Origin of the sequence: Arthrobacter agilis, assembly GCF_006494655.1 — a bacterium.
Lineage (GTDB): Bacteria > Actinomycetota > Actinomycetes > Actinomycetales > Micrococcaceae > Arthrobacter_D > Arthrobacter_D agilis.
Map to the genome: position 1 here is coordinate 461,374 of NZ_VHIM01000001.1, position 56,691 is coordinate 518,064.

Annotated in this window: 51 protein-coding genes (2 of these 51 cut by a window edge); 22 read left to right on the forward strand and 29 right to left on the reverse strand. The window is 69.8% G+C overall.

Features of this window, described 5'->3' with window-relative positions; translation table 11 throughout:
* The 8 genes from yicI to FJV46_RS02090 form a co-directional block, all read right to left on the reverse strand.
* Window positions 1-2,309, reverse strand: the 5' portion of a protein-coding gene (gene yicI / locus FJV46_RS02055) for an alpha-xylosidase (protein ID WP_087031435.1). Its footprint begins 28 nt before the window's first position; only the first 2,309 of its 2,337 coding nucleotides appear in the window; the start codon lies at window positions 2,307-2,309; the stop codon falls past the left edge of the window.
* A gap of 2 nt (window positions 2,310-2,311) precedes the next feature.
* On the reverse strand, window positions 2,312-3,220 hold the full coding sequence (locus FJV46_RS02060) for a carbohydrate ABC transporter permease (RefSeq protein WP_087031438.1): 909 nt from the start codon (window positions 3,218-3,220) through the stop codon (window positions 2,312-2,314).
* Window positions 3,220-4,179, reverse strand: coding sequence for a carbohydrate ABC transporter permease (locus tag FJV46_RS02065; protein ID WP_087031442.1), 960 nt, complete (start codon window positions 4,177-4,179; stop codon window positions 3,220-3,222). The genes FJV46_RS02060 and FJV46_RS02065 overlap by 1 nt, the downstream gene beginning before the upstream one ends.
* Window positions 4,180-4,285: 106 nt before the next feature.
* Window positions 4,286-5,587, reverse strand: coding sequence for an ABC transporter substrate-binding protein (locus FJV46_RS02070; RefSeq protein ID WP_087031445.1), 1,302 nt, complete (start codon window positions 5,585-5,587; stop codon window positions 4,286-4,288).
* Between the two features lie 115 nt (window positions 5,588-5,702).
* A complete protein-coding gene (locus tag FJV46_RS02075; protein WP_087031448.1) occupies window positions 5,703-6,803 on the reverse strand; it encodes a LacI family DNA-binding transcriptional regulator in 1,101 nt (366 codons plus the stop codon).
* A 208-nt stretch (window positions 6,804-7,011) separates the two neighbouring features.
* Complete coding sequence (locus FJV46_RS02080; RefSeq protein ID WP_087031451.1) at window positions 7,012-8,223, reverse strand: zinc-dependent alcohol dehydrogenase; 1,212 nt, start codon at window positions 8,221-8,223, stop codon at window positions 7,012-7,014.
* Between the two features lie 227 nt (window positions 8,224-8,450).
* On the reverse strand, window positions 8,451-10,376 hold the full coding sequence (locus tag FJV46_RS02085; RefSeq protein ID WP_126130554.1) for an MFS transporter: 1,926 nt from the start codon (window positions 10,374-10,376) through the stop codon (window positions 8,451-8,453).
* Window positions 10,376-10,918, reverse strand: a complete 543-nt coding sequence (locus FJV46_RS02090; protein WP_087031454.1) for a MarR family winged helix-turn-helix transcriptional regulator — start codon at window positions 10,916-10,918, stop codon at window positions 10,376-10,378. The genes FJV46_RS02085 and FJV46_RS02090 overlap by 1 nt, the downstream gene beginning before the upstream one ends.
* A 257-nt stretch (window positions 10,919-11,175) precedes the next feature.
* Between FJV46_RS02090 and FJV46_RS02095 the strand changes: the two genes are divergently transcribed.
* From FJV46_RS02095 to FJV46_RS02105, 3 genes are all read left to right on the forward strand, one after another.
* Window positions 11,176-13,578 carry an FdhF/YdeP family oxidoreductase gene (locus FJV46_RS02095; RefSeq protein WP_087031457.1) on the forward strand — a complete coding sequence of 801 codons (2,403 nt, stop codon included), beginning with the start codon at window positions 11,176-11,178 and terminating at the stop codon, window positions 13,576-13,578.
* 91 nt (window positions 13,579-13,669) lie between these two features.
* On the forward strand, window positions 13,670-14,974 hold the full coding sequence (locus FJV46_RS02100) for an MFS transporter (protein ID WP_087031459.1): 1,305 nt from the start codon (window positions 13,670-13,672) through the stop codon (window positions 14,972-14,974).
* A gap of 120 nt (window positions 14,975-15,094) precedes the next feature.
* A complete protein-coding gene (locus FJV46_RS02105; protein ID WP_087031462.1) occupies window positions 15,095-15,376 on the forward strand; it encodes a hypothetical protein in 282 nt (93 codons plus the stop codon).
* 18 nt (window positions 15,377-15,394) lie between these two features.
* Here FJV46_RS02105 and FJV46_RS02110 read toward each other — a convergent pair whose 3' ends face one another.
* Complete coding sequence (locus tag FJV46_RS02110; RefSeq protein ID WP_087031464.1) at window positions 15,395-15,709, reverse strand: DUF6457 domain-containing protein; 315 nt, start codon at window positions 15,707-15,709, stop codon at window positions 15,395-15,397.
* 258 nt (window positions 15,710-15,967) lie between these two features.
* On the opposite strand from FJV46_RS02110, the gene FJV46_RS02115 reads away from it, so the two are divergent.
* Window positions 15,968-17,875: a pectate lyase-like domain-containing protein gene (locus FJV46_RS02115; RefSeq protein ID WP_087031467.1), complete on the forward strand. Its 1,908-nt coding sequence runs from the start codon at window positions 15,968-15,970 to the stop codon at window positions 17,873-17,875.
* Between the two features lie 153 nt (window positions 17,876-18,028).
* Here the strand turns inward: FJV46_RS02115 and FJV46_RS02120 are convergent, their stop codons facing one another.
* Entirely contained in the window at window positions 18,029-19,009 is a 981-nt protein-coding gene (locus FJV46_RS02120; protein WP_087031470.1) for a LacI family DNA-binding transcriptional regulator, read from the reverse strand.
* A 36-nt stretch (window positions 19,010-19,045) separates the two neighbouring features.
* The gene (locus FJV46_RS02125; protein ID WP_087031982.1) at window positions 19,046-20,080 is read right to left on the reverse strand and encodes an AraC family transcriptional regulator; all 1,035 of its coding nucleotides are present in this window, start codon (window positions 20,078-20,080) and stop codon (window positions 19,046-19,048) included.
* 69 nt (window positions 20,081-20,149) lie between these two features.
* Here FJV46_RS02125 and FJV46_RS02130 point away from each other — a divergent pair, with 69 nt between their 5' ends.
* From FJV46_RS02130 to FJV46_RS02145, 4 genes are all read left to right on the forward strand, one after another.
* Complete coding sequence (locus tag FJV46_RS02130) at window positions 20,150-21,664, forward strand: flavin-containing monooxygenase (protein ID WP_087031473.1); 1,515 nt, start codon at window positions 20,150-20,152, stop codon at window positions 21,662-21,664.
* Window positions 21,661-22,512 carry an SDR family NAD(P)-dependent oxidoreductase gene (locus FJV46_RS02135; RefSeq protein WP_232008585.1) on the forward strand — a complete coding sequence of 284 codons (852 nt, stop codon included), beginning with the start codon at window positions 21,661-21,663 and terminating at the stop codon, window positions 22,510-22,512. The genes FJV46_RS02130 and FJV46_RS02135 overlap by 4 nt, the downstream gene beginning before the upstream one ends.
* Window positions 22,509-23,396 carry an alpha/beta fold hydrolase gene (locus FJV46_RS02140; protein WP_197715709.1) on the forward strand — a complete coding sequence of 296 codons (888 nt, stop codon included), beginning with the start codon at window positions 22,509-22,511 and terminating at the stop codon, window positions 23,394-23,396. The genes FJV46_RS02135 and FJV46_RS02140 overlap by 4 nt, the downstream gene beginning before the upstream one ends.
* A gap of 256 nt (window positions 23,397-23,652) precedes the next feature.
* The gene (locus tag FJV46_RS02145; protein WP_087031477.1) at window positions 23,653-24,036 is read left to right on the forward strand and encodes a hypothetical protein; all 384 of its coding nucleotides are present in this window, start codon (window positions 23,653-23,655) and stop codon (window positions 24,034-24,036) included.
* Between the two features lie 93 nt (window positions 24,037-24,129).
* On the opposite strand, the gene FJV46_RS02150 is transcribed toward FJV46_RS02145, so the two are convergent.
* A complete protein-coding gene (locus FJV46_RS02150) occupies window positions 24,130-25,113 on the reverse strand; it encodes an alpha/beta hydrolase (RefSeq protein WP_197715708.1) in 984 nt (327 codons plus the stop codon).
* A gap of 153 nt (window positions 25,114-25,266) precedes the next feature.
* Between FJV46_RS02150 and FJV46_RS02155 the strand changes: the two genes are divergently transcribed.
* Window positions 25,267-27,069: a bifunctional metallophosphatase/5'-nucleotidase gene (locus FJV46_RS02155; protein WP_087031480.1), complete on the forward strand. Its 1,803-nt coding sequence runs from the start codon at window positions 25,267-25,269 to the stop codon at window positions 27,067-27,069.
* Window positions 27,070-27,147: 78 nt separating this feature from the next.
* Window positions 27,148-27,702: a GNAT family N-acetyltransferase gene (locus tag FJV46_RS02160; RefSeq protein WP_232008584.1), complete on the forward strand. Its 555-nt coding sequence runs from the start codon at window positions 27,148-27,150 to the stop codon at window positions 27,700-27,702.
* 123 nt (window positions 27,703-27,825) lie between these two features.
* Here the strand turns inward: FJV46_RS02160 and FJV46_RS02165 are convergent, their stop codons facing one another.
* The 3 genes from FJV46_RS02165 to FJV46_RS02175 all read right to left on the reverse strand — a co-directional run bounded on the left by FJV46_RS02165 (window position 27,826) and on the right by FJV46_RS02175 (window position 31,541).
* Window positions 27,826-28,146, reverse strand: coding sequence for a putative quinol monooxygenase (locus FJV46_RS02165; RefSeq protein ID WP_087031485.1), 321 nt, complete (start codon window positions 28,144-28,146; stop codon window positions 27,826-27,828).
* 104 nt (window positions 28,147-28,250) lie between these two features.
* Window positions 28,251-30,593, reverse strand: a complete 2,343-nt coding sequence (locus FJV46_RS02170; RefSeq protein WP_087031488.1) for a YhgE/Pip family protein — start codon at window positions 30,591-30,593, stop codon at window positions 28,251-28,253.
* Window positions 30,594-30,596: 3 nt separating this feature from the next.
* Window positions 30,597-31,541, reverse strand: a complete 945-nt coding sequence (locus tag FJV46_RS02175; RefSeq protein WP_087031490.1) for an ATP-binding cassette domain-containing protein — start codon at window positions 31,539-31,541, stop codon at window positions 30,597-30,599.
* A gap of 65 nt (window positions 31,542-31,606) precedes the next feature.
* Between FJV46_RS02175 and FJV46_RS02180 the strand changes: the two genes are divergently transcribed.
* From FJV46_RS02180 to FJV46_RS02190, 3 genes are read left to right on the forward strand one after another with little or no spacing between them, the layout of a single operon-like run.
* Window positions 31,607-32,248 (forward strand): TetR/AcrR family transcriptional regulator, encoded by a 642-nt coding sequence (locus FJV46_RS02180; RefSeq protein ID WP_087031493.1) that lies wholly within the window; start codon window positions 31,607-31,609, stop codon window positions 32,246-32,248.
* Window positions 32,249-32,253: 5 nt separating this feature from the next.
* A complete protein-coding gene (locus tag FJV46_RS02185) occupies window positions 32,254-32,697 on the forward strand; it encodes a YkvA family protein (protein ID WP_087031995.1) in 444 nt (147 codons plus the stop codon).
* A 44-nt stretch (window positions 32,698-32,741) separates the two neighbouring features.
* The gene (locus FJV46_RS02190) at window positions 32,742-33,770 is read left to right on the forward strand and encodes an isopenicillin N synthase family dioxygenase (protein ID WP_087031495.1); all 1,029 of its coding nucleotides are present in this window, start codon (window positions 32,742-32,744) and stop codon (window positions 33,768-33,770) included.
* A gap of 130 nt (window positions 33,771-33,900) precedes the next feature.
* On the opposite strand, the gene FJV46_RS02195 is transcribed toward FJV46_RS02190, so the two are convergent.
* The 9 genes from FJV46_RS02195 to FJV46_RS02235 form a co-directional block, all read right to left on the reverse strand.
* Window positions 33,901-34,170 (reverse strand): DUF3253 domain-containing protein, encoded by a 270-nt coding sequence (locus FJV46_RS02195; RefSeq protein WP_087031499.1) that lies wholly within the window; start codon window positions 34,168-34,170, stop codon window positions 33,901-33,903.
* Complete coding sequence (locus FJV46_RS02200; RefSeq protein WP_087031501.1) at window positions 34,163-34,528, reverse strand: hypothetical protein; 366 nt, start codon at window positions 34,526-34,528, stop codon at window positions 34,163-34,165. The genes FJV46_RS02195 and FJV46_RS02200 overlap by 8 nt, the downstream gene beginning before the upstream one ends.
* A 7-nt stretch (window positions 34,529-34,535) precedes the next feature.
* The gene (locus FJV46_RS02205) at window positions 34,536-34,994 is read right to left on the reverse strand and encodes a DUF3817 domain-containing protein (protein WP_087031504.1); all 459 of its coding nucleotides are present in this window, start codon (window positions 34,992-34,994) and stop codon (window positions 34,536-34,538) included.
* A gap of 119 nt (window positions 34,995-35,113) precedes the next feature.
* A complete protein-coding gene (locus FJV46_RS02210; RefSeq protein WP_087031506.1) occupies window positions 35,114-35,308 on the reverse strand; it encodes a CsbD family protein in 195 nt (64 codons plus the stop codon).
* 61 nt (window positions 35,309-35,369) lie between these two features.
* Complete coding sequence (locus FJV46_RS02215; protein WP_087031509.1) at window positions 35,370-35,975, reverse strand: hypothetical protein; 606 nt, start codon at window positions 35,973-35,975, stop codon at window positions 35,370-35,372.
* A 51-nt stretch (window positions 35,976-36,026) separates the two neighbouring features.
* Window positions 36,027-36,587 carry a DUF6286 domain-containing protein gene (locus FJV46_RS02220; protein WP_087031512.1) on the reverse strand — a complete coding sequence of 187 codons (561 nt, stop codon included), beginning with the start codon at window positions 36,585-36,587 and terminating at the stop codon, window positions 36,027-36,029.
* Window positions 36,584-37,033, reverse strand: coding sequence for an Asp23/Gls24 family envelope stress response protein (locus tag FJV46_RS02225; protein WP_087031515.1), 450 nt, complete (start codon window positions 37,031-37,033; stop codon window positions 36,584-36,586). The genes FJV46_RS02220 and FJV46_RS02225 overlap by 4 nt, the downstream gene beginning before the upstream one ends.
* 5 nt (window positions 37,034-37,038) lie before the next feature.
* Window positions 37,039-37,221 (reverse strand): DUF2273 domain-containing protein, encoded by a 183-nt coding sequence (locus FJV46_RS02230; RefSeq protein ID WP_087031517.1) that lies wholly within the window; start codon window positions 37,219-37,221, stop codon window positions 37,039-37,041.
* Between the two features lie 92 nt (window positions 37,222-37,313).
* Complete coding sequence (locus tag FJV46_RS02235; protein WP_087031520.1) at window positions 37,314-37,787, reverse strand: Asp23/Gls24 family envelope stress response protein; 474 nt, start codon at window positions 37,785-37,787, stop codon at window positions 37,314-37,316.
* Between the two features lie 155 nt (window positions 37,788-37,942).
* Between FJV46_RS02235 and FJV46_RS02240 the strand changes: the two genes are divergently transcribed.
* Window positions 37,943-41,569 (forward strand): TM0106 family RecB-like putative nuclease, encoded by a 3,627-nt coding sequence (locus tag FJV46_RS02240; RefSeq protein WP_087031998.1) that lies wholly within the window; start codon window positions 37,943-37,945, stop codon window positions 41,567-41,569.
* A gap of 67 nt (window positions 41,570-41,636) precedes the next feature.
* On the opposite strand, the gene FJV46_RS02245 is transcribed toward FJV46_RS02240, so the two are convergent.
* The 3 genes from FJV46_RS02245 to FJV46_RS02255 form a co-directional block, all read right to left on the reverse strand.
* Window positions 41,637-41,840, reverse strand: a complete 204-nt coding sequence (locus tag FJV46_RS02245; RefSeq protein ID WP_026533290.1) for a cold-shock protein — start codon at window positions 41,838-41,840, stop codon at window positions 41,637-41,639.
* 222 nt (window positions 41,841-42,062) lie between these two features.
* The gene (locus tag FJV46_RS02250) at window positions 42,063-43,052 is read right to left on the reverse strand and encodes an LLM class flavin-dependent oxidoreductase (RefSeq protein ID WP_087031523.1); all 990 of its coding nucleotides are present in this window, start codon (window positions 43,050-43,052) and stop codon (window positions 42,063-42,065) included.
* A gap of 136 nt (window positions 43,053-43,188) precedes the next feature.
* A complete protein-coding gene (locus tag FJV46_RS02255; protein ID WP_087031525.1) occupies window positions 43,189-43,923 on the reverse strand; it encodes a FadR/GntR family transcriptional regulator in 735 nt (244 codons plus the stop codon).
* Between the two features lie 178 nt (window positions 43,924-44,101).
* Here FJV46_RS02255 and eat point away from each other — a divergent pair, with 178 nt between their 5' ends.
* The 6 genes from eat to FJV46_RS02285 all read left to right on the forward strand — a co-directional run bounded on the left by eat (window position 44,102) and on the right by FJV46_RS02285 (window position 50,286).
* Window positions 44,102-45,535, forward strand: a complete 1,434-nt coding sequence (gene eat / locus FJV46_RS02260) for an ethanolamine permease (protein WP_087031528.1) — start codon at window positions 44,102-44,104, stop codon at window positions 45,533-45,535.
* 49 nt (window positions 45,536-45,584) lie between these two features.
* Window positions 45,585-46,958 carry a glutamine synthetase family protein gene (locus FJV46_RS02265; protein WP_087031531.1) on the forward strand — a complete coding sequence of 458 codons (1,374 nt, stop codon included), beginning with the start codon at window positions 45,585-45,587 and terminating at the stop codon, window positions 46,956-46,958.
* Window positions 46,945-47,730, forward strand: coding sequence for a gamma-glutamyl-gamma-aminobutyrate hydrolase family protein (locus FJV46_RS02270; RefSeq protein ID WP_232008583.1), 786 nt, complete (start codon window positions 46,945-46,947; stop codon window positions 47,728-47,730). The genes FJV46_RS02265 and FJV46_RS02270 overlap by 14 nt, the downstream gene beginning before the upstream one ends.
* A complete protein-coding gene (locus FJV46_RS02275) occupies window positions 47,727-49,109 on the forward strand; it encodes an aldehyde dehydrogenase family protein (RefSeq protein ID WP_087031534.1) in 1,383 nt (460 codons plus the stop codon). Before FJV46_RS02270 ends, FJV46_RS02275 begins: the two co-directional genes overlap by 4 nt.
* A gap of 87 nt (window positions 49,110-49,196) precedes the next feature.
* Window positions 49,197-49,994, forward strand: a complete 798-nt coding sequence (locus tag FJV46_RS02280) for a 3-oxoacyl-ACP reductase (RefSeq protein ID WP_087031537.1) — start codon at window positions 49,197-49,199, stop codon at window positions 49,992-49,994.
* A 43-nt stretch (window positions 49,995-50,037) separates the two neighbouring features.
* Window positions 50,038-50,286 carry a hypothetical protein gene (locus tag FJV46_RS02285; RefSeq protein WP_087031540.1) on the forward strand — a complete coding sequence of 83 codons (249 nt, stop codon included), beginning with the start codon at window positions 50,038-50,040 and terminating at the stop codon, window positions 50,284-50,286.
* Between the two features lie 84 nt (window positions 50,287-50,370).
* Here the strand turns inward: FJV46_RS02285 and FJV46_RS02290 are convergent, their stop codons facing one another.
* Window positions 50,371-50,931: a helix-turn-helix domain-containing protein gene (locus tag FJV46_RS02290; protein ID WP_087031543.1), complete on the reverse strand. Its 561-nt coding sequence runs from the start codon at window positions 50,929-50,931 to the stop codon at window positions 50,371-50,373.
* A gap of 85 nt (window positions 50,932-51,016) precedes the next feature.
* Between FJV46_RS02290 and FJV46_RS02295 the strand changes: the two genes are divergently transcribed.
* A complete protein-coding gene (locus FJV46_RS02295; protein ID WP_232008582.1) occupies window positions 51,017-52,207 on the forward strand; it encodes a benzoate/H(+) symporter BenE family transporter in 1,191 nt (396 codons plus the stop codon).
* 35 nt (window positions 52,208-52,242) lie between these two features.
* Here FJV46_RS02295 and FJV46_RS02300 read toward each other — a convergent pair whose 3' ends face one another.
* On the reverse strand, window positions 52,243-53,544 hold the full coding sequence (locus FJV46_RS02300) for a cation:proton antiporter (RefSeq protein ID WP_087031549.1): 1,302 nt from the start codon (window positions 53,542-53,544) through the stop codon (window positions 52,243-52,245).
* A gap of 163 nt (window positions 53,545-53,707) precedes the next feature.
* Between FJV46_RS02300 and FJV46_RS02305 the strand changes: the two genes are divergently transcribed.
* A protein-coding gene (locus FJV46_RS02305) for a DEAD/DEAH box helicase (protein WP_087031555.1) crosses the window boundary here: on the forward strand, window positions 53,708-56,691 show its 5' portion. It continues 316 nt past the right edge of the window; only the first 2,984 of its 3,300 coding nucleotides appear in the window; the start codon lies at window positions 53,708-53,710; its stop codon lies beyond the right edge, outside the window.

Genomic DNA, 56,691 nt, shown 5'->3' on the forward strand with positions numbered 1-56,691 from the left:
GATGCGACCTCCGCACCCCCGGCCAGGCGCGCCCGGAAGGCCACACCCGACGGACCCGAGACCCGATACCCGTTCCCGGACCGTGCCACCCGGAACTCCCCCGAGGATCCGCCCGGCGTCGTCACGCGCACCACCGCGCCGTCGGCCGCACCCGGGTAGACCGTGACGAGGGGGTCCTCCAGGTAGTCGTAGTCGGGCCGGTCGGACGTGCTGCCCGTGACGAGCACCGCACCCTCCCGCACCCAGAGGGGCAGCGAGTCGAAGCCGTGCACCTCGCGTCGCCAGCCGCCGCCGTCCACCACCTCGCCCGTGAGCAGTTGCGTCCACCGGCCCGCCGGGAGGTAGTACTCCACCACGCCGTCGGCCGAGAAGACCGGCGCGACGAGGAGATCGGCACCCAGCAGGTACTGGCGGTCCAAATGGGCGACAGCGGGATCCGCGGGGAACGCGAGCTGCATCGGCCGCATGAACGGAGTGCCGCGCGTATGCGCTTCGAGCCCGACCGCGTACAGGTACGGCATGAGGGACAGCTTGAGGCGCGCGAAGGTCCTCGTGACGTCCACGGCACTCTGGCCCGCAGGCTCCTCACCGGTGTCGAAGGCCCATGGCACCCGATAGCTCGTGGAGCCGTGCAGGCGGGAGTGGCTGGAGAGCAGCCCGAACGCCAGCCAGCGCTTGAACACGGCCGGGTCCGGCGAGCCCTCGAACCCGCCGATGTCATGGCTCCAGTACCCGAAGCCGCTCAGCGCGAGCGAGAGCCCGCCGCGCAGGGTCTCCGCCATCGATTCGAAGGAGGACGAGTTGTCGCCGCCCCAGTGCACGGGCATCTGCTGGCCTCCGGCGGTCGCGGACCGCGCGAACAGGACGGCCTCGCCGGGCCCGCGGACTTCCTCGAGGACGTCGAACACCGCCCGGTTGTACAGCTGCGGGTAGAGGTTGTGCATGGTGGCGTCCGGCGTGCCGTCGTGCCAGCGCACGCCGAGCGGTATGCGCTCCCCGAAGTCCGTCTTGATGGCATCCACGCCCTGCCCGAGCAGCGTGCGGATCTTGTCCTGGAACCAGGCCGTGGCCTCCGGGTTGGTGAAGTCCACCAGCCCCATGCCTGCCTGCCACAGATCCCACTGCCACACCGTGCCGTCGTGGCGCCGGACCAGATAGCCTGCGCGTGCGGCCTCGTCGAAGAGACCCGAGCGCTGGCCGATGTACGGGTTGATCCATGCGCTGACGCGCAGGCCGCGATCATGGAGCCGCGCGAGCATGCCCTCGGGGTCCGGGAACACCCGGGCGTCCCATTCGAAGTCCGACCAGTTGAACTCGCGCATCCAGAAGCAGTCGAAGTGGAAGACGCTCAGCGGCAGCTCGCGCTCTGCCATGCCGTCCACGAAATGGGAGACCGTCTGCTCGTCATAGTCGGTGGTGAAGCTCGTGGACAGCCACAGGCCGTAGGACCACGCCGGTACCTGCGCCGGCCGGCCCGTGAGGCGCGTGTACCGCTCGAGGATGTCCGCCGGCGTCGGCCCGTGGATCACGAAGTACTCGAGCGTCTCGCCGGGTACCGAGAACTGGACGCGCTCCACGGTCTCGGACCCCACCTCGAAGGACACGTGCTCGGGGTGGTTCACGAACACGCCGTACCCCCGGTTGGTCAGGTAGAACGGGATGTTCTTGTAGGACTGCTCGCTGGAGGTGCCGCCGTCGGCGTTCCAGATGTCCACCGTCTGCCCGTTCTTCACGAACGGACCGAAGCGCTCCCCCAGCCCGTACACCAGTTCGCCGACGCCCAGCGAGAGCTGGGAGTGCAGGTAGGACGACGACGGCGCCCGGCCGGTCTCCGTGACACCCGTGACCCCCGCCGGCTCGGTGGTGACGGGCGCGTCGGGTGCGAGCCCCATGCGTCCCACCGACTTGTGGCCGCTCGAGGTGAGCGTGCGGCCGCCGGCCTCGAAGGTGAGGTTCCAGGGCGCCCCGCGCGTGATCCGTGCGGTGAGGGACCCGGCGGTCAGGACGCCGCCGTCGTCGTCCGCGGTGGCCGTGGTGCTCGTACTCTCCTCCGCACCGACGAGGTCGAACCCGCGGTGCGGGGTGTCGCCGCGGTGGTTCTCGATGCGGACGCCGATCACGCCCTCCAGCGGACTGCTCAGGGTGACGGTCAGCAGCGCGCGGTTGAGGGTGTCGCCCCGCCGCTCGATGACCTTGGTCGGCGCGGAGACCACCAGGCTGCTGCCCACCGCCTCCACGTCGTAGGCCTCCTGCGCGTACTGCGCGTCGACGCCGGGGCGGACATGCCAGAATCCGTCGGTGAATTTCATGGTTACTTGACTGCTCCTGCCGTGATGCCCCGGGTGAGGGTGCGCTGGAAGATGAGGAAGAAGATGAGCGTGGGGAGGAGCCCGAGGAGGGCGGAGGCGCTCGTGGTCGTGACGTCCATGAGGCGGTCGCCCTGGAGGACGGTGATGGCCACGGGGACGGTCTGGTTGTCGTTGCCCACGAGGAACGTCAGCGGGATCAGGAACTCGTTCCACGTCCAGATGAAGAAGAAGATGAGCAGCACGCTCAGCGTGGGCCTGGAGATCGGGAACACCACGCGCCAGAGGATCTGCCAGCGGTTCGCGCCGTCGAGGGATGCGGCCTCCAGCAGTTCCTTCGGGAACGTTCCGTACACCGAGGCGAGCAGGTAGGTACCGAAGGCGCTCTGGATGACCGTGAAGATGATGATCACCGCCCACACGTTGTCGTAGAGGCCCACCGCGCGGAACATGAAGTACAGCGGGTACAGCAGCACCTCCTGCGGCAGCATGTTCGCGAGCAGGATCAGCAGCACCAGCCAGGTACGGCCGCGCACCCGCCCGATCCCGAGGGCGAAGGCGTTGAACATCGAGATCCCGACGGCGAGTACAGCCACCACCGAACTGATGAAGAAGCTGTTCCAGAGCTTCTGGGGGAAGTCGACTCGCTCCCAGAACGCCGTGATGCCGTCGAAGTAGAGCGACGACGGGAGGGAGAGCGGCCCGCCGGTCGCATAGTCCGTGGGCGATTTGAACGAGTTGGCGAGGATGAGCAGGAACGGGACCGCGATGAGCAGCCCGATCAGGACGGCGATCCCGAGGATCAGCCAGTCACCTGCCGTCTTCCGGGCCCGACCGCCGCGCGGTCGCTTCCTGGGCGGTTCCTTCAGGGCCTCGCGGGCGGTGCTCCCGGCAGGGGTGTCGGTGATGGCCATCAGCGTGCCTCCTCACTGCGCTCGAGCCTCGTCTGCACGAGGACGAAGATGATGCTGACGACGGCGATGACCGCCGTGAGCGCGGTCGCGATGGTCGCTCCGTAGCCCACCTGCTGGGACTGGAAGAACTCGCTGTAGGCGTAGTAGGCCGGGACTATCGTCGAGGTGCCCGGACCGCCGCCGGTCAGCGCGTAGACGGGCCCGAAGACCTTGAGCGCGGCGATGGCGCGGGTCAGGGTGACCACGAAGATCTCCGGGCGGATGATGCTCACGGTGATCGCGCGGAACCGCTGGAACCAGTTGGCGCCGTCGAGCTCCGCCGCTTCGTAGAGCTCGGGATCGACACGCTGCAGGGCCGCCATGAAGATGACCACCGGGTACCCGAGCTGCACCCAGACCATGATGACCATGATGCTGGGCAGGGCCGTGTCCGGGCTGCCCAGCCAGTTCCCCTGCAGCCCGCCGAGTCCGACGGCGGCGAGCACCTGGTTGAGCGCCCCGTTCTCGGGCCGGAGGATCCAGCCGATCACGATCGCCGCGATGACACCGGGCAGGATCTGCGGGAGGTAGTAGGTGGCGCGGAGGAAGCTCGCCATGCGGCCGCCGAACTTGCGGCCGATCAGGTCGAAGAGCATCGCGGCGAGCACCAGGCCCACCACGGTGGGTACCACCACCATCGCGATGATCATGGCGACGGAGTTCCGGAAGGAGGTCCAGAACGTGGTGTCCCCGAACAGTTCCACCCAGTTGTCGAGGCCGATGAACTCCGGCGGCCTGATGCCCCGGTAGGAGGTGAAGGTCAGGTAGACGTTCCACAGGAGCGGGACGACGATGATGAGCGTGAGCAGGGCGAGGCCGGGCAGCAGGTACAACCAGAACGCGTTGCGGCTGGAGCCGGGGATCAGGCTGGTGGGGACGGAACGCCGGGCGCGCTCCTTCGACCGGGTTGCGATCGCCATGGGCGTGCACCTTCCATAAGTGGCTGGTCGGGTGGATGGACGGGTGGATGATCGGCCGAGCGTGCCGCCGGGCCGAGCCCGGTCCGGCGGCACGTTCGGGGTGGGGCTAGCCGACGATGTCGTCGACGCCGCTCTGGTACTGCTCGCCCACCTGCTCCTGGAACTCGGCGGGCGTCGTCGTCCCGTTCAGGAGTTCCTGCAAGCCGGCATTCAGCTCGTCGTAGAACGTGGGCGTGGGCCAGTCCGGGTAGAAGGCGATGCCGTCCTTCTCGGTGAGCTCATTGAAGTTGGCGATCAGTTCCGAGCTCTTCTCGTCGGTGATGTCCGCCGGATCGGCCGCGACCGGGACGCCGCCGTTGTTGCCGATCAGGTTCTGGATCTCGGGACGCATGGTGATGTCGATGAACTCGTAGGCCAGCTCCTTGTTGGCCGCCTTCTCCGGGACCACCCACATGTTGCCCGCAGATCCGGGCGCCAGTTCGGCCTCGGGGAAGAGGAAGGTACCCCATTCGAAGTCGGTGATCTCGGTGGTGAACCGGTTGTGCCACCAGCTGCCCGAGAAGAAGATCGGGTTGGTCCCGTTGATGAACGCGGTCCCCGCGTCCTCCGCCGTCGAGCCCGTGGCGTTGGTCGAGATGTAGCCCTTGTCCGTCCAGTCCTTCACGGTCTCCGTGGCGAACGAGACCTCCTCGCCCTGCCAGTCGACGGGGTTGCTGTACAGCTGGTAGTCCTCGACCCATCCGCGATCCGCCTGGGTCAGCGCGAGCTGGTACCAGAGCTGGCCGAGCGGGTACTCGGCGGCCGATTCCGCCAGGGGTGTCACGCCGTCGTCGGTGAACGCCTGCAGCACGTCCTCGAACTCGTCGAGCGTGGTCGGGACCTCGAGGCCCGCCTCGGCGAACATGTCCTCGTTGTAGTACACCTCGACGAACTCGCCGTAGTTCGGGACCCCGAACCAGCTTCCCGAGCCCATGATCCCGCGCTCGTCGTACCGGGCGGTGGTCTGCAGCGACGGCGCGAGCTTGTCGTCCCAGCCGTACTCGTCGACGGCGTCGTCCATGTTGGTCAGCAGGCCCTGGCTGGACAGCAGCCCCGCGGTGGCGTTGCCCTTGTTGTACTCCAGGAGGTCGGGCGCCTCGTTGGAGTTGAGTACCTGGCTCGCGGTGGAGCGGATCTGTTCGAAGCTGCGCTCCTCGAACTCGACCGTTGCTCCGGTCTCCTCCTCGAAGACCCGGATGGCCTCCTCCCAGGCGATGCCCATGGCACTGGTCTCGCTCTCGAAGTGCCAGAGCTTGAGGGTGTCCCCCTCACCCCCGGCCGCCTCGTCGGAGCCGGAGCCCGAACATCCGGACAGGGCGAGTGCTGCTGCGGTGACGGCTGCACCGAGGATCAGTCTGCTTCTCTTCATGGCCTACTCCCTTGTAGTGGTCGCCAGCGGTCACTGGCGAATATCGAAACGTTTCGACTGCGGGCTGTGCTACCGCGCGTCGGGATGGTGCTGGTGGAGGGACAGGAGTCCGGCGCTAGGAGCCCGGACGGGGTGCCGCGACCGAACCGTGGTCGCGGTATTTCGGCGCGACGAGCTCGACGCGCGGTTCGACGGTGCCGTCGAGCTGCTGGACAGCCAGTTCGACGGCGCGGACACAGGAATCCACCGGGATCAGCGGAATGGAATCGAGGGCGGGTGTGAAGGAGGAGGTGTCGAAGGTCGGCACGCCGGCGATCACGGAGAGATCCGCGGGGATGGAGAGTCCGCGGTGCGCAATCTCCTCGAGGATGACCTTGTGCACGCCCTCCTCCGCGTGGACCACGATGCCGGTCGGTGCATGCGCGCTACCGGGAGCACCGTTGTGAACACCGCCGGTCGCCCCGCGGTGAACACTGTCGGTCGCCGCGCCCTCAGCACCGCCGGGAGCCCCGTCGAGGACACCGCCGAGCGCGGCGCGGATCTGGGGTGAATCCTTCTCCACCATGGTGAAGACGGCAGGGACACCCCGCTCCGCGGCCCGGGCCAGGAAGCCGTCCCGGAACCGCATGGGGAAGTTGGAGCCACGCTCGTAGACCGCCCGGGGATGCCCGAGCAGCGCGAGCGAGGTATGGCCCGCATCCACGAGGCGGTCGACGGCCAGCGCTGCAGCGGCCTCGAAATCGAGGTCCACGCAGACGAGTCCCTCGGCATTGCCCGGTACGCCGATGAGTGCCGCGGGAACCCCGAGCGAGCGGACCAGGTCCGCGCGCTCGTCGTTCACGGAGACGTCGAGGACGATGATGCCGTCCACGAGCCGGCTCGAGGACACCCGGCGGAGGCCGCCCGTCGCCTCGTCCTCCGTCAGCAGGAGCACGTCGTAGTCGTGGGCGCGCGCCGCGGTGACGACGGCGAGGACGAAGGCCATGTGCGCGGGGGCGTAGGTGTCGTTCCGCAGCGGAGCGGTGAGCGCGAAGATCCGGGTCCGCGTCCCGCCGAGCATGCGGCCGGCGGCGTTCGGCATGTAGTCGAGCTCGCGCACCGCCTCGTCGATGCGCAGGCGCGTCTTCTCCCCGATGGGTCGCTTCCCGCTCAGGGCGTAGGAGACGGTGCTGATGGACACACCGGCGACGCGTGCTACGTCGTGGATGTTCGCCATGCTGACTCCGATGTCTGCGGGAAGGACGGGCTGGTGCCGGTGCGGCTCGACATCGTCTAAACGTTTCGACGACCGGTCCTCTGTACGCTACGTCACATCCGGCAGGTCGACAAGGGGTTTGTGGTGGCGGAGGACAAACCCGCCGATCCACACCGCAGCACGAAGGCCACCGGGACATCCCGATGGCCTCCGTGGAGCAGCGCCAGGGTCACCCCGTGGTCAGGACGGTCTTGAGCCATCCCTCCTCGCGGCGGTCGAACGTGAGGTACGCGTCCACAACATCGGTGATGGGCTCGTGCTGCGTGATGAACCGGGTGGGATCGAAGACGCCCGAGGCGACGAGGTCCAGGAGCGGCGGCGTCACCGAGCGGTGATCGCAGTTGCCCATCCGGATGGTGAGGTTCTTGTTCATCGCCTGACCGATCGGGTAGGACATCATGGCCGGGCTGTAGACGCCGATGATGCCGATGCGCCCGTACTTCCTGACGGTCTCGATGCTCCACTGCGACACCTGCGACGGAGCATTGCCCGGCACCCAGTTCTCGCCCTGGATGTTCGTGGTCGGAGCCACCTGCGCGACCTCCTGTGCGAACTCGTCCGCCTGCTGCTCGCTGTCCGCCGCTGCCGGGCCGGACGCGGGGCGCTGGGCATCGACGCCGACGGCATCGATGACGGCGTCGACGCCGATCCCGAGCGTGGCCTCCATGATGGCCTGGACCGGGTCCTCGCGATTGAAGTTGATGACCTCGGCGTTCTGGTCGAGGGCGAGGACCAGCCGGGTGTCGATCCCGTCGACCGCGAAGACGCGCGAGGCGCCCTGGCGGAACGCGGAGGCGATGGCGAACTGACCCACGGGCCCGGCTCCGTAGACGGCCACGGTGTCACCGCGCTGCACACCGGCCAGCTGGGCGCCGAACCACGCGGTCGGGAAGATGTCCGAGAGGAGGATGGCCTGCTCGTCACTGACGTTGTCCGGCAGGGCCGTCAGGGTGTTCGACGCCCACGGGATGCGCGCGTACTCGGCCTGGAGCCCGTCGACGGGCCCCGTGGTGGTGGGCCCCCCGAAGAAGCACGTTCCTGCCTGCGGGCCGTTCGGATTGGCCGTGTCGCACTGCGCGGTGTGCCCTGCCCGGCACTGCCAGCAGACGCCGCAGGACATCGTGGAGGAGATGACGACCCGGTCTCCGGGTGCGAATCGCCGGACGGCCGACCCCACCTCCGTCACCTCCCCGACAGCCTCGTGACCGAGGATGGTGCCTTCCTTCATGCCTGCCATCGTGCCGCGGATGAAGTGCAGGTCGGTCCCGCAGATGGCGCTGCGGGTGATCCGCACGATCGCGTCGTTCGGATCGAGGATCGAGGGGTCGTCGACGGTGTCGAGGCGGATATCGCCTTCGCCGTGCCATACGAGTGCTTTCACGCGATGTACTCCTTCACTGTCCACGACCCGGGGCCGTGGGAGGGGCTTCGGTCGGTCGATCGGTGTCCACGCTAGGAGTCGTGACGGAGGCCGACAACCTCCGGGTGCGCCGCAGGCGGAGCTTGTGCGGCAGCGCACCGTGGCCTACGGGAGTCGCCTTCCGCCTGGGTGAAGAACGCAGACAGGCCACCGGGTGACCGGTGGCCTGTCTGCTCGGTGCGGAGGATCTAGCGGTCCGCTCCTGCCCGGCTCGCGAGGTCGATGTCGAGCTCGGACAGCTCCTGCGTCACGCGCTCGATGTCGGACTTCAGGATGGACACCGGACCAGCACTGTGCCTTCCGCGGGAGGGCTGCACCGCGACGACATCGGACTCGTCCTCGCTACGGGTTCCGCTCCCCCGTCCGGCATCCGCGGCGTCGTCGGGACCGGACGTCCCGCCGTCCTGCGCCTCGTTCCTCGCCGTGAGCGTGGCGCCCTCGGACGTCTCGGCGGTCCCTCCGGCGACGGCGGGCATCCCGCCCGTGGCGGCGGGTGACAGCGACGCCGCCGGCCCCGCGGGAGCGGCCTGGGCGAAGTCGACCGTGCGACGCAGCGCCGTCTCCTTGATGAAGAGCACGCACACCAGGCCCAGCACGGCGATGACGGCGGTGATGGTGAAGATGAGGGCCGTGCTGTCACCGTAGGCGGCACGCACGATGTCCGCGATCGGCGCCGGCAGGTCCACGAGGTCCAGGCTTCCGCCCGCCGCCCCACCGGTGGTCGGGATACCGGCCGCAGCCAGGCCCTCGGTGGTCTTGTTCGAGACCTGGGTCCCGAGGATGGCACCCAGGACGGCGACACCCGCAGCACCGCCCATGGAGCGGAAGAACGCGACCGACGCACTGGCGGAGCCGATGTCCTTCACGGCGACGGTGTTCTGGACGGCAAGCACCAGGTTCTGCAGCATGAGGCCGAGTCCCAGTCCGAAGACGAAGGTGTAGATGCCCACGAGCCAGAGTTCGGTCAGGTGGTCGATGGTGCCCGCGAGGCCGAGGCCGGCGATGAGGAAGAGCGACCCTGCGACGAGGTAGCGCTTCCACTTGCCGAACCGGGTGACGAGCAGACCGGCCCCGATGGAGCCCAGCAGGTTGCCCGCGATCATCGGGAGGGTCAGCAGGCCCGCCTCGGTGGGCGTGGCGCCGCGTGCCACCTGGTAGTACTGGCCGAGGTAGCTCGAGCTGGCGAACAGGGCGATGCCGACGGCGATCGAGGCGATGATCGCCAGGGCCGTGGTGCGCTGGGAGATGATCTTGAGGGGGATGATCGGCTCGGCGACCTTCGACTCGACCACCAGCAGGAGTGCGAGGAGGATGACGCTGCCGCCCACCATGAGGGCGCTCTCACGTGAGAACCATGCGTAGTAGCCCTCCTTGCCCGCGAACGAGACCCAGATGAGGAGCAGGCTCACGCCGGCCGTCAGGAGGATGGAGCCGAGCCAGTCGATCCGCGCCTTGCGGCGTGTGTCGGGGAGCTTCAGGGTGAGCTGCAGGAGCACGAGCGCGATGATCGCCAGGGGGACGCAGACGAAGAAGGTCCAGCGCCAGCCGAGCGGCGAGTCGACGATGAATCCGCCGAGGAGCGGTCCACCCGCCGTCGCGACGGCCATGACACCGCCCATGTAGCCGGAGTACCGGCCGCGCTCACGCGGCGCGATGATGGTGCCGATGATCGCCTGCGCGAGCGCGGTGAGGCCGCCCATCGCGACACCCTGGATCACGCGGGCCGTCAGCAGCAGCGGGATGGTCTGCGCGAAGCCCGCGAGCACCGACCCCAGGACGAAGATCACGATGCTGACCTGCACCAGCATCTTCTTGTCGAACAGGTCGGCGAACTTGCCCCAGATGGGGGTGGTGGCCGCGTTGGCGAGCAGTGCCGCGGTGATGACCCAGGCGAAGTCCGTCTGGGAACCGTTGAGGTCGCTCATGATGGTGGGCAGGGCGTTCGCGACGATGGTGCTGCTGAGGATCGCAGTGAACAGACCCGCCAGCAGGCCCGTGAGCGCCTGCAGGATCTGCTTGTGGCTCATGGGCTCGCTCGTGGAGTGGTGGGAGGGCTTCGCAGAGGGCTCCTCTGCGGCCTCCGAAATCCTTGGCTTGGTGGATTGGCTGGCCATCAACGTTCTTCCTTCATGATCTGGGACGCAGGGTCCGAGTGGTGACGGCCGTCGTTGCCCGTGCTGTGGGTACTGCTGGTGCTGTGCGCCTGTGCGGTGTGTGCCGCTGCCGTCCGGAACGCCTCGGTCAGGTGCTGGACGGAGGACGACGCCGCCTCCGCCTCGCTCTCCGTCCAGTCGGACAGGATCTCCCGCAGGGTCTCGGCCCGCCGCTCGTAGGTCTCCGCGAGGTACCGCTCACCGGCGTCCGAGAGCGAGAGCAGGCAGGCCCTGCCGTCCATGGGATCCGCCGAGCGGACCACGAACCCGAACTGCTCGAGGTCCGCCAATTGGCGGCTGAGGGCGGAGGGGCCGATGCCGAGCTTGCCGGCCAGGGCCGAGGCCCGCATCGGGGCCCCCTCCCCGATGAAGAAGAGCACCCCCGTGTGGGCGGGGCCCAGGTCGGAGTACTTCATCCCCGCCGCAGTGACCCCCCGGAGGGCCCGCTGCAGATCGAAGATGTGGTGCACCAGCTCTGCAGCGGTGTGCTGCGCTACTGACATCAGGGACTCCCGGTTCGAATAGTTCGTTGCTCTAAGTAACTGTAGACCTGTCGTTTCGTTAGGTCAACTAAGTAAAACCGTCCCGCCCATTGTGCTCGTCGGGAGGTTCAGCGCGTCAAACAGGGGTCTCTCCTCACGCGAGGCTTGCAGCAGACGCAACTCCCCTGTAGGCCTGATACACGAAGCTGATACCCGAGGCAGATGGATCATCTGCCGACGAAGCGGCCGCACCCGGGCCATGGAAGAGGACGTTCGCCATGAAACGCAAGCAACCCCGTGTCGAGGAAGCCGACGAGAAGGACCTCAAGGTCGAGGACCACCCGAAGGACTGGGCGGCCGGCATCCCTGGCGTCTACTACTCCATGAAACCCGCCGTCGAGCACATGGGTGTGGAGCGGACTGCCAGGACCGTCCTCAAGATGAACCAGAAGGACGGCTTCGACTGCCCGAGCTGCGCCTGGCCCGATCCGCACAAGCGCAAGACCTTCGAGTTCTGCGAGAACGGCGCCAAGGCTGTCACCTGGGAAGCGGCGCCGGTGATCATCGAGTCCGATTTCTGGGCGGAGCACTCCATCTCCGAGCTCCGCCAGCGCTCGGAGTACTGGCTGGGGATGCAGGGGCGGCTCACGGAACCCCTCTACAAACCCGCCGGCGAAGACCACTACCGGCCGGTGAGCTGGGACGAGGCCTTCGGGATCGTCGGGGACAAGCTGAAGAGCCTGGACTCCCCCGATGAAGCCGCCTTCTACACCAGCGGGCGCTCCTCCAACGAGGCCGCGTTCCTGTACCAGCTGTTCGCCCGCGGCTACGGCACCAACAACCTGCCCGACTGCTCGAACATGTGCCACGAGTCCTCCGGCTGGGCCATGGGCCAGACCATCGGGATCGGCAAGGCGACCGTCACCTTCGACGACTACGCGGACGCGGACCTGATCATCATCATGGGGCAGAACCCGGGCACCAACCACCCGCGCATGCTCACCGAGCTGGAGGCGTGCAAGGAGACCGGCGGCCAGATCGTGGCCGTGAACCCGCTCCCCGAGGCAGGCCTCAAGCGGTACAAGAACCCGCAGAAGGTGCGCGGCGTCGCCGGCAAGGGCATCGAGATAGCGGACCAGTTCATCCAGGTGCGGCTCGGCGGGGACATGGCGCTGCTGCAGGGCGTGTCCAAGCGTGTCTTCGAGGCCGAGGCCAGGAACCCCGGCACCGTGCTGGACCAGGCATTCCTCGACGAGTACTGCGAGGGGCTCGACGAACTCCGGGACTACCTCCTGACGCTCGACGAGGACACGATCCTCGAGGCCACCGGGCTGCGGTCCGAGGAGATCGACGAACTCGCGGCCCGCTACATCGCCGCGGACAAGGTGATCATCACCTGGGCCATGGGCATCACCCAGCAGAAGAAGGGCGTCGCGACCATCAAGGAGATGATCAACCTCCTGCTCCTTCGCGGCAACATGGGCAAGCGGGGCGCCGGAGCCTCCCCCATCCGCGGACACAGCAACGTGCAGGGAGACCGGACCATGGGGATCTGGGAGCAGATGCCTCCCACGTTCATGGACGCACTCGGCAAGGAGTTCGGGTTCGAACCGCCGCGCGAGCACGGCGCCGACTCCGTGGAGACCATCCGGCGCATGCGCGACGGCGAGGTCAAGGCCTTCGTGGCCCTCGGCGGGAACCTGGTCTCGGCCATCTCCGACACCCAGGTGGCGGAGAAGGCGTTCGAGAATACCGACCTGACCGTGCAGATCTCCATCAAGCTCAACCGCTCGCACCTCGTGACCGGCAAGGAAGCCCTGATCCTGCCTTGCAAGGGCCGCACCGAGATCGATCGCCAGGCCACCGGCGTGCAGTTCGTCTCGGTCGAGGACACCGTCTGCGCCGTCCACCCCTCGTGGGGCAGCGTGGAACCCGTGTCCGAGAATCTCCTGTCCGAGGTCGCGATCATCAGCCGGCTGGCACGCGCCACCATCGACGGGAAGATCGACGCCGACTGGGAGGCCTTCGAGCACGACTACGATCTCATCCGCGAGCACATCTCCCGGGTGGTCGAGGGTTGCGACGACTACAACAGGAAGATCCGCCAGGAGGGCGGGTTCATCCTGCCCAACGGGCCGCGTGACTCGCGCACCTTCCACACCCCCACGGGCAAGGCGGTGCTGACCGTCAACGACCTCGAGTACCTGGTACGCCCGGAGGGCACCCTGATCCTGCAGTCGCTGCGCTCGCACGATCAGTGGAACACCACCATCTACGGCTTCAACGATCGCTATCGCGGCGTGAAGAAGGGCCGGCACGTGGTGTTCATCAACCCCAAGGACATCATCGAGCTGGGCCTGGAGGACGGCCAGAACGTGGACATCCACGGGGTGTACGACGACGGCGTGGACCGCGTCCTCCGCGCCTTCCGTGTGGTCTCGTACCCGACGGCCCGTGGGTGCGCGGCGTCCTACTACCCGGAGGCGAATGTCCTGGTGCCGCTCGAGCAGGTGGCCCAGGGCAGCAACACCCCTACCTCGAAGCAGATCATCGTCCGTTTCGAGCCGAGCACGCACACGGCACCGTCGCAGCACGATTCCGCGGCGGTGGCGCAGCAGCCCGAGCCCGACGGCTTCCCGGAGCGGACGCCCGCCGGGGATCGGGAGGGGATCAACGCCTGACCGGCCGCTGAAACGCGTGGACCCGGGCCGTGGCCGGGAGCAGCAGCGCGGATAGACTGCTCCGATCACGGCGACCAGGAGGGACACGCGGATGCGGCAGCAGGACCAGCACGCGGACCGGCGGCAGGCAGACCCGGGCCCGGCGGGTCCGGGGGCCGACCTCGTGCAGCGTCACGTGGTCCGGGTCCTCGTCGTCGCCCAGATCCTCGGCGGACTCGGAGCCGGCGCCACGCTCTCACTCGGTGCCCTGCTCGCAGCGGAGACCTCCGGCTCCAGCGCCTGGTCCGGCATGGCGGCGACCATGGCCACCCTGGGCGCGGCTGCCGCAGCCGTACCACTGGCCGGTCTCGCGCAGCGCAGGGGCAGGCGCGTCTCCCTCGCCACGGGCTCCGTCGTCGCCTGCTGTGGGGCGCTGCTCGCCATCACCGCGGCCTCCCTCTCACTGTTCCCGCTCCTGCTCGTCGCCCTGGTGCTGCTGGGCTCCGGATCGGCGACGGGACTCCAGGCGCGCTTCGCGGCAACGGACCTCGCCACCGAGGGGACCCGCGGGCGGAGCCTCTCCCTCGTGGTGTGGTCGACCACCATCGGAGCAGTACTCGGCCCCAATCTCTTCGAGCCGGGCCAGGTGGTCGCGGGCTACCTCGGCATCCCGGCACTGAGCGGGGGCTTCGTGTTCACCGCCGTCGCGCAGGTCGCGGCGGCCCTCGTGTATTCGCTGGGGCTGAGGCCCGACCCCCTCCTGACGGCACTGCAGCGCCAGGCAGCCGCTCTCCCCGACGACGCCCGGCCGCCGGGTGGGCGCCGTGGCCTCACGATCCTCGCCGGCAATCCGAGCGCCCGGTTCGCCGTCGCGACCCTCATGGTCAGCCACGCGGCGATGGTGTCCCTGATGTCCATGACGCCCGTGCACCTGCACGATCACGGGGCTGGATTGTCCGTGGTGGGACTGACGATCAGCCTGCACGTGGCCGGCATGTACGCGCTGTCGCCCGTGTTCGGGTGGATCGCCGACCGCGCGGGCAAGCTCCGGGGGATCCTCCTCGGGCAGATCTTCCTCCTGGCTGCGCTGCTGATAGCGTGGCAGGGCTCGGAGTCGGAGGCCTTCGTAACCCTGAGCCTGATCCTGCTCGGCCTCGGCTGGTCCGCGAGTGTGGTCTCCGCCTCGACACTGCTCGCCGGCGCCGTCGATGTCGGCGAGCGCGCACCGGTCCAGGGCACGTCCGATCTGCTGATGAACCTGGCCGGTGCCGTCGGAGGTGCACTCGCGGGTCCGGCACTCGTCCTGATGGGCTATTCGGGCCTGGGCCTCGCGGCGGCCGTGCTCGTCGCCGTCCTGCTCGCCTGGACGCTCACCCGGCCCACGAGCACCCGGACGACGGAAGCCGCCGCAGCCTGAGCCCGCACGACGGCCCGACTTCCGTCCGGGTCCACGGAGGAACCGGCATCCGTACGGTACTGTCGATCTCGCCTCAAGCAGCGGGGCAATCAGGTGATCAGTACGCGAATGAGGCAGTACATGAGTGACGACAGCAGGTTGGACCCGGGCAAGGACTTCCCCGAGGACCTGACGACCATCGACCGGGATGACCTGGACATCCTGAACAGCAGGAACCACCGTTCACGGGACAGCCAGTACATCCTCGACGGCGGGAGCGATGCCGAGACCGAGGGCCGCCACCACGACCTGCGGGAAGAACTGGACCGTCGGCAGGCACTGCGCGACGCCCCCTCGGCTGCAGGAGATGCGGCGGACGATGCGGCAGAGGCCGATTCCCACCGCGAGGTCCGCGAGGGCTGACGCCGCGGATGCCCGGCGCTACTGCGCCGTGCCGGTCCAGCCCTCTTCCTCCTGGGTTTCCTCGTCCTTCCGGATGATCGTCAGGACTGTCTTGACAGCCTTCTCGACGGCTGCGCTCGCTTCCTCCCGGCCATCCGTGGTCACCGAGCCCGCCGCATAACCGATCATGAAGGCGCTGATCGCACCCGCGTGCTGGGTCAGGTGCTGCGAGGAGCGCTCGGCGACTTCGACGATCCGCGGGTGGTCCACCTCGAGGTCGAGGACCTGCAGGGCCTGTGCCAGCGTCCGGCTCCACTCGCTGAGTGTGCGCTCTTCGTCGTCGGGGGTTGCCATCGTGTCTCCTCGGGTCGGGGCGGTCGGGACGCGTTCCGCGCTGCCCGTCGGTACCCGGCAACGCTCCCACAAGCTCTACCACCGGCCACAGGGATGTTCAATGGAGGGCTTCCACGGGCTCGCTTTTGGTGTTCCTTGACTTCGGGCCGGTCCGGGGATGTACTTCTTTCCGGCGGGTGACACGATTCACTACGTCACCGCCGCACCCTCAGGAGAATCACCCGGCAGGACCACCTCGACGGAGAGGAACCGTTCAGCATGACAATCCCCCGCCCCACCAGGACCGGACGCACCCGGCTGGCAGCGCTGCTCGGAGCCTCGGTGCTCCTGGCCACCAGCACGGGAGCACCGGCCATGGCTTCCCCACCCCTCGCCCTCGCCCAGGCACCGGCGCAGGCCGTTCCGGTCGCAGCGAAGAAGGCACCGCCGGCGTCGTCGCCCGACTTCGGGCCCAACGTGACCGTGTTCGATCCGAGCATGCCGGTCAGTGAGATCCAGGCGACCGTGGACGCCGTCAACGCCCGCCAGATCGACAACGAGATGGGCACGGAACGCCAGGCACTCCTGTTCCTGCCCGGCACGTACGGCACCGACGCGCAGCCCCTGCAGTTCAAGGTGGGCTACTACACCGAGGTCGCAGGACTCGGCGCCTCACCCTCGGATGTGACCATCAACGGCAAGATCGAGGTCTACAACCGCTGCCTCGAGGACAACGGCACGAGCAACTGCATCGCGCTCAACAACTTCTGGCGGACGCTCTCCAACCTCACGCTGCAGGTCAACGGCGCGGGCCAGGACGGCTGCCGGGCGACCGCGAATTTCTGGGCCGTCTCGCAGGCCGTCTCCCTGCGGCGCGTGAACGTCACGGGCGGCACCCTCTCGCTCATGGACTACTGCACCGCCGGACCTCAGTTCGCGAGCGGTGGCTACCTCGCCGATTCGAAGGCCGGCGACGTCGTCAACGGATCCCAGCAGCAGTGGCTCACACGCAACGCGGAGATCGGCAGCTGGTCCAACGGCGTCTGGAACGCCGTGTTCTCGGGAACCGAGGGAGCCCCGACCGACGAGGCGTTCCCCGACCCGCCCTACACGACACTCGACGAGACCCCGGTCAGCCGCGAGAAGCCGTACCTCTTCACAGACAGCGCAGGGACCTACAGCGTGCGGGTACCGTTCGCACAGGTGAACTCCCGCGGCATCTCCTGGGGTGAGGGCCCGACCGCCGGCCGTACCATCCCCCTGTCCGAGTTCTTCGTGGCCCGCCCCGGGGATTCCGTGCAGGCCATCAACAACGCCCTCGCCCGCGGCAAGCACCTCCTGCTCACACCGGGGGTGTACGACATCGCCGACACCATCCGGGTGAAGCGGGCGGACACCGTGGTCCTCGGCCTCGGGCATGCCACCCTGACTGCCGTGGACGGTGCCGTGCCGATGCGCGTCGCCGACGTACCCGGCGTCGTGATCGCCGGCGTCACGATCGACGGCGGGACGGTCAACTCGCCCGTCCTGCTGCAGGTCGGGACGAAGAACGGCAACAACGGCTCGAAGAAGAACGACCCGGCCAACCCGACGACGCTCAGCGACGTCTACTTCCGCATCGGCGGTCCGCACGTGGGGAAGGCCGATGTCAGCCTGGAGATCAACAGTGACAACGTCCTGATCGACCACATCTGGGTGTGGCGCGCCGACCACGGCAACGAGGGTTCCTTCGGCTGGGACGTCAGCACGGGCCGCAACGGAGTGATCGTGAACGGCGACGACGTCACCGCGACAGGCCTCTTCGTGGAGCACTACCAGGAGTACAACGTCATCTGGAACGGCGAGCGCGGCCGTACGGTCTTCTTCCAGAACGAGCTCCCCTACGACCCGCCCAACCAGGCGGCATGGCAGCACGACGGCGTCCTCGGCTGGGCCGGCTACAAGGTGGCCGACGACGTCGAGCAGCACACGCTGTGGGGCGGCGGCTCGTACATCTTCACCAATGTGGACCCCACCATCCACGCCACCCGCGGGTTCGAGGTGCCGGACACGCCCGGCGTGGTACTGAATCACGTCCTCACCGTCAATCTCGGTGCCGGGACGATCGACCACGTGGTCAACGACACCGGTGCTCCGGTGAGCAACGCGAACACCGGCATACCGAGCTACCTGGTGCGCTACCCGTAGTCCTGGGAAGCCGTCGGTGACTGAACGGGAGGGTCGAGGCCACGAAGGCCCCGACCCTCCCTGCTGCGCGCGGCAGGCGGACGGTGTCACCCCTGTGGCGGTGCAGCCGGATCGGCTTGGCCGCCTGTGTGTCCCCGCATATCGGACAGCGCCTCAGGCCGAATCGCGCTCCACGACGTGCAAGCCGTGCCCCGGATGCACGGGTTTGTCCTCCGCCCCGTCGAGATCTGCCAGCACGAGGGCCGCGAGATAGCGCGCCTGCACCTCGATGGATTGCGAGACCGTCGTCAGCGCCGGTGCCGCCAGCCTGGCCGCGGGGACGTCGTCGACCCCGATCACCGCGCAGCCCTCGGGGCAGGACAGCCCCTCCGCCCGGAGCCCTGCCAGGACCGCGAGCGCGACGTCGTCGTTGTAGGCGGCAACACCGGTGACCTCCTGCCCGCGCCAGGCTCGTACGGCAACCGCAGCGGCGTCGACGTCGAGCCCGACCGGACGGACGACGGGCTCGGGAAGGCCGAGCTCCGTGCAGGCCCGCCGTACGCCGAGGAGGCGGTCGCGGGCGAAGACCTCGAGCCGGGAGTCGGTAGGCCAGGCGTACCCGATCCTGCCGCGCCGGCGGCCAAGGTGCCCTGCCTGCAGTCCGCCGATCCGCAGCTGACTCTCCGAGGGCAGGGCGGGATCGGGCTGGTCGTCCTCGCCGAGCGTCCCGAGTACCTGGATGCCCGCCTGCCGCATGGCCAGCAGATCGTGATCGGCGAAGGGCGCGAACCCGATGACGGCACGGGGTGTGACGGTCCGCCAGAGATCGGTGAGTGACCGCGCACCGCGCCCGTGATGCACCAGGACGGACAGGCCACGGCCCGAGAGTTCGTCGGCCAGCTCGTCCAGCAGCGTCTCGATGACGGGCCCCACGGGCCAGTCCGGCAGGATGCACAGCACCAGATCGCTCCGCCCGGTCCGCAGGGCCCGGGCAGCGGCCGACGGCGCGTACCCCAGCCGCACGGCGGTCTCGCGGACCCGGCGGCGCGTCTCCTCCGAGATGTTCACGCCGTCGCGTCCGGTCAGCACGTAGCTGACCGTGGTGCGTGAGACACCGCTCTCGCGGGCCACATCGGCGCTCGTGATCCCTGCCACCGCTCCCCCTCACCGGCCCACGTCCTTGCTGCCAGTCTAGGTGGGACCCTGCAACGCCTCCGCGCCGCCCGCGCCTCCTGCCCGCACCCCGCTCGGCGTCGTGCCGTACCAGCGGCGGACACACCGCGTGAGCGCCGACTGCTCGGACAGCCCCACGAGCCCCGCGACCTGCTGCAGCGGCAGGTCCGTGCGGGTGAGCAATCGGAGTGCGGCGTCCCGGCGGGCGTCGTCGAGCAGGCTCTCGAACGTGAGCCCCTCCGCGGCGAGCCGTCGCTGCAGCGTCCGGGCGTGCATGCCGAGGAGGCGGGCAGCGGAGCCGATACGCGGCGGTGATGTCCCGAGCATGCGATCGATCGCCGTCCGCACCTGCGGCGCGACCACACGCCCCGGCTCCGGGAAGTGTGTGTGGAGGTAGTCGAGGGCGATCTCGCGCAGGGTGTCGTCGACGCCGGCGAGCGGGCGGTCGAGGAGGCTCCGCGGCACCCGGAGCAGCGAGGTGGGCTGCCCGAAGCGCACCTCGGCGCCGAAGAATTCGGTGTACCGGGAGGCGGGCGCCTTGGGCAGGTGCGAGAGGTGGACCGAGTGGAGCCCGTACGGGCCGTCGAGGAGGAAGTGGATCATGCGGTGCGAGAAGGCGAGGATCGCATCGGTGGCCTGGCGCGGTGGCGTCCCGTCGGAGGACCCGTAGCAGAGGCCGACGTCGCCCGCGCGGCCCTCCGGGTCCGCCACGATGGTGAAGCGCAGCACTGGACTGTGGAGGAACAGGAACTGCGACGCGCACTCGAGGGCGGCCCCGACGGTCGGCGAGTTCTGGACGGCGACGGCGAGCGGGCCGAGGATGCCGATGTCCTGATACTCGGAGATGCGGAGCCCCAGATCGGGACACGGCAGGGTCCGAGCCGCTCCCTCGAGGAGTCGTGCCATCGCGATGTCGGAGACGAGGACGTCGTCGCCGTCGAGCGCGTCGAGCGGCACCCTGAAGCGGGCGGCGAGTGCTTCGGCGTCACCCCCCAACTGCTCGACGACGTCGCGGAAGCCGCGCATGCCGGCGGATCGGATGACGGAGCCCATGTCGTCCAAGGGTAAATACCTGTCGCCGCAAGTCAAGCGGCGCATGGTGCCAGACGGAATGATGGAGGGATGGACACAGCACTCGAGCACCTCGACGTCGTCATCGTCGGCGCAGGCCTCTCCGGCATCGGCGCCGCCTACCGCGTCTCCACAGGCCTCCCCGGCAAGAGCTTCGCCGTCCTCGAGGCGCGCAGCGCCATCGGCGGCACCTGGGATCTCTTCCGCTACCCCGGCGTCCGATCCGACAGTGACATGTTCACGCTCGGGTACCCCTTCCGCCCGTGGACCGAGGCCAAGGCGATCGCCGACGGGTCGTCCATCCTCTCCTACATCCGCGACACCGCCGACGACCCCCGCATCCGCGAGCGCATCCGCTTCCGCACCAAGCTGATCAGTGCCGCGTGGTCCTCGGAGGACGCCCGCTGGACCCTCGAGCTGGAGGTGACGGACGACGTCGGCGCCACCGAGCGCCGCCGGCTCACCTGCGGCTTCCTCTATCTCTGCAGCGGCTACTACGACTACGACCGCGGGTACGAGCCCTCCTTCCCCGGCATCGAGTCCTTCACGGGTGAGATCGTCCGCCCGCAGTTCTGGCCCGAGGAGCTGGACTACGCGGGGAAGAGGGTCGTGGTGATCGGCAGTGGCGCCACCGCCGTCACCCTCGTCCCCTCCATGGCGAAGGAGGCCGGACATGTGACGATGCTGCAGCGCTCCCCCACCTACGTCACGGCGGTCCCGAGCCGCGACAAGTTCTCCGACGCCGTCCGCCGCCGCCTCCCCGCAGGAGCGGCCCACCACGTGGCCCGCGCCAAGAACGTCCTGTTCACCCAGGCCTTCTACCAGCTCTGCCGGCGCCGGCCCGAGTTGGCCAAGAAGCTCATCCGCACCCAGACCGAGCGGATCCTCGGCGACGAGGCGTCGGTCCGGGAGAACTTCACCCCGGCATACAACCCCTGGGACCAGCGGCTCTGCGTCGCACCGAGCGCCGACCTCTTCAAGGCCCTCAAATCCGGCGCGGCATCCGTGGTCACGGACACCATCGACACCTTCACCCCGACCGGCATCCGCCTCGCATCGGGGCAGGAACTCGAGGCCGACGTCGTCGTCACCGCCACCGGCCTCTCGATGCTGCCGCTCGGCGGCGCGACGTTCACTGTGGACGGCAGGGAGGTGAACCTCGGCGATTCGTGGGTGTACCGCGGGCTGATGGTCAGCGGCGTACCCAACCTCGCGCTGTGCGTCGGCTACACCAACGCCTCCTGGACGCTGCGGGCCGATCTCAGCTCGCGCTACGTCTGCCGCCTCATCCGCTACCTGGACCGGCACGGCCACCGCTACGCCGCCCCGGCGGTCGACGGCGACATGACCGCACGTCCCATCCTCGACCTGACCTCCGGGTACGTGCAGCGCGCCGTCTCCGCCTTCCCGAAGCAGGGCGACCGCCAGCCGTGGATCATGCGGCAGAACTATCTGCTCGACGCCCCGACGGCCCTGCGCGGCAGCCTCTCGAAGAACATGGTGTTCGATACCCCCGTCCCATCCAGCGACACCCCCGCACCCGACCTCCAGGAGATCCACGCGTGAGCATCCAGCCCTTCCAGTTCACCGGCGCCACCGCCGTCGTCACCGGAGCTGCGGGAGGCATGGGCGAGCACCTCGCGCGCGGCCTCGCCGAACGCGGCAGCACGGTGCTGCTCGTCGATCGTGACGCGGAGAAGCTCGACGCCGTCGCCTCCTCCATCCGGTCCACCTACCCGGGCAGCCGGGTGACCACCTTCGTCGCGGATCTTGCTGAACGGGACGCCGTCGAGACTCTGGCCGCCGATCTGCTCCAGGCGACCGAGCGCATCGACCTGCTGATCAACAACGCGGGAGTGGCCCTGGCCGGTCGCTTCGACCAGATCAGCATGGCCGACTTCGACTGGGTGCTGGCCATCAACTTCCACGCGCCCGTCCTCCTGACCCACCACCTGCTGCCGCGGATCACGCCGGGCGGCCACATCGTCAACGTCTCGAGCCTGTTCGGCCTGGTGGGACCCGCGGGCCAGACCGCCTACTCCTCCAGCAAGTTCGCGCTCCGCGGCTTCACGGAAGCGCTCCGCAACGAGCTGCTGCCGCGCGGCATCGGCATCACCTCGGTGCACCCGGGCGGCATCCGGACCGGCATCGCGCTGAACGCGCGGATCGGCGGAAACCTCAGCGACGTCGACGTGAAAAAGGCCAAGGACGAGTTCAACAAGCTCCTCACCTTCCCCGCGGACAAGGCCGCGGAGCTCATGCTCGAGGCCGTCAAGGCCCGGAAGCCCCGCCTGCTGATCGGCCTCAGCGCGAAGATCCCCGACGTCGTGGCCCGCGTCGCACCCATGTCCTTCGGCACCCTCGAGCGCCGCGCCACGAAGCTCGCCCGGCTCGCCCGGAAGGTCCGCCGGTGAGTGGGGCCGAGGTGGAGCGGCCCGCGGCGCACGACGACGGCATGCTGGTGGTCGACGGCGTGCGGGTCCGCTACCGCGACACGGGTGCGAGGACCAGGCCGCCCGTGCTGCTGATCCACGGCATCGGACGCAGCCTGGAGGACTGGGAAGGGCTCTACGGGCGGCTGGCAACGGATCACCGCGTCATCAGCGTGGACCTGCCCGGATTCGGGCTGTCGGAGCGGACCGAGGGGCGCTACTCGATGGAGTCGATGGCCCGCTTCGTCATCGCGGCCCTCGATACCCTCGGCGAGCACCGGCCGCTGCACGTGGTGGGCAATTCGCTCGGCGGGGCCGTCGCCATGAAGATCAGCGCCCTCGAACCGGCGCGCGTGCGGAGCCTCGTGCTCGTGAACAGCGCCGGCTTCGGCAAGGAAGTGACCATCGCGCTGCGGCTGCTCGCGATCGGCCCGCTCGGCAGGCGCCTCATGAAGGACAAGTCCCGCAAGGCCGCGTACCGCACCGAGCGCGCCCTGTTCTACGACAAGAAGTACGTCACCGAGGAGCGCCTCGACCACGCCCAGCAGGTCGGCGGCAACCCGGTGCACGACGACGTCCTGCTCGCCGTCGCCCGGCATCTCGGCACGTTCCGCGGAGTGCGCCGCCGCTGGCGCACCGGGCTGCTGCGCACCGTCGCTGCGCAGCACAAGCCCACGCTCGTGGTGTGGGGGGACGAGGACCGCGTGCTGCCGGCCTCCCATCTCGACCACGCCCGGAAGGTCTTCCCGCACGCCGAGTTCCACCTGTTCGAACGCTGCGGGCACATGCCGCAGATCGAACGGGAGGAGGAGTTCGACGCCCTGGTACGGGACTTCGTAGGACGGGTCGAGGCGGAGCCGAGCTAGGAGCTGCTGCTCCATCGGGGGTCGGACCTCAAATCGATGCTCGTCGGGACGCGGACGTCCGGCCCGCAGCCTAACGGCAATCCCCCCTCCTGGAGGAGCTGTGCTCACTTCCCTACGGTTCTCTTGAGACAACCCCGAGGTTCTCTCCGCTCCAGCTTCATGTTCGCCAGTAAGACTGGTACTCCGGGGGGAATCAGGAAGCGCCCCTCCGGCTGTCCCCCGCCCGGGTCGGAGCAGCAGTGTGAAAGGACGTGAAGTGCAGCCCATCATGGACAAGGCGGCCTTCTCCCGGCTCGTGGCCGAGACCGGCTCCACCCGAGCCGCAACGTCCTTCATCTCGCGGTTCGCCGACATGCTGGACGAGCGCATCATCGCGATCGAGCAGGCATTCCGCGCTCCGCACCCCGGTCAGTGGCAGCAGACCGTCCGGAAGCTGCACGCCGACGCGGCCGTGGCCGGAGCGGCACGTATCCATGCGACCGCGGGCCAGCTGCTCGAGCTCGACCCCCAGGACACCGGGATCGCGCCCACCCTGATCGGCCAGCTCCGATCCGACGCACGCGTCTTCACCCTCGCTCACTCCGCCCTGTGCGAGGAACAGGCCTTCGCCGACCTCCTCGCCACCCGCCGCCACGCCTGATCGCCGCCGCAGCTGCCCGCGCGGCGCAGCGCGCCCGCGAGAGGCACGCCGGCGTGATCGTCCACCGCGCGATCAACACAGCTTCTTCGCCGGTCAGGGCTCGGTGCGGCCCTTCGGCACGTAGGCCTCCCGCCAGCGCTCCAGCTCGGCGAAGAACTCCGAACGGGCGGGTTCGGGCGAGAGGGCGAGATCGTGGATGCCACCACGGATGCGGACCAGGGTGACGAGCCGTCCGAGACGGGGGGCCCGGGCTGCGATGTGCCCGACGTCGAGCACCACGTCCGTCGACGAGATCCGGCCGGGCTCCTTCACCGGGTTCGACGTCGCATCGGAGCACGCGACCAGGACCGGACAGTCGATGGCGAGGCCTCGATTGAGTTCTGCGTGGCCGCGGCGCACCGCGGCCAGCCACCCCGCCACCACCGGATATCCGCCATGCGGTTTCCAGGCCAGATCGTAGTCCCAGTCCCCGCCGGTCTCCCGGTGCAGGAAGTGCCCGTAGGCCGAGCCGAGCTTCCCTACCACCCGCCGGGGGCGCACGATCCCGATCCTGAGCACCGCGGCAGTGCCCAGCGTGCGCTGGAACAGGCTTGCGTTCAGGTCGAACCACGGGCTGTTGAGGGCCAGGGCGTCCACGACGCCCTGGCCTCGGCGACGATGCGCCCACAGCGAGGTGATGAGACCGCCCGTCGAATGCCCCATGACGACGAGCACATCGTGGTCCTCGTCCTCGCGGATGAGCTTCGCCGCGGCGTCGAGCTCCTCGTCGTAGTCCTCGAGGGACTCCGTGTAGTTCGGCGTCTGGTGCTCCCGGAGGGACCGTCCGTACTTCCGCAGGTCCAGGGCGTAGAAGTCGTAGCCGGCCGCGAGCCAGGCGTCGGCGAGATTGGTCTGGAAGAAGTAGTCGACGAAGCCGTGCACGTAGAGCACGGCCCGGCGGGATCCGCCCGGCGCCCGACGACGGACGAGCGTCGCGACGACCTCCCCTTCCACGTCGGGGCGGAGCGGCAGCGTCCGGACGCCGTAGCCCTCCCCCAGAATGTCCTCCCCGTACGCGTCCTGCCCTGCTTCCGCCACTGCTGCTCCTCACGTGCCGCTCCTCGGTCCCCGCAGGGCACAGCACCCGACGGTGGATGCCGCGCGTTCACCCGCGCGACATCGGACGTCATCAGTGTGTCATCGGTCACCGATAGGCTGTCGCCACCGCATCACACCAGGAGCTGATTTCACGTGTCTGAACGTTTCACCAAGGGTCGCCGTCGCAGTATCGCGGCGGTCACCATCGGCTGCGCAGCAGCCATCGCACTGGCGCCCGCCGCCACCGCCGCACCCGGCGGTGGCACCGGGCCCAAGGACCGGACGGCCACCATCACCGTCATGGGTACCAGCGACCTCCACGGCTACATCGAGAACTGGGACTACTTCACGAACGCCGAGTACGACGACGCCGCGCACAACGACGTCGGGCTCGCCAAGGTCTCGGGACTGATCAATCAGGTACGGGCGGACCGCGGGGCCGGGTCGACCGTGCTGATCGACGCCGGCGACACCATCCAGGGCACGTCCCTCACGGACTACTTCGCCAACGTGCAGCCCGTCGACGAGACCGGCGAGTCGCACCCGATGGCGGCCGCCATGAACGCCATGGGCTACGATGCCGCGGCACTCGGGAACCACGAGTTCAACTACGGCCTCCCCCTGCTTCGCACCTTCGAGGATCAGCTGGACTTCCCCCTGCTCGGCGCCAACGTGGTCGACTGGGACTCCGGAGCAGCGGCGTTCACCCCCTACGTGATCAAGACCGTGAAGGTGACGGGACAGAAGCCCATCAGGGTGGGCATCCTCGGGCTGACGAACCCAGGGGTGGCCATCTGGGACAAGAACAACGTCGAGGGCGAGCTCCGCTTCCCCGGCATCGTGGAACAGGCGCGCAAGTACGTCCCCGAGATGAAGGCGGCCGGCGCCGACGTCGTCGTCGTCAGTTCGCACTCCGGCACCTCGGGCACCTCCTCCTACGGCGGCGACCTGCCGACGGAGAACGCGTCGACCGAACTCGCCGAACAGGTCCCGGGCATCGACGCGGTCCTCGTGGGCCACGCCCACCAGGAGATCCCCGAACGCTTCGTGACCAACGAGCAGACGGGCGAGAGCGTCCTGCTGACCGAACCGAAGAACTGGGGCATGCGCCTGTCCGTCATGGACTTCGAGCTCACCAAGGTGCGGGGCCAGTGGGACGTGACCTCCGCGAGGTCGGAACTGCTGAACGCCAACACCGTTCCCGCCGATCCCGTGATCTCCACGCTGATCTCGGAGCAGCACCAGCGGGTCATCGACTACGTGAACACCGCGATCGGCACCGCCACCGAGACCATGTCCGCAGCCGATGCACGCTTCCGCGACACGGCCGTCATGGACTTCGTCAACGAGGTGCAGGCCGGTGCCGTGGCCAAGGCCCTCGAGGGCACACCGAACGCCGATCTCCCGGTCCTGTCCATCGTGGCCCCCTTCAACCGTGCCGCGGTGATCCCCGAGGGCCCCGTGACCATCCGCGACGTGGCCGGGCTGTACGTCTTCCCCAACACGCTCTTCGGGGTCGAGATGACCGGCGCGCAGGTCAAGGACTACCTCGAATACTCGGCAAGGTACTTCACCCGGACGGACCCCGGTGCCCCGGTCGATCCCGCGACCCTCACCAATGCCGACGGCACCCCTGACTACAACTACGACATGATGTCCGGCGTCTCCTACGACATCGACATCAGCAAGCCGGTGGGCCAGCGGATCACCGATCTGACCTACGCCGGGGCACCGATCGATCCGGCCCAGCGGTTCGCGGTGGCGACGAACAACTACCGGCAGTCCGGCGGCGGCAACTTCCCCCACATCGCCACGGCGCCGGTCCTCGTGAACCAGACCACCGAGATCCGCCAGCTCCTGATCGACTACCTGATCACCGAGGAGACGATCGATCCGTCGACCTTCTTCGAGGAGAACTGGCAGCTCACCCGCGACGGCGAGCCCGTCTTCGACTGATCGCCTCGGAGACGGAAACGACGGCAGGACGCGGGCCTCGGGTCTGCGTCCTGCCGTCGTCCGTTCTAGATTATGGAGATGAACATCGACATCTCGGCGGCCACGCCCGACGACGCCGCGGGCCTGGCTGCCTGCGCCGCCGTCTCCTTCCCCCTCGCCTGCCCTGCCGACTCCCTGCCCGGGGACATCGAACGCCACATAGCCACGCACTTCACAGCCGACCGCTTCATCGACACCATGGCGCGTCCCGGCCACACCATCCTCTGCCTCCGGGAGGAGGGACGGGTCATGGGCTGGAGCATGCTGGTCCTGGACCAGCCCACGGACACTCACGTCCTGGCATCGCTCTCGCTCGCACCGGTCGCGGAGCTCAGCAAGTTCTATGTGCATCCCGAACAGCACGGCCGCGGGTCCGCGAACGCGCTCATGGCCGCGACGCTCGAGCTCGCCGCCACGACCGGGCTGCCCGGCGCCTGGCTCGGCGTGAACCAGGAGAACACCCGCGCCCTCCGGTTCTACGAGAAGTCCGGCTTCCGCAGGGTGGGAACCAAGCGTTTCCTCCTCGGTGACAGGTTCGAGGACGACTTCATCCTCGAGCAACCGCTTCCCGCCCGTCCGGTGCGCGCCGCCTGACGACGACCACCTGCTCACGCCGTCCCAGCGCCGACCTGACGACGACCACCTGCTGACGAACGCGTGCCGGTGCCGTCAGCCGGCGGCTACCGACGGCGCGACGGCGACCTGCTACACGACCTGCTACTCGACCGTCAGCTCTCCCATGCGTCCCCAGCCCTCCGCGGCGATCCGCTCGCTGATGATCTCCGGCGTCTCCACCAGGGCCTGCGGCATGTCCTGCATGGCCTGCGAGAAGTGGTCGCTGTTGACGTGCGCTTCGGCGGCGTCGTCCTCGAAGGCTTCGATGAGCACGAACCGGTTCGGCTCCTCGACGCTGCGGGACCAGTCGAACCAGAGATTGCCGGGTTCCCGGCGCGTTGCCTCCGTGAAGTCGCGGGTGAGGTCGATCCACCGATCGCTCCACTCGGGCTTCACGGTGAACTTGACGACGATGAAGATCATGGGATGGTGCCTTCCTGGTGGAGGATCTGCTCGGAGCTGTTCCCCCAACCTATAAGTTCCGGCGCCCGGGCGCAGATCGACCGTTCCCCGGTGGGCGGACGTGCTCAGATCGAGAGGCTCGGGTGGAGCTTCTCCAGGGTCCACGACCTGCGGCGGTGCGAGGCGTACACGGACAGCCCCGCCGCCAGGACGAAGAAGATGAGCAGCTGGACAGCCGACAGCCACACGATGCCCGTGTCGCCGCCCGCTATCAGGTGCCGTAGCCCCGTGACGGCGTGGGTCATGGGGAGCAGCGGGCTGAGGAACTGGAAGAACCCCGGTTCCGTCGCCACCGGATAGGTTCCACCCGCGGAGGTCAGCTGCAGCATCAGCAGGACGAGCGCCACGAGCCGCCCCACCCCGCCGAGCAGTCCGACGAGCGCCTGGTGGATGGCGGTGAACACGAGAGCGGTGAGGATCGTGAACGCGACCAGGGCCACCGGGTGCGGACTGGACAGTCCGACACCGACCAGCAGGACCGCGAGCAGGACGCCGGCCTGGAGCACGGCGAACAGCGCACCCTGGAGGTAGCCGGCGGCCGAGACACGCCAGGAAGCCGCCGAGGACGCGAGCGCGCGCGGTGAGACGGCACGAAGGACCGTGTAGGTCACGATCCCGCCCACCCAGAGCGCCAGCGGGATGAAGTACGGAGCCATGCCCTCGCCGTAGGCGTCCACGCCGTGCGCGTGTGTCCGCTCGATCGACACGGGCTCGGCCCCGACGCCGGTCAGCGCCGATCGCTGCGCGTCGTCGTAGTCGGGGACCTGGTCGGCGCCCTCGCCCAGCTGCCGGGCGAGGTCCTGCGAGCCGCTGGAGAGGGAGCCGAGTCCGTCCTCGAGCCGGGCGGCGCCGTCGTACGCCCTGCCCGATCCGTCGACCAGCGCCGAGGCGCCGCCGGCGACGTCGGCCGCACCCGCACTGAGCGTGGAGGCGCCGGCCGCGAGGGTACCGGCCCCGTCCGACGCCGAGACGATGCCCCCGCGCAGACCCGGGGTGTTCTGGGCGAGCGTCGCGGTGCCGGCCTGGAGCTGCCCCAGCCCGGCGGCGAGCTCCGCGGCACCCTCCGAGACGTTCGTGGCTCCGGTCGAGGCGTCCGCAGCCCCTGCCGAGAGCTGCCCGGCACCCGTCGCCACGCTGTCCGCGCCGTCGGCGGCGGCTGATGCACCGGCCGCCGCTGTTGCCGCGCCCGCGGCGAGATCGGCTGCCGACGACACGACGGTCCCGGTGCCGGCGGCCACCTGCTCCGAGCCGGCCGCTGCCTGCTCCGCTCCGATGCTCAGCTGCTGCAGGGCTGCGAGCCGCTCTGCGTCGGTGAGCGACGCGTAGTCGGTGCTGAGCCGGGCCAGCCCGTCGGCCACGGACCGCGAGCCGGCGGCCGCCTGGTCCGCACCGGTCCGGAGCTGTGCGGCGCCGTCGTTCAGCGCCCCCGCTCCCGCCCCCACCTGCCCGACGCCGTCGGCGACCTGCCGCGAGCCCTCGACCAAGGCCGAGGCGGACGCGGCAAGGGCCGATGCGCCGTCCGCGACAGACTGAGATCCGGTGGCCAGCTGTGCCGTGCCGTCGCGGAGGGTCGCGGCCCCGGCGGATGCCGCGGCTGCACCGTCGGCGAGCTGCTGCGACTGCGGCACGAGGTCCGCCGTCGCGGCGTCGAGCTGGTCCAGCCCGCCGGCGAGCTCCCCCGATCCGGTTGCGAGATCCGTGGCTCCGGCGGCCACCTGCGCACTGCCGGAGGACAACCGGGACGTGCCGTCCACGATGTCCCCGAGACCGACGACGAGGGACGCCGAGCCCTCGTCCGCGCTGCGGGCGCCGTCGGCGATCTGTCCGGCACCCTCCCCTGCCTCGGTCAGCTGCCCGTGCAGCGACGAGAAGCCCAGGTAGATGCTGTCGAGGTAGTCCTCGGTGGCGCCCGACCGGACCTGGCGCTGGAGATTCGCTGCGACGGTGTTGCCCACCTGGCCCACGATGAAACTGTCGGCGTCGTCCGTCGTGATGTCGAGCAGCGCCTTCGTGGGAGCTTCCCCGCCGAGTGACGTGAGCTGCGCGGAGAAGTCGGCGGGGATGTCGAGCGTCGCGGCGTAGGTGCCGTCCTGGAGGCCCTCCTCCGCCTCGGTCCGCGTCACCTCGACCCAGGTGAAGCCGGCGTCGTCCGAGGAGGTCAGGGAGTCGGCCAGGTCCTGGCCGGCCGAGACCTCTGCCTCGGCGCCGTCCGGCCCGGTGCTGGTGGCAGGCCGGTCCTCGTTCACGACGGCGGCCGCCAGCTGGTCGAGGTTGCCCGTCGGGTCCCAGTTCGCGGCGAGGTAGAGGCCGCCGTAGAGCGCGGGGATGACGGCGATGACGATCAGCGCAGCCCTCGACAGGAGGGAGATGCGGAAGCGGGAGAGTTCCGTGCGGATCAGGGAGAACACGCGTTACCTGGTTTCTGGGGTCGGTGCCGGGGAGAGGGCGGACGTGGCCGGAGTGGCCGGAACGGGCAGAGTGGCCGGAGTGGCCGGAGTGGCCGGAGTGGCCGGAACGGGCGGGGTGACATGCGTTGCCGGGGCGGGCTCCGGCCCGAGGGCCTGGACGACGACGGGCCGCAGGGGCAGGGCGCTCACCCGGTGCGTCGTGTCCAGGACGTCGTCGAGCTCGCGCCGGTCCTGGCAGGTGGCGATGACTGTCAGGGGACCCGATCCCGCCCTCGCCGTGCGCTCGACCGTGAGGAGCGCTGCCCAGGCTGCGCGCCGCTCGCCGACGGTGCGGAGCTGATCGACGTCGTCGACGACGAGCATGTCGGGAGACGGGACGAGCGCGAGGAGCAGGCTGAGGGTGAAACGCGCGACCGGTGCCGCGTCGCGGATCAGCTCGCCCCGATGCAGCCTGGCCTGGCGGAGGGAGGTGGCAGCGGGATCGTCGCCGAAGGCGTCCTCGAGGGCGCCGAGCAGGTCATTGGCCGCGGAGATCGTCCGGTCGACCTGCCGGTGCGAGGCGGAGGGTTTCCACCAGGGGCCGGCGAGCGTGAGCGCCTCGGCCACATGGTGCCGCACGGTGAGGGTCTCGTCGAGCGGTGCCACCGTGGGGTTGCCCGCGATCCCGACGCGTCGACGGACCGCACCGGCACCGCGCGGCAGATCGCGACCGAGCACCGAGAGCCGGCCAGCCGAGGGCGCGAGCCGACCGGCGAGCGCGAGCGCCAGGGCGGTCCTCCCCGTGCCGGACTGGCCGGGGAGGACCGCGAGGACGCCGGAGGGGACGCCGAACGACACGCCCTCGAAGACGGTGCGCTTCCCGGCCTGCAGGGTGAGGCCGTCGGCGACGACGGCGGCCGTCGCGTCCGGGCGGAGTTCCGGCCGGTGGGCGAGGGGGAAGAGGGTCATGGCGTCCTTCGATTTCAATACTTTGAGTATTCAATACCAATGGTATCGTAATCGCAGGAGGGCAAATGACGACCCAGAAGGACAGTCCGGACACCACGGCCGGCCGGCCGCGCCGCCGACCGCGCCGGGAAGACGTGCGCGCGGGGCTGCTCGTCGCCGCACGCGAGGTGTTCGAGGAGATCGGCTACGTCGCCGCGCGCCTCGATACCATCGCCGAACGCGCCGGCTACACGAAGGGTGCGGTCTACTCGAACTTCGACTCGAAGCAGGAGCTGTTCGCCACGCTGCTCGGTGAGCGGCTCCTGGACACCGCGGCCGATGTCCTCAGCCAGCTCGACCACCTGACCTCCCTCGACGAGACCGTCGACCACACGGCCCGCTACCTCGCCCGCGGCGTCATCCGGGAACAGCGGTGGCACTCGCTCGTCGTGGAGTTCGCCCTGCAGGCGGGGCGTGATCCGGAGGTCGGTGCGGTCTTCCGCACACACCGGCGCAATCGCCGCTCCCTGCTCGCCGCCACGCTGGCCGAACGGGCCTCCGCCTTCGGCGCCCCGTCCGATCCGGAGCACTACACGGTGTTCGCCACCATCCTGCTGGCCACGATCAACGGTATGGCCGTGGAGTGCGCCGCGGACCCGGACGCCGTGACCGAGGACCAGATCACGGGAAGCATCTCGGCGGTGCTCCGCGCGGCCCTGGCGCCGTGACCGGCATGGCCTGGCACCCCGCCCTGCAGCTCGTCGTCGCGCTCGCGCTGGCCTACGTGATCTTCCTCCTCGGCCTCGCGGTCTATGCCCGGCGCCACCCGGACGTCCTCTCGCTGACCGATGCGCTGCGCCTCGGCCCGGACATCCTCCGGCTCGTCCGGCGGCTCGCCGCGGACCGCGCACTGCCCCGCGGAAGCCGCCTGCTGCTCCTGGCACTCGCCGTCTACCTCGTCCTGCCGATCGACCTCGTCCCGGATTTCCTGCCCGTCGTGGGATACGCCGACGACCTCGTGCTGATTGCCGTCGTCCTCCGGGCGGTGGTGCGCGCCGCGGGCCCGGACACGCTGCAGCACCACTGGCCGGGGTCCGACGGCGGCCTCCGGGTGGTGCGCGCGCTGGCCGGCCTCGGCGGCCAGGGGCGGGACGACGAGCAGCGCAATACGGCGTAACGCAAACGCGGGCGCGTCTCCGGCCGAGGCGTAATCTCCTGCGCATGCAGCACACACCGGGGCAGATCCCCACACTCGACCTCAGTACCGCGCGGTCCGCCGATGGCTCCTTCACCCCGGAGTTCATCGACGACCTGCGCGACGCCGCCCACACCGTCGGCTTCTTCCACATCGTCAACTACGGCGCCGCGCCCGATCAGGTGGAGGACCTCTTCGATGTGACCCGCCGGTTCTTCGCCCTGCCGCTCGAGGAACGCCTCGCGATCCACAACCGCACCTCACCGCACTTCCGTGGCTACGCAGGGCTCGGGACGGAGATCACCCGAGGCCGCCCGGATGCGCGCGAGCAGATCGACTTCTCCCCCGAGCGCGCGCCCGTCACCGACTATCCCGCGGACGAGCCCTACTGGCTCCTGCAGGGCCCGAACCTGTGGCCCCGCACCTCGCTGCCCGACCTCGAGACCCGGGCCATGGAATGGGCGTCCCTCATGTCCCGCGTCGGCGCGGAACTGCTCGCTGCCATCGCCGTCGCCCTGCACCTGCCCGAGGACCACTTCGCCGAGCCCTTCGAGGGGTCGCCCGCGTGGATGGCGAAGCTCGTGCACTACGTGGGCGGCGTCGTCGAAGGCGCCGGTTCGCAGGGCGTCGGCTCGCACGCCGACTACGGCTTCGTGACCCTGCTGCTGCAGGACGAGGTGGGCGGGCTCGAGGTTCTCCCCCACGGGACGGAGCAGTGGGTCCCCGTGACGCCGATCCCGGGCGCCCTCGTGGTGAATCTCGGCGAGATGCTGGAGGTGGCCACCGAGGGCTACCTCGCAGCCACCATCCACCGCGTCACCGCCCCGGCGCCGGGCGTGGACCGGTACGCCGTCCCGTTCTTCTGGTCGCCCCGCCTGGACGCCGTGATCGAACCGGTCCCCCTGACGGACGACCTGCGGGCCGCCGCACGCGGCATCTCCGACGACCCCGAGAACCCCATGCTGTCCTCCTACGGATCGAACGTCCTGAAGGGGCGCGTCCGCGCCCACCCCGATGTCACCGAACTCCACCACCCGGAGCTCGCCCGCCGGTAGGCCAGGCGGAAGGGCGCCGCACGTGCTCCGGTACCTCCGGCGCTCCCGGCGCGGGAGCGCGGCGAGCCGGGAACGACGACGGCGGCACCCGCAGGGGTACCGCCGTCGTCGCGTCACGGATCCGACGCGGTCACACGGATCCGCGCGGCACCCGCCGACGGATGCGGATGGGTCCGCGCGCGTCGGGCTCCACCGGCTCACCGTGCTGCGTGACATCCACCCGACCCTCCCCCGTTAGCTCGAAGGCGATCCGCCGGGCCGCCGGCATCAGATCGCGCCAGGACTCCCCGCCGATACTGCGGGCGGCGTCCGAGGGACAGAGCGTCTTGTCCGGCCCGCGCTGCTCCGCGATCCTCAGGATCTCCGCTCGCAGGGCGGCATCGGACGGATGCTCAGGCATCGCCCGGGTGCTTCCGGGAGCGGGAATCCGATCGCTCCGGCCGTTTCGGATGCAGGGCGTCGAGTTCGTCGAGGGCAGCGGTCCAGCGGGCGGTGCGCTCGGCGGGAGTCTGGTCCCACCAGGGTGTCCCGCGTTCGCCGAGACCCTCCTTGGCGAGCTGGACGGTGCGCCGGGCACGCGGCAGTGCTGCGCCGTCGTCGCCCTTAGCACTGGTCCGCACCCCCGACCGGCCACGCCCGAGGTGGGACATCAGGCGCGCCCTGACGACATCGGGCAGGGAAGGATCGGTCTTGCGCCAGCGGCGTCCGCTGTGGAGGAAGAACCGTTCGTCGTCGGTGGTCCCTGAGAGATCGGGCATGGCGCGCTCAGCTCGCCGACACGGGAGGGCCGACGAGGAGCAGGACGGAGAAGATGACGGAGATCCCCACGACGGCGACGACCAGCGCGACGAGCGGGCTCCGCAGCACCCACGCCTGGACGTGCTCGGCAGGGTTCCGCGGTGCCTCCGCGCCCGGCGCGAGGCGCCAGGTACCGGCCAGCCATCCCCGGCGCTCGATCCACCGTTCGAAGGGCACCGTGGCGAACGGGATGATCGCCGAGGCGAGGCCGAGCACCCCGGTGGTCACGGACCAGCGCTGGTTGATCCAGATGAAGAGCGTGGCGGCCACGAAGCAGAGGAACACGAACCCGTGCACCGCTCCCGCCGGCGGCACCAGCGCCTCCGTGGTCCGCGTGACGTACTTGAGGAACATGCCCAGCAGCAGGAAGGCCCAGGTCACCGCCTCTGCCACGGCGACGATGCGGAACAGCGTGCGGGGGTTCATGGGGAGCTCCTGGATCGGGGTCGGTGGGACCAATTCTTCCACCCCGGCTCGTGTCCGCCCGCCCCACGGACAGCACAGGGCCCCGGAGCGGTGCGCTCCGGGGCCCTGTGCGCACGGGATCAGCCCTTGAAGGCATCCTTGACGTTCGACGCCGCGTCCTTGACGTTCTCGCCGGCCTGCCGGGTGGTGGCCGAGGCCTGGTCCGCCTGGCCCTCCGCCTGGAGGTCCTGGTTGTCCGTGGCGTCCCCCACGGCCTCCTTGGCCTTGCCCGACAGTTCCTCGGCCTTGTTCTTCGCCTTGTCGATGAAGCTCATGTGCAGGTCCTTCCCTTCGATTGCTGGTGTTCCTCGTTCCCGGGTGGGCCCGGGGACGGCGTTACTGCGTAACGTTCCTGGCCTTCGACGCCGACGTCGTGACGTCGATGATGATGGCGACGCTGCGGGGCTCGGCCTCGAGCGAGGCGGCGAGCCGCTCGACGGCCCCGCCCCTGATGGAGCCTACGACGTCCGCGATGGCTGCGCGGTGGTGCAGCGTCGTCCGGAGGGTGACCTCCGGAGCCGATGCACTGCCGCGCAGCACGCTCCTCGACTTCGCGACCCCGGGCAGTGTCTCGATATCCGCGTTGAGCGCCGCCTCGAGGAGTGCAGGATTCACGCTCACGAGCCCGTTGTCCTCGGCGCCCTGGAGGCGGTACGTGCGGGTCCGGCGACGTCGGGGCACCTGCGCGGCGAGCCACGCCAGCCCCAGCAGCGCGAGGAGGATCCCGGCGCCTGCGGCTCCGCCGAGAAGGGCGGGAGCCGCTGCGGTGGCCGCGGGGTCGACGTCGAGCAGCGGGCTCCCGCTCTCGGGTGCCGGTGCGCCCTGGAGGATGTCGTCGAGGAGGCCTGCGGTGGCCGCGAAGAGTGCGGCAGCACCGAGGATGAGCACGATGCCGACGACGGCGAGCCAGCCACGGTTGAGCCGGCCGGGGGTCTGCCTCATGGTCGTGTCCTTTCCGGGGCGGGCAACGGGGTCTGCGGGTGCGGGTGCGGGTCAGTCATCGTGCTCCGTCCGGGCATGGGTGCCGACCCTCGGCGCGGGCATAAGCCCGAGGTCGTCCACGGACGACTGGACGGCCCGGCCGACGGCGTCCTGCAGGTCCGCCGTGCTCCTGAGGTGGGTGGTGATCGAGACCCGCAGACGGGAACCCCTGAGGCGGCTGCCCGCGGACGAGACGCCGTCGATCCCGCAGGCGCGCGCCGCGGCCAACCGCTCGACGGCGGACCGACTGATCACCGTGGTGGTTCCCTCGGTCCCGTCCCACGTGGTCCCGGCCGTCAGCAGTGTGCGACGCCCGGGCAGGAGGGCCGCGAGGAGGAGGACCAGCCCGGCCAGGAGGAGCGCGCCGACGATCACGGACACCGCCGTCGATCCCCAGGTGAGACCGGAGGCCGCCGCCAGCGATCCCTCGGCCGGCGAGGTGTCGCCGCCGAGGCCCGCGATGCCGGTCCACGCGAGTGCGGCTCCGACGAGGACGAGCACCAGCGAGGTCAGGGTGGCGGGCACGGTGCGGCTCGGACGGCGCCTCAGGTCCTGCTTCGGAGTGCTGCTCATTCGAGTCTCCTTCCCTTCCCGGCCGAGCCGGTCTCGAGTGACGCGATGGTGACGTCGATGCGGCCCACGTGCACGGGCGTCGTGCGTTCCAGGGTCTCGGTGACGTGGGCCCGCAGCTGCTCGGTGCCCGCGCGCAGGGGTGTCGGATAGAGCATGGTGACGGTCAGTGAGACGAAGGCCGTGCTGCCGTCGAGGTCGACGTCGGCCTGCGGGCGGGCGTCGAGGTCACCGGTGGCTCCGAGTCCGAGGACCCCACCGCTGCGTCCGCCGACGAACGGCAGTTCGGCTGCGGCCTGGCCGGCGATCTTCTGCAGGACCTTCTCCTTCAGCACGAGGGTCCCCCTCGACGAGGGATCGCCGTGCGGGGTGCCCCCGTACAGGGGGGAATCGGGCGCGGGGGAACCGGGCGCAGGGGAATCGGGTGCGGGGCCCGTCCACGTACTCATGGCGCTCAGCCCTTCGAACTGCGACGGCCCAGCAGGTCCTGGACGTCGAGCCTGCCGTCCAGGTAGCGGCCGACGAGCAGGCCCAGGGTCGCGAAGACGACGACCGCGATGAACTGGAGGAATCCGCCGAACACGGCGACGATCCCCAGCAGGAGTCCTACGAATAATCCGATGGTGCTGCGCGACATGATGCTGTCCTGTCTGGTGGGCTGGCGGTGCGCACGGCGGGGCCGGCGCCGTGCGGCGGGACCTGCCCGCCGCACGATCGGTGTCCGGTGCGTTACTCGAGCTCGGTACCGCTCGCCGAGGGCTCGTTGCCGTCGTCGTCACCCGGGAGGTGCACGTCGGTCACATTGACGTTGACCTCGAGGACCTCGAGGCCCGTGGCGCGCTCGACCGAGTTGACGACGTTGCGGCGGATGTTCTCGCTGACCTCGACGATCGAGCTGCCGTACTCGACGACGATGCTGACGTCGATGGCGGCCTGGCGCTCGCCCTTCTCCACGCTCACCCCACCGCTCACGTTCGTCTGCGAACCGGGGATGCGCTCGGTGATCTGGTTGAAGGCGCGGCGGGCCGCGTTGCCCATGGCGAACACGCCCGGCACCTCGCGCGTCGCGACACCGGCGAGCTTCTGCACGACTGTCTCGGCGATGGTGGTGCTGCCCTGCTCGGTCTGCAGCGGGCCCTTGCGGACCGGTGCCGGGGACTCGGAGCCGGAGGTGGACTTCTGGGCGGTGGCGGTCTCAACCATGATGCGTATCCTTTACTGTCGTTGCGTTCGTCTGCGTCCTGCACAGGTAAGTCGTCCCGGCCGGACGGATCCGCACGCAGCAGTTGTGAGATCTCCGTCACAGGTGTCGGAGGTGGGTGACGCACTGACCCCTCCCGATGAAAGGTGTGCAGCGCATGTTCCTGCTCGACGACGCGGGCAGCTCCGCCCGACCGGACCTGGTGTTCTCCGCGACCGATCTCGTCACGGCGTCCGAGTGCGGCTACCGCCTCCTGCGGATCCTGGACGAGAAGCTAGGCCGGACACCCCGTGCGTCCTTCACCCCGGACGAGATGCTGCAGCGCGCCGCCGTCCTGGGCGATCTCCACGAGCACAGGATCCTCGACGAGCTCGTCGCCCGGCACGGGCCGTGGTCGCCGGACAACCCGAAGGGCGTGTACGACGTCGACCCCGCGGCAGCGATGGACCGCGCGACCCTCGCGGGCAAGCACGAGGAGTCCCTCGTCGCCCTCCGGTCGGGGGCGTCCGTGGTCTTCCAGGCGGCGTTCTTCGACGGCGTGTTCCATGGCCGCTCGGACTTCCTCGTACGGCAGCCGGACGGTGCGTACGCGGTGTGGGACACGAAGCTCGCCCGGCATGCCAAGGTCGGCGCGCTGCTGCAACTCGCCGCCTACGGGGACCAACTGCAGGCGGCGGGCATCCCGACGTCGCCCGAGGTCACGCTCGTGCTCGGAGACCGCTCGAGGAGCACACACAGCCTGACGGACCTGCTCCCGGTCTTCAGGGAACGCCGCGGGCGTTTCCTCGACCTCGTGGATGCGCACCGGGGCTCGCCGTCGCCGGTGCTCTGGGGCGATCCGCGGGTCACCGCCTGCGGCCGGTGCGACTACTGCGCCGAGCAGGTGGACGCCACGCGGGACCTCCTGCTCGTCGCGTCGATGACCGGTGACCGCCGGGCGAAGCTGCACCGCGCCGGGATCACGACGATCGACCAGCTGGCAGCCATGCCGTCGCGGACGGAGGACCAGGCGCTCGCACGCCTGCAGGACCAGGCACGCCTCCAGGTCGGCCTGGGCGAGGTGGACGGCGGGGTGACGTACCAGGACGAGGACGGCACGGAGCACACCGTCTCCTACCGGGTGCTCCCGCAGCACACGCTCGGAACCCTCCCCGCACCCAGTCCCGGGGACATCTTTTTCGACTTCGAGGGGGATCCGCTCTGGCAGGACCCGCTCGACGGCGGCTGGGGTCTGGAGTACCTGTTCGGCGTCGTCGAGCAGCCGCCCGCCGGGCAGGACACGGAGCCGCCGTTCAGGCCGTTCTGGGCGCACAGCCGTGCCGAGGAGCGCACGGCGCTGGTGCAGTTCCTCGACTACGTGGCCGAACGGCGCCGGCAGTACCCGGACCTGCACATCTACCACTACGCGGCCTACGAGAAGAGTGCACTCCGGCGCCTGTCCCTCATCCACGTGATCGGCGAGGAGGCCGTGGACACACTGCTGCGCGAGGGTGTGCTGGTGGACCTGTACGACACCGTGCGGCACAGCCTGCGCATCTCGGAGCGGTCCTACAGCATCAAGAAACTCGAACCCCTGTACATGGGGAGCACCCTGCGCTCGGGCGACGTCACCGATGCCGGCGCCTCGGTGGTCGCCTACGCCGCCTACTGCGCTGCACGCGACGCGGGCGACGCCGGCGCTGCCGCGGAGCTCCTCGCGGGGATCGGCGACTACAACCGGTACGACTGCCTGTCCACCCTGCGCCTGCGGGACTGGCTCCTCGGACTGGCGCCACACCCCGACGCGGGGGGCTCCTCCCCCGACGCCGCGGCCCCTCCGGGTATTCCTCCGGTTCCTGCGACCGCACCGGTCGCGGTTCCTGCAGCCCTACCGGGAGCGGCGGCTGGAGCCGGGGCCGACGAAGCGCCGGAGGAAGCAGTCCTGCAGGACTATCTGCTGGGCCTGCCGCCCGCTGCTGCAGCGGAACCCGGCGCGCGCGCGATCGCACTGGTCGCTGCCGCCGTCGGCTATCACCGGCGCGAGCGCAAGCAGTTCTGGTGGGCGCATTTCGACCGCCTGGCCGCGCCCGCCGAGGAGTGGGAGCAGTCGAGGGACGTCATGTCCTTCCGTACGGTGGAGGTCGTCGAGGACTGGGCCCGGCCGACCACGCGCTCCAATCCTGTCCGGACGCTCCGGGTCACCGCGGGGCTCGAGGCGGGTTCGGACGTCAGGGTCGGCGGGACCCACTTCGCGATCTACGACGCCCCCGCACCCGAGGGCGCCGACAGCACGGACAGCGGTGGCCTGGGCCGCGGTGGCTGGTTCGGGATCGAGGTGGCAGAGCTCACCGAGGACGAGGACGGGCTCACGACGGCGATCCTGCGGGAGAAGCTGAAGCGGGGAGCGGTGGAGCGCGCAGCCGTCCCGGTGGCCCTGGCTCCCGACCAGCCGATCATGACGGCGTCCCTGCAGGCTGCCCTGGCCGACCTGGCAGCCTCCGTGGGCCGGGCCCTGCCCCGGATCCCCCCGGCGCCGGCGCTCGACCTGCTGCAGCGCACACCCCCGCGCCTCGAGGGCCCGGATCCCCTGCCCCCGGTCCCCGCGCAGGAGGGCGGGTACGCCGATGCCATCACCGCCGCCCTCCTTCGCCTGTCGGACTCCTATCTCGCGGTCCAGGGCCCTCCGGGAACGGGCAAGACCCACGTGGGCGCGGAGGTCATCGCCCGGCTCGTGCAGCGCGGCTGGAAGATCGGCGTGGTTGCCCAGTCCCACGCGGTCGTCGAGAACCTGCTGTGCCGGGCCGTCGAGGCGGGCGTACCGGCAGCCTCCGTGGCGAAGAAGCCGAAGAACGCGGCGGCGACACTGCCGTGGGCGTTGCGGTCCGACGCCGATGTGGCGCGCCTGGCATCGGGCGGGGCGGGCTGCCTCATCGGCGGCACCGCCTGGACCATGACGGGCAGGAACGTCCCGGCAGGGTCGCTGGACCTGCTGGTCATCGACGAGGCGGGCCAGTTCTCCCTTGCGAACACGCTGGCGGTCACGCGCGTAGCCAGCAGGCTGCTCCTCCTGGGAGATCCCCAGCAGCTGCCGCAGGTCACCCAGGGGACTCATCCGGAACCGGTGGACGAATCAGCGTTGGGCTGGCTCTCGGCGGGGCACGCCACGCTGGGTGCGGCGTTCGGGTACTTCCTCGCGGACACCTGGCGCATGCACCCCGAGCTGTGCGCGGCCGTCTCCCGTTTCGCCTACGACGGCCGGCTCGGCCCCACCCCCGCGGCGGCCGCACGCCAGCTGGACGGAGTCCCTGCAGGGATAGCGTGCGTGGTCGTCGAGCACGAGGGCAACGCCACCTCGTCGAGGGAGGAGGCGGCAGAGGTGGTCCGCCAGGTGGAGGCCCACCTCGGCCTGCCGTGGACGCCGGGGCCGGGAGCGCCGACACGGCCGCTCCGCCAGGACGACCTGCTCGTGGTCGCCGCCTACAACGCCCAGGTACACCTCGTCCAGCAGTCCCTCGCCGCGGGCGGCTACCCCGGCGTCCGGGTGGGAACGGTGGACAGCTTCCAGGGCCAGCAGGCTGCCGTGGTGATCGTCAGCATGGCTGCCTCATCCGCTGCGGAAGCGCCGAGGGGCATCGGTTTCCTCCTGAACCGGAACAGGGTCAATGTCGCGGTGTCGCGGGCGCAGTGGCGCGCCGTGATCATCCGCTCTCCCCGCCTGACGCACCACATGCCGCCCACACCCGCCGCCCTCGAGGAACTCGGCGCCTTCATCGGGCTCTGCGGGGCTCCGGGCGGGAGGGCTTAACGAAGAAGCAGGCCGGACCGGGGTCCGACCTGCTTCTTTCGAAAAGATCTAGTGGAAGATCCGAGCCTTAGAGGGGCTGGATGTTCGACGCCTGAGGACCCTTGGGGCCCTGCTCGGTGTCGAAGCTGACCTTCTGGTTCTCATCAAGCGAGCGGTAGCCGCTTGCGTTGATGGCGGAGAAGTGTGCGAACACATCTGCGCTTCCGTCGTCGGGAGCAATGAATCCAAAGCCCTTTTCAGCGTTGAACCACTTCACGGTACCTGTTGCCATTTTTGTTTTATCCTTCTGAAATTCAGACGCGCTCCGACTTTCGGAACGCCCCAGTCGCGGCGTGCTTGTCCGCTTTTTCAGAGACGCGGCCTGTCCCGAGAGGGCCACACCGCGTGAAATACAAATGCGCAACACTACAACCGACACCCACTTAACCAAACCTTGCGGGGTAATGGCAAGCAGGAAGCCGAAGGTTCTTGTTTCTGTGACCTCCGGACCGGCTCAGGCCGCGACCGGATGCATGGCTCCGGCCAGCAGTTCGAAGGACCGCAGCCATGCTTCGGTGGTGCCGGCCTGGGTCGCGACGATCAGTTCGTCGGCCTCCACCTGGGCGGTGAAACGCTCCAGGTAGTCGCGGACGACGTCGGGCGTCCCGACGGCGCTGTAGCGCGCCATCTCGCTCATCTGCTGGCCTCCGGGGGACGCCAGGATGGCCTCCGACTCCTCGCGCGTGAAGGTCTGGCCGCGGCCGAGGAGGAGCGTGACGCGCCGCAGCATGGCCTCGTGGAACTCGTGGTGGGCGTCGTTCGCGCTGTCCGCCGCGATGACGTTGACCCCGGCGATGAAGTGCGGTGTCGCGGACTGCGCCGAGGGCTTGAACTCCCGGCGGTAGATGGCGGCCGCGTCCATCAGTGCCTGCGGAGCGAAGTGCGACGCGAAGGCGAACGGGAGGCCGAGGGCGGCGGCGAGGCGCGCACCGAAGAGCGATGACCCGAGGATGTACAGGGGAACGTCGGTCCCCTTCCCCGGCGTCGCCTGCACGCCCGGGACCCGGGTCTCCCCCGTGAGATAGCCCTGGAGTTCGAGGACGTCCTGTGGGAAGCTCTCCGCCGACATGGGGTCCCGGCGCAGCGCGCGGGCGGTGATCTGGTCGCTGCCGGGCGCCCGTCCGAGCCCGAGGTCGATCCGTCCGGGGTGGAGGCTCTCCAGGGTGCCGAACTGTTCCGCGATGGTGAGCGGCGAGTGGTTGGGCAGCATGACGCCCCCGGATCCGAGCCGGATGGTCGACGTGTGCGCTGCGACATGGGCAATCAGGACGCTGGTCGCGGAGGACGCGATGCTCCCCATGTTGTGATGCTCCGCGTACCAGATACGTCGGTAGCCCCATGCCTCTGCATGCTGGGCGAGGAGGACGCTCGAGGCGAAGGTCTCCGCCGGGGTGGAGCCCTCGGCTACCTGCGCGAGATCCAGGATGGACAGGGGGACGGTCATGTGGGTGCCTCTCGGTGCGTGCCTGCCGCGATGGTTCGAACTGCGACCTCTGGAGGGAACGGTTGCCCGGGCGCATCTATTTCCGCGGTCCTCCCGGGTCACGTGGCGGGGGAGGAGGCGTCCCCGGGCAGGACACCTAGAGCGGGCCGGCCTCGTCGAGGAGGAATCCGCGCAGGAGCGCTGCGGTGCCCTCGAGATGGGCGGCCATCTCCGCCTCGGCGCGCTGCGCATCCCCGGTCAGCACGGCCCGGACGATGACCGCGTGCTGGCGGTTCGAGTGGGCGATGTTGACGGGCAGGAAGGGAATCCGGTCCAGCATGTCGTTGGTGCGGGACCTGGCCTGCGCGACGGCCAGCGTCAGCGAGCGCGACCCCGACAGTTCCGCGAGTGCAAGGTGCAGGCGCGCATCGAGCGGCCGGTAGTGGGCGGCCTCCGCCCCGGTCACCGCATGGAGCGAGGCGAGGAGCGCGCCATGCGCCGCCTCCCCCTGGACGGCGAGCGCCGCCAGGCGGGCAGCTCCGGGCTCGACGACGGCCCTGAAGGTCAGGACGTCCTCCAGCTCCGCGCGTTCCGGGCGGAACATCGCTCCGCCCTCCCTGCCCGGGAGTTCCGCACTGACCACCGCGCCGCCGTAGCGGCCCCGCTGGATGGTGAGGTACCCGGCCGTCTGCAGATCGGCGAGGCCCTCCCGCAGGGTCGACCGCGACACGCCGAGATGGTCGGCGAGGTCACGCTCGGGTGGGAGCCGCGACCCCGCCGGGAAGACACCCAGCTTGATGGCGTGCAGGAGTCGCTGGACCGTCTCCTCGAAGGCATTGCCCCGGCGAGCCGGCTGGATCAGCCGGAAGGCCGGGTCCGGGGGGCCGTTCATGCTCCCAGCTTACGGACGGGTGGACACCCCGGGGCCACGGGCGTCATGGGATGCCGGCGGGCGAACCCTTGACGAACGGATCGCGGACGCCCACCATGGGGGCACTCAATGGACTGATTTCACTCCATTGCGTCCGCAGCACCCGTTCTCCAATCGGCCGTCCAACCAAGGAGCACACGTGGCACGCAGGAACATCGACTACACCAGCGTCGACGACAAGTACCTCAGGCAGCGAAGCCTCAAGAGCGGGGCCGCCGGGTGGGTCCTCCTTGCCGGCCTCGGCGTCGCCTATGTCATCTCCGGTGACTTCTCCGGCTGGAACCTCGGGCTCGCCGAAGGCGGGTGGGGCGGACTGCTGATCGCCTTCATCCTGATGGGCATCATGTACACGTGCATGGTGTTCGGCCTGGCCGAGATGTCCTCCACGCTTCCGACGGCGGGTGCGGGGTACGGGTTCGCCCGGCGCGCCCTCGGCCCGCTCGGCGGCTTCGCCACGGGCATGGCCGTCCTCATCGAGTACGCCGTCGCCCCCGCCGCCATCGCGACCTTCATCGGGGGCTACATCGAAGCACTCGGCCTGTTCGGCATGACGAACTCCTGGCCCGTCTACCTCGCCACCTACGTCATCTTCATCGGGATCCACCTGTACGGGGTGGGCGAGGCCCTGAAGCTGATCTTCGGGATCACGATCGTGGCCGTCGTCGCCCTGATCGCCACCGTCGTCGGCCTCGTGCCGCACTTCGACTCGGCGAACCTCTTCGACATCGTGCCCGACGGCTCCGCGGGCTCCTCGGCCTTCCTGCCCTACGGCTTCTCCGGCGTCCTGGCCGCCCTGGTGTTCGGGATCTGGTTCTTCCTCGCCATCGAGGGCGTGCCGCTGGCCGCCGAGGAGTCCAACGATCCGAAGCGGGACATGCCACGCGGCATCATCGTGGCCATGCTGCTGCTGCTGGTCTTCGGGGCGCTCATGCTCGTCCTGGTGCCGGGAGCCGCCGGCTCCGAGGCGATGGGCAGCTCCGACTCACCCCTGCCCGAGGCGCTGCGGGCTGCCGCGGGAGGCGACTCCGCGCTCGCTGACTTCGTGAACTACGCGGGTCTCGCCGGCCTCGTGGCCAGCTTCTTCTCCATCGTCTACGCGTACTCCCGGCAGCTCTTCGCCCTGTCCCGGGCCGGCTACCTCCCGCGCTTCCTCTCGCTGACGTCGAAGCGCCACACACCGTGGGTGGCCCTGCTGGTCCCCGGGACCATCGGTTTCCTGCTCGCGGCGCTCACCGGCAACGGCGGGCTGCTCATCAACATCGCCGTCTTCGGCGCCACCGTGTCCTACGTGCTGCTCAACCTCTCGCACATCCTGCTGCGCGTGCGGGAACCGGATCTGGAGCGCGGCTACCGCACCCCGGGAGGTGTGGTGACCACCGGCATCGCCCTGGTGCTGGCGGTGATCGCCCTCGTGGCCACCTTCTTCGTGGACATCCTCGCGGCCTCGATCACCGCCGTCGTCTTCCTGGCGGCACTCGCGTACTTCTGGTTCTACAGCCGCCACCACCTCGTCGCGAGCGCCCCCGAGGAGGAATTCGCCCTGCTGGAGCAGGAGGGCTCGAACCTCACCTGACCGCCCGCACCCCGCCCCACCGAACCGTCCGATCACCGGAAAGAGAACCATGCAGCCTCATCCGCGCAACGAACGAATGCTCACCGTCGAGCAGCTCACCTCCGCCATCGAGTCGGGCGGGGTCGACTCCGTTGTCCTGGCCTTCACCGACATGCAGGGCAGGCTGCAGGGCAAGGTGATCCACGGCCGCTTCTTCCTCGACACGGTGCTCGGACACGGCACGGAAGGCTGCAACTACCTGCTCGCGGTCGACACCGACATGAACACCGTGGACGGGTACGCGATGTCCAGCTGGGAGACCGGCTACGGCGACATGGTGTTCGACCTGGACCTCGACACCATCCGGCGCCTGCCCTACCGCGAGGGCACGGTGATGATCCAGACCGATCTCTCCTTCACCACGGGGGACCCCGTCCCGGTGGCCCCGCGGAGCCTCCTGAAGGCCCAGTCCGCCAAGGCCGCCGCGCTAGGGATGCAGGCGTTCTCCGGTACCGAGCTCGAGTTCATCGTCTACAACGACTCCTTCGAGGCGGCGGGCCTGAAGCACTACCGCGACCTCGTGCCCGCCAACCAGTACAACGTCGACTACTCGATCCTCGGCTCGCTCCGGGTGGAACCGCTCCTGCGCGACATCCGCAACGCCATGTACCAGGCGGGCATGGTGGTGGAATCGGCCAAGGGCGAGTGCAATTTCGGCCAGCACGAGATCGCCTTCAAGTACGACGACGTGGTGGTCACCGCCGACAACCACAGCGTGTACAAGCTCTCCGCCAAGGAGATGGCCTCGCAGCGCGGGCAGTCCGTGACGTTCATGGCGAAGCCGAACGAGCGCGAGGGTTCCTCCTGCCACATCCACATGTCGCTCCGGGGCGACGACGGCGGCCTCGTCTTCTGGGACGAGGAGACGAACGCACGGACGCCGCTCTACGACCACTTCATCGCCGGGGTTCTCGCGACCATGCGGGAGTTCACCCTGTTCTACGCCCCGAACATCAACTCCTACAAGCGCTTCGCCGAGGGCTCCTTCGCGCCGACGGCCGTCGCCTGGGGCCTCGACAACCGCACCTGCTCGGTCCGGCTCGTCGGACACGGATCCTCCGCGCGACTGGAGAACAGGCTGCCGGGCGCGGACGCCAACCCGTACCTCGCCCTCGCGGCGATGCTCGCGGGCGGGCTGTACGGCGTCGAGCACGAACTCGAGCTACCGCCGAGGATGGACGGGAACGCCTACCTGTCCGACGCCGAGCACGTACCGGCCACCATGAAGGAGGCGCGGGACCTGTTCGCGGGATCGGCGATCGCCCTCGAGGTGTTCGGCGAGGAGGTGGTGCAGCACTACACGCACTACGCCGACGTCGAGCTGGCCCAGTTCAACGCCGCCGTCACCGACTGGGAAGTGCGGCGCGGGTTTGAGCGGCACTAGGACGGGCACCGCGGAGGCTCCCCGGACGGCCCACCGGCCGCGAGTCGGGCTGACCACCTACTGGCAATCCGCCCGCTGGGGCGTCTGGGAGGACACCGCCGCGATCGTCCCGGGCGCCTACGTGCGCGCCGTCATCGAGGCCGGGGGAACGCCCCTCCTGCTGCCACCCGTGGGCACCGACACCGGGGTCCTCGATGTGCTGGACGGTCTGATCGTGATCGGTGGGGTGGACGTGGATCCGTCCCACTACGGCGCCGAGCCGCACCCGACCACCGTGAGCCAGCCCGAGCGGGACCAGCACGACCTCGCCCTCACGCGCTCCGCCCTGGCGCAGGGCCTACCCCTCTTCGCCATCTGCCGGGGTGCGCAGATCCTCAATGTGGCGCTCGGCGGGACCCTGCACCAGCACCTCCCCGAGGTACGCCGCGATGCCTCCCGGTACCAGCCCGCCCCGGGAGTCTTCGGTTCCGTGGACTTCACCACGGAACCCGGGACCATCGCGCGGCAACTGCTCGGCAAGCACGCCTCAAGCCCGTGCTACCACCACCAGGGGCTGGACCGGATCGCCGAGACCCTGTGCGTCACGGCCGTCGCGGACGACGGCACCATCGAGGCCGTCGAGCTCGCGCCCCGCTCCGGCGCGGGCTGGGCCCTCGGCGTGCAGTTCCACCCGGAGGAGAACGGCCAGGACCGGCGCCTCTTCGGAGGATTCGTCGACGCCGCCCGGACCCACGCACTGCACCGCGCCCCGCGGGAAAGGAGAGCCTCATGAGTTCCACCTACGACGTCGTCAACCCCGCCACCGAGGAGACCATCGCCACCGTGCCCATGGCCGGCCTCGCCGAGACGGACGCCGCCATCGACCGGGCGGCCCGCGCCTTCCCCGCCTGGCGCGGCGTGGCTCCCGCCGATCGCGCGCTGCTGCTGCGCAGGTTCGCCGCGGCCGTCGACGCCGAGATCGAGGCCCTCGCGGCGCTCGAGGTCGCCAACGCGGGCCACACCATCGGCAATGCGCGCTGGGAGGCCGGCAATGTGCGCGACGTCCTCACCTACTACTCGGCGGCACCGGAACGCCACTTCGGCCGGCAGATCCCCGTGGCGGGCGGCATCGACGTCACCTTCCACGAACCCCTCGGCGTCGTGGGGATCATCGTGCCGTGGAACTTCCCCATGCCGATCGCAGGCTGGGGATTCGCCCCCGCCCTCGCGGCCGGCAACACCGTGGTCCTGAAGCCCGCCGAACTCACTCCCCTGACGGCCCTGCGGCTCGGGGAGCTGGCGCTCGAGGCAGGCATCCCCGAGGGGGTCCTCACCGTGCTGCCCGGCAAGGGCTCGATCGTCGGGGCACGCTTCGTCACGCACCCGGCCGTGCGGAAGGTCGTCTTCACGGGCTCCACGGCGGTCGGCAAGCAGATCATGGCCGGCTGCGCGGACCAGGTCAAACGCGTCACCCTGGAACTCGGCGGCAAGAGCGCCAACGTCATCTTCGCGGACGCCGACCTCGAGAGGGCCGCCGCGGCCGTCCCCGACGGCGCCTTCGACAACGCCGGCCAGGACTGCTGCGCCAGGTCCCGCGTCCTCGTGCAGCGATCCGTGTACGAGGACGTCCTGTCCCGCATCGCGACGGCCGTCACGGCCGTGCGCGTGGGGGATCCCCGGCAGGAGGACACGGCCATGGGCCCGCTGATCTCCGCCGGCCAGCGCACCTCGGTCTCACGCTTCGTGTACGACGACGACGGCACCGCGAGGGCCGACGTCGTCGCCCAGGGCACCGCACCCGCCGGCCCGGGTTTCTGGTTCCCGCCCAGCGTCATCACGCCCGCCGACCCCCGATCAGCGGCGTTCACCGACGAGATCTTCGGCCCGGTGGTCTGCGTGGTCCCGTTCGAGGACGAGGCCGACGCCGTGCGCATCGCCAACGAGTCCGACTACGGCCTCTCCGGCTCCATCTGGACGCGCGACGTGGGCCGTGCCCTCCGGGTCTCACGAGCCATCGACGCCGGGAACCTGTCGGTCAACTCGCACTCCTCGGTGCGGTACTCGACACCGTTCGGAGGCTTCAAACAGTCGGGGCTAGGGCGCGAGCTGGGGCCCGACGCCCTCGATTCCTTCAGCGAGACCAAGAACGTGTTCATCGCGACCGACCCCTGAGCGGCGCCGCGCCCGCTCCACCGCACCTCCCCGAACTCGTCCCCTTCCACTCCTTCCACTTCTTCCACTTCCCCTCCAGGAGCATCGATGACCGACCTGCCCTACGACGGACTCGTCACCAACCGGCTGCGGGACCGCACCGCCGTCATCACGGGAGGCGCCTCGGGCATCGGCCTCGCCACCGCTCGGCGGCTGGCGCACGAGGGTGCCCGCGTGGTGATCGCCGACATCTGCCCCGACGGGACCGGCAACGACCTCGCCGCGGGGATCGGCGGCCGGTTCTTCCGCGCGGACGTCACGAGCGCGGGCGACGTGCAGGCCATGTTCGCCTTCGCGCAGGAGACCTTCGGCTCCATCGACATCGCGTTCAACAACGCGGGGATCTCACCCGAGGACGACGCCTCGATCCTCGACACGGGCATCGAGGCCTGGCGCCGGGTCCAGGAGGTCAACCTGACGAGCGTGTACTACTGCTGCAAGTACGTGATCCCCTACATGCAGGCGCAGGGGAAGGGCTCGATCATCAACACGGCGTCCTTCGTGGCCGTGCTCGGCGCTGCGACGTCCCAGATCTCCTACTCCGCGTCGAAGGGCGGTGTGCTCTCGATGAGCCGCGAGCTGGGCGTCGAGTTCGCACGGCAGGGCATCCGGGTCAATGCACTGTGTCCGGGGCCGGTCAACACCCCCCTCCTGCGGGAGCTGTTCGCCAGCGACGCCGAGAAGGCCCAGCGGCGCCTCGTGCACGTACCGCTGGGACGCTTCGCCGAGCCCGACGAGCTGGCCGCCGCCGTCGCGTTCCTCGCCTCGGACGATTCGTCCTTCATCACGGCCAGCCAGTTCCTGGTGGACGGCGGTATCACCGGCGCCTACGTCACGCCCCTGTAGCGCGACCACCCCGGTGGCGGCGCCGGTCTGCTTGACTGGAACCATGCCTTCCAGTGACCAGCCGAACCATGATGATCCGAACAGTGATGATCCGAGCAGTGATGATCCGAGCAGCCAGACCCCGGGCGGTGACAGCCCGGGCAGTGGCCACGTGTCCGAGGCAGCCCTCCGCGCGCGCCAGGACCTCCTGGTCCGGGAACTCGCCGTCGAGCAGAACGGCGCCCGCCTGCAGGCCCTGAGCGACGAGCTCGAGGTCATCCAGCGGCGCCTGGAGCAGGCCGGGACCGCCTGAGACACGCCGCCACCCGAGCACACCTGTCACCCGAGGCACGCCGCTGGCTGAGGCGCGTCACATCGGCCGGCGGCCGGTCGCCCGCTAGGACGGCCCCGGAACATCGCCGGGTGTCTCGATGACGAGGACCCCCTCGGCTCCCTCCTCGGAACCGTAGGTGTGCACGGTGTCCCCTGGCCAGGAATGCGCCTCGCCCGGGCCGAGGCCCTGCTCCGCGCCCCGCTCCCCCGCATGTCCCCGCCCCCGGACCACCCGGAAGTGCTCCACCGTGCCGGGACGGTGCGCCGGGGAGATCCGCGTGCCACCCGGCGCCAGGGTGAGCCAGAAGACCTCCGTCGTCCCGCCGTCGTCGTGCGTGCGGACCGAGAGCAGGTGGGCGTCGACGACGCCGTCGGAGACACTGCGCCCCGCCTCGTCGCCGACGAGGCCCGTGAGCGGGACCCCGAGCGGGCCGGCGAGCGCATAGAGCGTCTCCAGGGTCGGGTTCCGCGTTCCGGACTCCAGTTCCGAGAGCGTGCCCTTGCCTATGCCTGCACGCGCTGCGAGCGCGGTCAGCGACAGACCGCGCGCGTGCCGGAGAGCCGCGATCCGCCGGGCGACGGCGGCCCTCGGCGACACATCCGGCGGGGGGTTGTCCTCGGGCATGCCAGCATCCTACGCTGGCCGTTCCATAAACAGAACACTTTTGGTACCCGATCGGCGGTTCGCCGGACGGCAGGACAGGAGACCCGTGCATTCCGCCACGACGGCAAGGCCAGGCATCGCCGAACCCGTACTCGCGGGTATCGTCACAGCCCTCGTCGGGTTCACCTCGTCCTTCGCCGTGGTGCTCGCAGGGCTGCGCGCCACGGGCGCCACGCCCGAGCAGGCGGCGTCCGGGCTCCTGGCACTGACCGCCGTCGTCGGCCTCGGAATCGTCCTGCTGGCCCTGCGGTACCGCATCCCCGTCACGCTCTCCTGGTCCACGCCCGGCGCGGCGCTGCTGGCGGGAGCGGCGATCCCCGAGGGCGGGTGGCCGGCAGCGGTCGGCGCCTTCGCCGCGACGGGGGTCCTGATAGCACTGACCGGCGTCGTCCCCGCGCTGGGCCGGCTCGTCGCCAGCATTCCCCGGCACCTCGCGCAGGCGATGCTCGCGGGTGTGCTGCTGCCCCTCTGCCTCGCGCCGTTCCAGTCGCTCGGCACCATCCCCTTGCTCGTGCTCCCGGTGATCCTCGTCTGGCTCGCGGCCTCGGCGGTGACACCCCGATGGGCCGTCCCGCTCGCCCTGGCCGCGGCGCTCGCCGTCATCGGCGTGCAGTTCGCCCTCAACGGCACCGTGATCGCAGCGGGAACGCTCGCACCCTCCCTGTCGGTCACCGTGCCGGTCCTCGAGCCCGCCGCCGTCATCGGGATAGCCCTGCCGCTGTACGTGGTCACGATGGCCTCGCAGAATCTGCCGGGCGTCGCCGTGCTGTCCTCCTTCGGCTACCGCGCCCCGTGGCGGTCGTCACTGGCCGTCACGGGTGTGGGGACCGCCGTGGTCGCACCCTTCGGCGGCCATGCCGTGAACCTCGCGGCGCTGTCGGCGGCCCTCGCCGCAGGGGACGGCGCCGGCCCCGATCGCGACCGCCGGTGGATCGCCGCGCTCACGGCCGGGATCGCCTACCTGGTCCTCGCGGGCGCGTCCGGAGCACTGGTCGTGATCGTCGGCGCCGCACCGGCCGGGCTCGTCGAGGCGGTCGCGGGCCTGGCCCTGATCAGCACGATGGCGGCGGCTGTCACGGCGTCGTTCTCCGATCCCGGCGGGCGGATGAGCGGTGCCGTGACGTTCCTCCTCGCGGCGTCCGGACTCTCGATCCTCGGGATCGGCGGAGCGTTCTGGGCGCTGGTCGGCGGGCTGCTGGTGCGCTCGGCCCTGGAACGCAGGCCCGCACGACCCTGACCCGGACGGGTGGGCGGGTCAGCGGATCCGACCGGTCAGACGGGGGTGACGGAGGCGAGTGCCTCGTCGCCGTCGTCGCGCGCCTTGCGCTGCCGTGCGCGGTCCAGCGCGTTGATCACGGGCGCCGCGGTGATGCCGTGGATCACGATAGACATCACGATCACGAGCGCGCCGATGCGCCAGAGGGTGGCGGCGTCGGCCGCGAACTCCCCCTTCGAGAGGGCGTAGCTGAGGTAGTAGACCGACCCGATGCCGCGCACGCCGAAGAAGGCGATGACGCCGCGCTCGCGTGGCCCCGTGCGGGTACGGGCGAGGCTCAGCCAGGCGAAGACGGGCCGCACCAGCAGGATGAACGCGACCGCCACCACCACCTCCAGGGGGCGCAGCCCTTCGAAGAGGCCGCGTGCCACGGCTCCCCCGAGGAGGACGAGCACCACGATCGTCAGCAGCCGTTCGAGCTGCTCGATGTAGCTGTGCAGCACCCCGTGGTAGCCGTGGGTCTGCTCGCCCGAGCGGATGGTCAGGGCGCACACGAAGACGGCGATGAAGCCGTACCCCTCCACGGCCTCGGTGACGCCGTACGTCAGGAAGGTCGCCGCCAGCGCCACGAAGCCCTCCGAGTAGTTGGCGAGGCGCACGCTCCTGAGCGGCGTGCGGAAGAAGATGCGGCCCAGCAGTTTGCCCATGCCGAACCCGAAGGCGCAGCCGATGGTCATGCGCCACAGGACGTCGAGCAGGATCCACTCCGGGAACCACGCGGAGGGAGCGAGCCCCACGGTGCTCAGCAGGATCGCGAGGTAGACGAACGGGAAGGCGAGTCCGTCATTGAGCCCGGCTTCGGAGGTCAGCCCGAAGCGCACCTCGTCCTCGGACTCCAGGTCCTCCTCCGACTCCGACGGCTCCCCGACCTGGACCTCGGACGCGAGGACGGGGTCCGTCGGTGCGAGCGCCGCGGCGATGAGGAGAGCCGAGGCCACTCCGAGCCCCAGGACCCACATGCCCATCAGCGTCAGTCCGAGGATGCACAGCGGCATCGCGATGCCGAGCAGCCGCCACGTGGTGGACCACCGCTTCCAGCCCAGCCTGCGGTCCAGCGCCAGGCCGGCACCCATGAGCGAGATGATGACGCACACCTCGCTCAGGTGGATGGTCACGTCGCTGTAGGCGATGGGATCGGGGTCGGGGAGATCGGGCGCGAAGCTGAAGATGAGGATGCCTGCCCCGAAGAACACCATCGGCATGGACACGGGAGCCCGCATGAGCAGCCGGGGCAGGAGGGCCGCGGCGAAGACGGCGAGACCGGCTGCCGCGTAGATGATGCTTTCTGGTTCGAACACGCTCGTCCTTCTCGTTTCACCGCCACGCGGCTGGTCATCCCCCCGTGTCAACAGTAGGGCAGGCAGAACCGGTCCCCGGCCCGGGCCGAGCGCTGGACAGCCGGGAGCGAACAGGGCAGGCGGCAGGGAAGTGAGCGTCACCGCCGCGTGAGAGCATGGAATTATGCCCACTTCCAGCCACCCCATGGTCGATGTCACGGACATCATCCGGATCGTGGGCGGTGCAGCCTTCCAGCGGGGGCAGACCTACGCGAAGGACGGCGCCGTCAGCTCGCTCGCCTGGGACGGCGATGCCAAGCTGCTCACCGGCAGGGTCCGTGGCAGCGCGCCGAACGACTACCGGACCAAGCTCCGACTCGGGGTGAAGGGGGACGGACGGTTCCGGCCGCTCGAGAACTTCTGCAGCTGCCCGATCGGCGCGGACTGCAAACACGTCGCCGCGACCGCACTGCAGAGCAACACCGAGAACCTGCTCGCCCAGCACGAGCGCGAACTCGGCGCACGTCCCGCTCCCCGCTCCGAGGTGCCTGACGGCTGGCAGGCCTCGCTCACCGATCTCCTGTCATCGGACGATGCGCCGGCTGCCGGGGCGGCTGCCCCCCTCACCCAGCTCGGCCTGCAGTTCGAACTGCGCACTCCCGAGGTGGCCGTCCAGCGATGGGGTTCCGCCGCCGAACGCCAGGGCCAGCGCACGCTCAACACGCGCCTCGGCGTCCGCCCCGTCAGCCAGAACGGCAAGGGGAAGTGGATCAAGAACAATCTGTCCTGGGGCAGCATCAGCTACCAGACCTACGGGCTCACCCTCGACCCGGACCAGCACCGGTGGTTCTCCCAGTTCCCCGCCCTGCACCGCGGGACGGGTGTCACGTACTTCGGCAACAACGACTCCTGGCTGTACCTCGACGACTTCAGCAACCCGCTCCTGTGGCAGCTGCTGGACGAGGCACAGCGCCTCGGCATCGCCTTCGTCGGCTCCAAGAAGTCCGTCACCGTCGAACTCGCCGCCCAGGCCACGCTCAAGCTCGATGCGGCCCGGACCGAGGACGGCTCACTGCAGCTCTGCCCGGCGCTCGATATCGACGGGCAACCGCACCCATCGGACTCGGCGCACGTCATCAGCACGCACGGCGTCTACACCGTAGCCCCGGACGACACCGTCACCCTCGCCCCGACGTCCCGCCGGCTCACGGCCAAGGACATCGAGCTCCTGCAGCGCGGCCGTCCCGTCGTGGTGCCCGAGGAGGAGACGTCCCTGTTCCTGCAGGAGTACTACCCGAGGCTGCGGCAGTCCATCGAGGTGGACAGCAGCGACGGCAGCGTGGACCTGCCCGAGATCCAGCCGCCCGTCCTCGTGGTGACCACCGCCTACGGTGCCGACGGAGCGGTGTCCCTCGACTGGCACTTCGACTACCCGCTCGGCGACGCGGTGCAGCGGAGGCCCTTCCGCAGGGGTGGCCCGGGAAGCGACGACGGCTATCGCGATGCCGGGGCCGAGGATGCGCTGGCACTCGCTGCGCGCGAGGTCCTCTCCCCCCTGCCCATCAGGAGCATCAAGCTCGAGGACATGAACGCCGTCGAGTTCGTCGAGGACGTCCTGCCGAAGCTCACCGAGCTGCCCGGCGTGCGCGTCGACGTCGTCGGCGAGAAGCCCGACTTCCGGGAGCTGACGGACACGCCGACGCTGCGGATCAGCACGGTCGAGACGGACAACCGCGACTGGTTCGACCTCGGCGTCATGGTCACCGTGAGCGGCCGCACCATTCCCTTCGACTCGATCTTCCGCGCCCTCGCCCAGGGCCGCAAGAAGCTGAAGCTCGTCGACAACACGTTCATGTCCCTCGAGCAGCCCGTCTTCGACCAGCTGCGGGAGCTCATCGAGGAAGCCAGGGCGCTCAGCGAGTGGGACCCCGACTCCACCCTCCAGATCAGCCGCTACCAGGCGGGGCTCTGGGCGGACTTCGAGGATCTCGCGGAGGAGACCGAGCAGGCGCAGTCCTGGCGCGACGCCGTGAGCGGTCTGCTCGAGCTCACCGATGTCGCAGCGACTCCGCCGCCCGCGGGACTCGTCGCGGAGATGCGCCCCTACCAGGCGGAGGGCTTCAGCTGGCTCGCCTTCCTGTGGCGCCACCAGCTCGGCGGCGTCCTCGCCGATGACATGGGACTCGGCAAGACCCTGCAGGCCCTGGCGCTCATGGCGCACGCGAAGGAGACCACGGGCCTCGCGGCCCCGTTCCTCGTCGTCGCCCCGACCTCCGTGGTGCCGAACTGGTCCAACGAGACGCACCGCTTCGCCCCCGGCCTCAAGGTCGTGGCCATCACCGATACGCAGGGCGCAGCCGGCTCGTCTATCCGCGACCAGGTGGGCGACGCCGACGTCGTCCTCACCTCGTACACGCTCTTCCGCCTGGACTTCGCCGCCTACCAGGAGCTCTCCTGGTCCGGACTGGTGCTCGACGAAGCCCAGTTCGTCAAGAACCGGGCAGCCAAGGTGCACCAGGCGGCCAAGGACTTCGACGCGCCGTTCAAGCTGGCGATCACGGGCACACCCATGGAGAACAACCTCATGGAGCTGTGGTCGCTGTTCAACATCGTGGCGCCCGGACTGTTCCCCTCGGCGCGGAAGTTCACCGAGGACTATCGCACCCCGATCGAGAAGATCGGCGACAACCGGCCGCTCGTCCGGCTCCGCAAGCGCATCCGCCCGCTCATGATGCGCCGCACCAAGGAAGCCGTGGCCTCCGATCTGCCGCCCAAGCAGGAGCAGGTCCTCGAGGTGGAGCTGCATCCGGACCACCGGCACATCTACGAGACCTACCTCCAGCGTGAACGGCAGAAACTCCTCGGGCTGATCGAGGACATGAACCGCAACCGGATGATCGTGTTCCGGTCGCTGACGCTGCTGCGCATGCTGAGCCTGGACGCCTCCCTGGTGGACCCCGAGCACGAGGGCGTCCCGTCCGCGAAACTGGAGGTCCTGTTCGAGAACCTCGACGGCATCATCGCCGAGGGCCACCGGGCACTCGTCTTCAGCCAGTTCACGTCCTACCTCAAGAAGGCCGCCGAGCAGCTCGACGCCCGCGGCATCCCGTACGCCTACCTCGACGGATCGACGCGCAGCCGCGGCGAGGTCATCGACGGGTTCAAGGA

What these genes read in the sequence shown, in the direction of transcription:
- FJV46_RS02060 (WP_087031438.1), bottom strand. Translation starts at nt 3,220, where the DNA reads ATGGCCATCACCGACACCCCTGCCGGGAGCACCGCCCGCGAGGCCCTG.
- FJV46_RS02065 (WP_087031442.1), bottom strand. Translation starts at nt 4,179, where the DNA reads ATGGCGATCGCAACCCGGTCGAAGGAGCGCGCCCGGCGTTCCGTCCCC.
- FJV46_RS02070 (WP_087031445.1), bottom strand. Translation starts at nt 5,587, where the DNA reads ATGAAGAGAAGCAGACTGATCCTCGGTGCAGCCGTCACCGCAGCAGCA.
- FJV46_RS02075 (WP_087031448.1), bottom strand. Translation starts at nt 6,803, where the DNA reads ATGGCGAACATCCACGACGTAGCACGCGTCGCCGGTGTGTCCATCAGC.
- FJV46_RS02085 (WP_126130554.1), bottom strand. Translation starts at nt 10,376, where the DNA reads ATGGCCAGCCAATCCACCAAGCCAAGGATTTCGGAGGCCGCAGAGGAG.
- FJV46_RS02090 (WP_087031454.1), bottom strand. Translation starts at nt 10,918, where the DNA reads ATGTCAGTAGCGCAGCACACCGCTGCAGAGCTGGTGCACCACATCTTC.
- FJV46_RS02095 (WP_087031457.1), top strand. Translation starts at nt 11,176, where the DNA reads ATGAAACGCAAGCAACCCCGTGTCGAGGAAGCCGACGAGAAGGACCTC.
- FJV46_RS02100 (WP_087031459.1), top strand. Translation starts at nt 13,670, where the DNA reads ATGCGGCAGCAGGACCAGCACGCGGACCGGCGGCAGGCAGACCCGGGC.
- FJV46_RS02105 (WP_087031462.1), top strand. Translation starts at nt 15,095, where the DNA reads ATGAGTGACGACAGCAGGTTGGACCCGGGCAAGGACTTCCCCGAGGAC.
- FJV46_RS02110 (WP_087031464.1), bottom strand. Translation starts at nt 15,709, where the DNA reads ATGGCAACCCCCGACGACGAAGAGCGCACACTCAGCGAGTGGAGCCGG.
- FJV46_RS02115 (WP_087031467.1), top strand. Translation starts at nt 15,968, where the DNA reads ATGACAATCCCCCGCCCCACCAGGACCGGACGCACCCGGCTGGCAGCG.
- FJV46_RS02125 (WP_087031982.1), bottom strand. Translation starts at nt 20,080, where the DNA reads ATGGGCTCCGTCATCCGATCCGCCGGCATGCGCGGCTTCCGCGACGTC.
- FJV46_RS02130 (WP_087031473.1), top strand. Translation starts at nt 20,150, where the DNA reads ATGGACACAGCACTCGAGCACCTCGACGTCGTCATCGTCGGCGCAGGC.
- FJV46_RS02160 (WP_232008584.1), top strand. Translation starts at nt 27,148, where the DNA reads ATGAACATCGACATCTCGGCGGCCACGCCCGACGACGCCGCGGGCCTG.
- FJV46_RS02165 (WP_087031485.1), bottom strand. Translation starts at nt 28,146, where the DNA reads ATGATCTTCATCGTCGTCAAGTTCACCGTGAAGCCCGAGTGGAGCGAT.
- FJV46_RS02175 (WP_087031490.1), bottom strand. Translation starts at nt 31,541, where the DNA reads ATGACCCTCTTCCCCCTCGCCCACCGGCCGGAACTCCGCCCGGACGCG.
- FJV46_RS02180 (WP_087031493.1), top strand. Translation starts at nt 31,607, where the DNA reads ATGACGACCCAGAAGGACAGTCCGGACACCACGGCCGGCCGGCCGCGC.
- FJV46_RS02185 (WP_087031995.1), top strand. Translation starts at nt 32,254, where the DNA reads ATGGCCTGGCACCCCGCCCTGCAGCTCGTCGTCGCGCTCGCGCTGGCC.
- FJV46_RS02190 (WP_087031495.1), top strand. Translation starts at nt 32,742, where the DNA reads ATGCAGCACACACCGGGGCAGATCCCCACACTCGACCTCAGTACCGCG.
- FJV46_RS02195 (WP_087031499.1), bottom strand. Translation starts at nt 34,170, where the DNA reads ATGCCTGAGCATCCGTCCGATGCCGCCCTGCGAGCGGAGATCCTGAGG.
- FJV46_RS02200 (WP_087031501.1), bottom strand. Translation starts at nt 34,528, where the DNA reads ATGCCCGATCTCTCAGGGACCACCGACGACGAACGGTTCTTCCTCCAC.
- FJV46_RS02205 (WP_087031504.1), bottom strand. Translation starts at nt 34,994, where the DNA reads ATGAACCCCCGCACGCTGTTCCGCATCGTCGCCGTGGCAGAGGCGGTG.
- FJV46_RS02210 (WP_087031506.1), bottom strand. Translation starts at nt 35,308, where the DNA reads ATGAGCTTCATCGACAAGGCGAAGAACAAGGCCGAGGAACTGTCGGGC.
- FJV46_RS02215 (WP_087031509.1), bottom strand. Translation starts at nt 35,975, where the DNA reads ATGAGGCAGACCCCCGGCCGGCTCAACCGTGGCTGGCTCGCCGTCGTC.
- FJV46_RS02220 (WP_087031512.1), bottom strand. Translation starts at nt 36,587, where the DNA reads ATGAGCAGCACTCCGAAGCAGGACCTGAGGCGCCGTCCGAGCCGCACC.
- FJV46_RS02225 (WP_087031515.1), bottom strand. Translation starts at nt 37,033, where the DNA reads ATGAGTACGTGGACGGGCCCCGCACCCGATTCCCCTGCGCCCGGTTCC.
- FJV46_RS02230 (WP_087031517.1), bottom strand. Translation starts at nt 37,221, where the DNA reads ATGTCGCGCAGCACCATCGGATTATTCGTAGGACTCCTGCTGGGGATC.
- FJV46_RS02235 (WP_087031520.1), bottom strand. Translation starts at nt 37,787, where the DNA reads ATGGTTGAGACCGCCACCGCCCAGAAGTCCACCTCCGGCTCCGAGTCC.
- FJV46_RS02240 (WP_087031998.1), top strand. Translation starts at nt 37,943, where the DNA reads ATGTTCCTGCTCGACGACGCGGGCAGCTCCGCCCGACCGGACCTGGTG.
- FJV46_RS02245 (WP_026533290.1), bottom strand. Translation starts at nt 41,840, where the DNA reads ATGGCAACAGGTACCGTGAAGTGGTTCAACGCTGAAAAGGGCTTTGGA.
- FJV46_RS02250 (WP_087031523.1), bottom strand. Translation starts at nt 43,052, where the DNA reads ATGACCGTCCCCCTGTCCATCCTGGATCTCGCGCAGGTAGCCGAGGGC.
- FJV46_RS02255 (WP_087031525.1), bottom strand. Translation starts at nt 43,923, where the DNA reads ATGAACGGCCCCCCGGACCCGGCCTTCCGGCTGATCCAGCCGGCTCGC.
- FJV46_RS02265 (WP_087031531.1), top strand. Translation starts at nt 45,585, where the DNA reads ATGCAGCCTCATCCGCGCAACGAACGAATGCTCACCGTCGAGCAGCTC.
- FJV46_RS02275 (WP_087031534.1), top strand. Translation starts at nt 47,727, where the DNA reads ATGAGTTCCACCTACGACGTCGTCAACCCCGCCACCGAGGAGACCATC.
- FJV46_RS02280 (WP_087031537.1), top strand. Translation starts at nt 49,197, where the DNA reads ATGACCGACCTGCCCTACGACGGACTCGTCACCAACCGGCTGCGGGAC.
- FJV46_RS02285 (WP_087031540.1), top strand. Translation starts at nt 50,038, where the DNA reads ATGCCTTCCAGTGACCAGCCGAACCATGATGATCCGAACAGTGATGAT.
- FJV46_RS02290 (WP_087031543.1), bottom strand. Translation starts at nt 50,931, where the DNA reads ATGCCCGAGGACAACCCCCCGCCGGATGTGTCGCCGAGGGCCGCCGTC.